This window comes from Lelliottia sp. RWM.1 (assembly GCF_016859735.1).
GTDB lineage: Bacteria > Pseudomonadota > Gammaproteobacteria > Enterobacterales > Enterobacteriaceae > Enterobacter.
The window spans coordinates 1-57671 of sequence record NZ_WLVC01000033.1; the positions used below are offsets into that span (position 1 = coordinate 1).

The 57671-nt window shown below is 51.1% G+C and carries 56 protein-coding genes and 1 pseudogene (1 of these 57 running past the window's edge); 21 read left to right on the forward strand and 36 right to left on the reverse strand.

The features are described 5' to 3' along the window. Positions 1–287 precede the first annotated feature (287 nt). The gene (locus tag GF617_RS19325; protein WP_203452289.1) at positions 288–902 is read left to right on the forward strand and encodes a LexA family transcriptional regulator; all 615 of its coding nucleotides are present in this window, start codon (positions 288–290) and stop codon (positions 900–902) included. Between the two features lie 582 nt (positions 903–1484). On the opposite strand, the gene GF617_RS19330 is transcribed toward GF617_RS19325, so the two are convergent. Both GF617_RS19330 and GF617_RS19335 read right to left on the reverse strand, forming a co-directional pair. After that, positions 1485–1952: a hypothetical protein gene (locus tag GF617_RS19330; protein WP_203452290.1), complete on the reverse strand. Its 468-nt coding sequence runs from the start codon at positions 1950–1952 to the stop codon at positions 1485–1487. 410 nt (positions 1953–2362) lie between these two features. Further along, on the reverse strand, positions 2363–3562 hold the full coding sequence (locus GF617_RS19335; RefSeq protein WP_203452291.1) for a phage integrase SAM-like domain-containing protein: 1200 nt from the start codon (positions 3560–3562) through the stop codon (positions 2363–2365). A gap of 219 nt (positions 3563–3781) precedes the next feature. Between GF617_RS19335 and GF617_RS19340 the strand changes: the two genes are divergently transcribed. Continuing rightward, positions 3782–5119 (forward strand): hemolysin family protein, encoded by a 1338-nt coding sequence (locus tag GF617_RS19340; RefSeq protein WP_181621998.1) that lies wholly within the window; start codon positions 3782–3784, stop codon positions 5117–5119. Positions 5120–5193: 74 nt separating this feature from the next. Here the strand turns inward: GF617_RS19340 and GF617_RS19345 are convergent, their stop codons facing one another. Beyond that, complete coding sequence (locus GF617_RS19345; protein WP_004857160.1) at positions 5194–5400, reverse strand: DUF1107 domain-containing protein; 207 nt, start codon at positions 5398–5400, stop codon at positions 5194–5196. A gap of 324 nt (positions 5401–5724) precedes the next feature. On the opposite strand from GF617_RS19345, the gene GF617_RS19350 reads away from it, so the two are divergent. Then, positions 5725–6282, forward strand: a complete 558-nt coding sequence (locus GF617_RS19350; RefSeq protein ID WP_203452292.1) for a YtfJ family protein — start codon at positions 5725–5727, stop codon at positions 6280–6282. Here the strand turns inward: GF617_RS19350 and cysQ are convergent. Then, the gene (gene cysQ, locus GF617_RS19355) at positions 6276–7016 is read right to left on the reverse strand and encodes a 3'(2'),5'-bisphosphate nucleotidase CysQ (RefSeq protein ID WP_181621996.1); all 741 of its coding nucleotides are present in this window, start codon (positions 7014–7016) and stop codon (positions 6276–6278) included. The two genes, GF617_RS19350 and cysQ, sit on opposite strands and share 7 nt — an antisense overlap. 179 nt (positions 7017–7195) lie before the next feature. Here cysQ and GF617_RS19360 point away from each other — a divergent pair, with 179 nt between their 5' ends. Further along, positions 7196–9139, forward strand: coding sequence for a bifunctional 2',3'-cyclic-nucleotide 2'-phosphodiesterase/3'-nucleotidase (locus tag GF617_RS19360; protein WP_203452293.1), 1944 nt, complete (start codon positions 7196–7198; stop codon positions 9137–9139). Positions 9140–9179: 40 nt separating this feature from the next. On the opposite strand, the gene GF617_RS19365 is transcribed toward GF617_RS19360, so the two are convergent. Further along, positions 9180–9566, reverse strand: a complete 387-nt coding sequence (locus GF617_RS19365) for a helix-turn-helix domain-containing protein (RefSeq protein ID WP_181621994.1) — start codon at positions 9564–9566, stop codon at positions 9180–9182. Between the two features lie 84 nt (positions 9567–9650). Here GF617_RS19365 and GF617_RS19370 point away from each other — a divergent pair, with 84 nt between their 5' ends. The 3 genes from GF617_RS19370 to GF617_RS19380 all read left to right on the forward strand — a co-directional run bounded on the left by GF617_RS19370 (position 9651) and on the right by GF617_RS19380 (position 12446). Further along, entirely contained in the window at positions 9651–10499 is an 849-nt protein-coding gene (locus tag GF617_RS19370; RefSeq protein WP_181621993.1) for an SDR family oxidoreductase, read from the forward strand. An 81-nt stretch (positions 10500–10580) separates the two neighbouring features. After that, positions 10581–11405, forward strand: coding sequence for an AraC family transcriptional regulator (locus GF617_RS19375; protein WP_181621992.1), 825 nt, complete (start codon positions 10581–10583; stop codon positions 11403–11405). 75 nt (positions 11406–11480) lie between these two features. After that, positions 11481–12446 (forward strand): DMT family transporter, encoded by a 966-nt coding sequence (locus GF617_RS19380; protein WP_181621991.1) that lies wholly within the window; start codon positions 11481–11483, stop codon positions 12444–12446. Between the two features lie 90 nt (positions 12447–12536). On the opposite strand, the gene GF617_RS19385 is transcribed toward GF617_RS19380, so the two are convergent. Then, entirely contained in the window at positions 12537–14186 is a 1650-nt protein-coding gene (locus GF617_RS19385; protein ID WP_203452294.1) for a methyl-accepting chemotaxis protein, read from the reverse strand. A 248-nt stretch (positions 14187–14434) separates the two neighbouring features. Between GF617_RS19385 and ytfE the strand changes: the two genes are divergently transcribed. Next, positions 14435–15097, forward strand: coding sequence for an iron-sulfur cluster repair protein YtfE (gene ytfE / locus GF617_RS19390; RefSeq protein WP_203452295.1), 663 nt, complete (start codon positions 14435–14437; stop codon positions 15095–15097). Positions 15098–15162: 65 nt separating this feature from the next. On the opposite strand, the gene cycA is transcribed toward ytfE, so the two are convergent. Next, a complete protein-coding gene (gene cycA / locus GF617_RS19395) occupies positions 15163–16572 on the reverse strand; it encodes a D-serine/D-alanine/glycine transporter (RefSeq protein ID WP_203452296.1) in 1410 nt (469 codons plus the stop codon). A 313-nt stretch (positions 16573–16885) separates the two neighbouring features. Continuing rightward, on the reverse strand, positions 16886–17506 hold the full coding sequence (gene fklB / locus GF617_RS19400) for an FKBP-type peptidyl-prolyl cis-trans isomerase (protein ID WP_181621987.1): 621 nt from the start codon (positions 17504–17506) through the stop codon (positions 16886–16888). 233 nt (positions 17507–17739) lie between these two features. Here fklB and GF617_RS19405 point away from each other — a divergent pair, with 233 nt between their 5' ends. Next, positions 17740–18378: a LysM-like peptidoglycan-binding domain-containing protein gene (locus tag GF617_RS19405; RefSeq protein WP_181621986.1), complete on the forward strand. Its 639-nt coding sequence runs from the start codon at positions 17740–17742 to the stop codon at positions 18376–18378. Positions 18379–18389: 11 nt separating this feature from the next. Here GF617_RS19405 and GF617_RS19410 read toward each other — a convergent pair whose 3' ends face one another. After that, entirely contained in the window at positions 18390–19019 is a 630-nt protein-coding gene (locus GF617_RS19410) for a TetR/AcrR family transcriptional regulator (protein WP_203452297.1), read from the reverse strand. A 204-nt stretch (positions 19020–19223) separates the two neighbouring features. Between GF617_RS19410 and GF617_RS19415 the strand changes: the two genes are divergently transcribed. The 6 genes and pseudogenes from GF617_RS19415 (at position 19224) to GF617_RS19440 (ending at position 26681) form a co-directional block, all read left to right on the forward strand. Beyond that, complete coding sequence (locus GF617_RS19415; RefSeq protein ID WP_181621984.1) at positions 19224–20009, forward strand: 3-ketoacyl-ACP reductase; 786 nt, start codon at positions 19224–19226, stop codon at positions 20007–20009. A gap of 9 nt (positions 20010–20018) precedes the next feature. After that, positions 20019–20861 carry a sugar phosphate isomerase/epimerase gene (locus tag GF617_RS19420; RefSeq protein WP_181623670.1) on the forward strand — a complete coding sequence of 281 codons (843 nt, stop codon included), beginning with the start codon at positions 20019–20021 and terminating at the stop codon, positions 20859–20861. A gap of 9 nt (positions 20862–20870) precedes the next feature. Further along, a complete protein-coding gene (locus tag GF617_RS19425; protein ID WP_181621983.1) occupies positions 20871–21647 on the forward strand; it encodes an enoyl-CoA hydratase/isomerase family protein in 777 nt (258 codons plus the stop codon). Positions 21648–21659: 12 nt separating this feature from the next. Continuing rightward, positions 21660–23204, forward strand: coding sequence for an acyl CoA:acetate/3-ketoacid CoA transferase (locus GF617_RS19430; RefSeq protein ID WP_181621982.1), 1545 nt, complete (start codon positions 21660–21662; stop codon positions 23202–23204). Continuing rightward, positions 23201–24671: pseudogene (locus GF617_RS19435) on the forward strand (FAD-binding protein); the annotation flags it as partial. The gene GF617_RS19430 and the pseudogene GF617_RS19435, both read left to right, overlap by 4 nt. A 732-nt stretch (positions 24672–25403) precedes the next feature. After that, on the forward strand, positions 25404–26681 hold the full coding sequence (locus tag GF617_RS19440; protein WP_181621980.1) for an MFS transporter: 1278 nt from the start codon (positions 25404–25406) through the stop codon (positions 26679–26681). Between the two features lie 42 nt (positions 26682–26723). Here GF617_RS19440 and GF617_RS19445 read toward each other — a convergent pair whose 3' ends face one another. The 5 genes from GF617_RS19445 to rpsF form a co-directional block, all read right to left on the reverse strand. Beyond that, on the reverse strand, positions 26724–27662 hold the full coding sequence (locus tag GF617_RS19445; RefSeq protein ID WP_203452298.1) for a DMT family transporter: 939 nt from the start codon (positions 27660–27662) through the stop codon (positions 26724–26726). Between the two features lie 151 nt (positions 27663–27813). Continuing rightward, positions 27814–28263 carry a 50S ribosomal protein L9 gene (rplI, locus tag GF617_RS19450; RefSeq protein WP_181621978.1) on the reverse strand — a complete coding sequence of 150 codons (450 nt, stop codon included), beginning with the start codon at positions 28261–28263 and terminating at the stop codon, positions 27814–27816. A 39-nt stretch (positions 28264–28302) separates the two neighbouring features. After that, positions 28303–28530, reverse strand: coding sequence for a 30S ribosomal protein S18 (rpsR, locus tag GF617_RS19455; RefSeq protein ID WP_002210155.1), 228 nt, complete (start codon positions 28528–28530; stop codon positions 28303–28305). A 4-nt stretch (positions 28531–28534) separates the two neighbouring features. After that, entirely contained in the window at positions 28535–28849 is a 315-nt protein-coding gene (gene priB / locus GF617_RS19460; protein WP_181621977.1) for a primosomal replication protein N, read from the reverse strand. 6 nt (positions 28850–28855) lie between these two features. Then, positions 28856–29251: a 30S ribosomal protein S6 gene (gene rpsF / locus GF617_RS19465; RefSeq protein WP_119935816.1), complete on the reverse strand. Its 396-nt coding sequence runs from the start codon at positions 29249–29251 to the stop codon at positions 28856–28858. Between the two features lie 343 nt (positions 29252–29594). Here rpsF and yjfY point away from each other — a divergent pair, with 343 nt between their 5' ends. Then, the gene (gene yjfY, locus GF617_RS19470; RefSeq protein ID WP_203452299.1) at positions 29595–29870 is read left to right on the forward strand and encodes a DUF1471 family protein YjfY; all 276 of its coding nucleotides are present in this window, start codon (positions 29595–29597) and stop codon (positions 29868–29870) included. A 140-nt stretch (positions 29871–30010) separates the two neighbouring features. On the opposite strand, the gene GF617_RS19475 is transcribed toward yjfY, so the two are convergent. From GF617_RS19475 to ulaA, 6 genes are read right to left on the reverse strand one after another with little or no spacing between them, the layout of a single operon-like run. Continuing rightward, positions 30011–30727 carry an L-ribulose-5-phosphate 4-epimerase gene (locus tag GF617_RS19475; RefSeq protein WP_203452300.1) on the reverse strand — a complete coding sequence of 239 codons (717 nt, stop codon included), beginning with the start codon at positions 30725–30727 and terminating at the stop codon, positions 30011–30013. Continuing rightward, positions 30720–31580, reverse strand: a complete 861-nt coding sequence (locus GF617_RS19480; protein WP_181621974.1) for an L-ribulose-5-phosphate 3-epimerase — start codon at positions 31578–31580, stop codon at positions 30720–30722. The genes GF617_RS19475 and GF617_RS19480 overlap by 8 nt, the downstream gene beginning before the upstream one ends. A 9-nt stretch (positions 31581–31589) precedes the next feature. Next, entirely contained in the window at positions 31590–32240 is a 651-nt protein-coding gene (gene ulaD, locus GF617_RS19485) for a 3-keto-L-gulonate-6-phosphate decarboxylase UlaD (RefSeq protein WP_181621973.1), read from the reverse strand. 13 nt (positions 32241–32253) lie between these two features. Further along, a complete protein-coding gene (gene ulaC / locus GF617_RS19490; RefSeq protein ID WP_181621972.1) occupies positions 32254–32721 on the reverse strand; it encodes a PTS ascorbate transporter subunit IIA in 468 nt (155 codons plus the stop codon). A 9-nt stretch (positions 32722–32730) separates the two neighbouring features. Then, a complete protein-coding gene (gene ulaB / locus GF617_RS19495; protein ID WP_045439008.1) occupies positions 32731–33036 on the reverse strand; it encodes a PTS ascorbate transporter subunit IIB in 306 nt (101 codons plus the stop codon). A 12-nt stretch (positions 33037–33048) separates the two neighbouring features. Continuing rightward, a complete protein-coding gene (ulaA, locus tag GF617_RS19500) occupies positions 33049–34449 on the reverse strand; it encodes a PTS ascorbate transporter subunit IIC (protein WP_203452301.1) in 1401 nt (466 codons plus the stop codon). A gap of 359 nt (positions 34450–34808) precedes the next feature. On the opposite strand from ulaA, the gene ulaG reads away from it, so the two are divergent. Next, positions 34809–35873, forward strand: a complete 1065-nt coding sequence (gene ulaG, locus GF617_RS19505) for an L-ascorbate 6-phosphate lactonase (protein ID WP_181621970.1) — start codon at positions 34809–34811, stop codon at positions 35871–35873. Positions 35874–35984: 111 nt separating this feature from the next. Next, on the forward strand, positions 35985–36740 hold the full coding sequence (gene ulaR / locus GF617_RS19510; RefSeq protein WP_181621969.1) for an HTH-type transcriptional regulator UlaR: 756 nt from the start codon (positions 35985–35987) through the stop codon (positions 36738–36740). On the opposite strand, the gene yjfP is transcribed toward ulaR, so the two are convergent. Continuing rightward, complete coding sequence (gene yjfP / locus GF617_RS19515) at positions 36737–37456, reverse strand: esterase (RefSeq protein ID WP_203452302.1); 720 nt, start codon at positions 37454–37456, stop codon at positions 36737–36739. The two genes, ulaR and yjfP, sit on opposite strands and share 4 nt — an antisense overlap. 139 nt (positions 37457–37595) lie before the next feature. Between yjfP and bsmA the strand changes: the two genes are divergently transcribed. The 3 genes from bsmA (at position 37596) to GF617_RS19530 (ending at position 40451) form a co-directional block, all read left to right on the forward strand. Then, positions 37596–37925: a biofilm peroxide resistance protein BsmA gene (gene bsmA, locus GF617_RS19520; RefSeq protein ID WP_181621967.1), complete on the forward strand. Its 330-nt coding sequence runs from the start codon at positions 37596–37598 to the stop codon at positions 37923–37925. Positions 37926–38073: 148 nt separating this feature from the next. Then, the gene (gene yjfN / locus GF617_RS19525) at positions 38074–38349 is read left to right on the forward strand and encodes a DUF1471 family protease activator YjfN (protein ID WP_181621966.1); all 276 of its coding nucleotides are present in this window, start codon (positions 38074–38076) and stop codon (positions 38347–38349) included. Positions 38350–38519: 170 nt separating this feature from the next. Then, positions 38520–40451, forward strand: a complete 1932-nt coding sequence (locus tag GF617_RS19530; protein ID WP_181621965.1) for a methyl-accepting chemotaxis protein — start codon at positions 38520–38522, stop codon at positions 40449–40451. Here the strand turns inward: GF617_RS19530 and GF617_RS19535 are convergent, their stop codons facing one another. The 15 genes from GF617_RS19535 to nnr all read right to left on the reverse strand — a co-directional run. After that, on the reverse strand, positions 40452–42074 hold the full coding sequence (locus tag GF617_RS19535; protein WP_203452303.1) for an isovaleryl-CoA dehydrogenase: 1623 nt from the start codon (positions 42072–42074) through the stop codon (positions 40452–40454). A gap of 130 nt (positions 42075–42204) precedes the next feature. Next, complete coding sequence (gene rlmB / locus GF617_RS19540; protein ID WP_181621963.1) at positions 42205–42936, reverse strand: 23S rRNA (guanosine(2251)-2'-O)-methyltransferase RlmB; 732 nt, start codon at positions 42934–42936, stop codon at positions 42205–42207. A 67-nt stretch (positions 42937–43003) separates the two neighbouring features. Then, complete coding sequence (rnr, locus tag GF617_RS19545) at positions 43004–45445, reverse strand: ribonuclease R (RefSeq protein ID WP_203452304.1); 2442 nt, start codon at positions 45443–45445, stop codon at positions 43004–43006. Between the two features lie 38 nt (positions 45446–45483). Further along, positions 45484–45909, reverse strand: coding sequence for a nitric oxide-sensing transcriptional repressor NsrR (gene nsrR, locus GF617_RS19550; RefSeq protein WP_181621961.1), 426 nt, complete (start codon positions 45907–45909; stop codon positions 45484–45486). Positions 45910–46100: 191 nt separating this feature from the next. Then, positions 46101–47399 carry an adenylosuccinate synthase gene (locus GF617_RS19555; protein WP_181621960.1) on the reverse strand — a complete coding sequence of 433 codons (1299 nt, stop codon included), beginning with the start codon at positions 47397–47399 and terminating at the stop codon, positions 46101–46103. A gap of 103 nt (positions 47400–47502) precedes the next feature. After that, positions 47503–47700, reverse strand: coding sequence for a DUF2065 domain-containing protein (locus GF617_RS19560; RefSeq protein WP_181621959.1), 198 nt, complete (start codon positions 47698–47700; stop codon positions 47503–47505). 71 nt (positions 47701–47771) lie between these two features. Then, a complete protein-coding gene (gene hflC / locus GF617_RS19565; RefSeq protein WP_203452305.1) occupies positions 47772–48776 on the reverse strand; it encodes a protease modulator HflC in 1005 nt (334 codons plus the stop codon). Positions 48777–48778: 2 nt separating this feature from the next. Next, entirely contained in the window at positions 48779–50044 is a 1266-nt protein-coding gene (gene hflK / locus GF617_RS19570; protein ID WP_203452306.1) for an FtsH protease activity modulator HflK, read from the reverse strand. A 57-nt stretch (positions 50045–50101) separates the two neighbouring features. Continuing rightward, entirely contained in the window at positions 50102–51382 is a 1281-nt protein-coding gene (gene hflX / locus GF617_RS19575; RefSeq protein WP_181621956.1) for a ribosome rescue GTPase HflX, read from the reverse strand. 74 nt (positions 51383–51456) lie between these two features. Next, on the reverse strand, positions 51457–51768 hold the full coding sequence (gene hfq, locus GF617_RS19580) for an RNA chaperone Hfq (RefSeq protein WP_181621955.1): 312 nt from the start codon (positions 51766–51768) through the stop codon (positions 51457–51459). Between the two features lie 85 nt (positions 51769–51853). After that, positions 51854–52804, reverse strand: a complete 951-nt coding sequence (gene miaA, locus GF617_RS19585; RefSeq protein WP_181621954.1) for a tRNA (adenosine(37)-N6)-dimethylallyltransferase MiaA — start codon at positions 52802–52804, stop codon at positions 51854–51856. Next, complete coding sequence (gene mutL, locus GF617_RS19590; protein ID WP_203452307.1) at positions 52797–54641, reverse strand: DNA mismatch repair endonuclease MutL; 1845 nt, start codon at positions 54639–54641, stop codon at positions 52797–52799. The genes miaA and mutL overlap by 8 nt, the downstream gene beginning before the upstream one ends. Before the next feature lie 9 nt (positions 54642–54650). Continuing rightward, positions 54651–55976 (reverse strand): N-acetylmuramoyl-L-alanine amidase AmiB, encoded by a 1326-nt coding sequence (gene amiB, locus GF617_RS19595; protein ID WP_203452308.1) that lies wholly within the window; start codon positions 55974–55976, stop codon positions 54651–54653. Between the two features lie 16 nt (positions 55977–55992). Continuing rightward, positions 55993–56454, reverse strand: a complete 462-nt coding sequence (tsaE, locus tag GF617_RS19600) for a tRNA (adenosine(37)-N6)-threonylcarbamoyltransferase complex ATPase subunit type 1 TsaE (protein WP_181621951.1) — start codon at positions 56452–56454, stop codon at positions 55993–55995. Next, positions 56447–57671, reverse strand: partial view of a bifunctional ADP-dependent NAD(P)H-hydrate dehydratase/NAD(P)H-hydrate epimerase gene (gene nnr / locus GF617_RS19605; protein WP_203452309.1) — the 3' portion only. Its footprint extends 302 nt past the window's final position; only the last 1225 of its 1527 coding nucleotides appear in the window; its start codon lies beyond the right edge, outside the window; the stop codon is at positions 56447–56449. The genes tsaE and nnr overlap by 8 nt, the downstream gene beginning before the upstream one ends.

Here is a 57671-nt window from a genome sequence, read left to right on the forward strand (position 1 = left end):
CTCATGATGTCCCTCTGGGATGCGCTCCGGATGAATATGATGATCTCATATCAGGAACTTGTTCGCACCTTCCCTAGTGTTCCTCCTTTTTTCTTGATAGCAGCCAGTATGTCCGCTCTATGCCAGTTCTCAGCACTGGCATTTTGCTCCTTTATCTGCGATCCTAATTGCTTATGAATACTCATAATGACCACTCATTACTAACATTAAGAATATGATTGATCATTAAAAGGAACTCGTCAATTAAAAATAAGGAACTAAATTCCTTTTTATGTGATAGGTCGCATATGACAGGCAAGAAAGAGAATCTCGTACAGTTCAGCGAAAGATTGAAATCACTAGTCCCTACAGGCAGCGGACGTGATTTCGCCAAAAAAGCTGGAATTGGGTACAGTACTGTACATAACTATCTTCAGGCAGTTTCAAGCCCTACACTGGAAAATCTCGTTCTACTGGCGAAGGCTGCTAATGTATCTGTCGAATGGCTGGCTACTGGCAAGGGGTTTGCTGAGCTGGTGAATGTAGCCCCGAACAATAGAGTACTGGAAGTACCTTTTATAAATAACGAGAATTGCCTTTTACTGGATTTGAGTATCTTTATCGATTTTCAAACAAAAGCGAAAGAGCTTGCAGCCCTTCGCGTTGATACTGACGTAATGCACCCAACGTTTTCACCAGGTAGTGTATTGCTCATAGACCAGAGCCAAAAGCAACTAAGAGAAGGGAAAGTGGTGGTACTGCACAAGGAAGGGAATTACTTGTACAAACGAATTCAGGTAGTTTCTGAAGGGTACTGTTTGGGCAGTGATAACAGCAAATACACTGCAATGTTCGTAAATGAGGAATCACTATCTTCTTTCGAAGTGCTTGGGGAAGTATTGGCAGTACTGAGCCATTTATAGTATCGAACTAATAGCCCATTTAAACGTCCTCAACACGTTTCTAAGGCGTTTTATACCTTTTGACGGAATGGTGATGGATTTAAGTCAAATGGCGTTCAGGGGCTTCCTGTGCGGGTTGGATTCAGTGGCGGGGCTGCGTGGCAACTCAGAAGACTTTGATTAATTACTTTGGTAGTACATGCAACACTGTTAGTTGTCTGAGCGATAGCGAGTAAAAGGCCTTGCGTTGTTTCGAGTAGTAGCGAGAAAAACGCAAAGTTACGATCTAATATTTGGTTTTTATAGAGACTAACGAGCAAAGCGAAGTTAGGCTCTCTAGAGACTGAATATCAGTAAGACACTTATACTTCAAAGTTATGGGTATGGGTTTATATTATATTAAGTTACGGTTATTCAGAAATAACCTCATATAGTGCATAAGTGGTTGACTTTACTACTATATATTGTACACACACTCACCACCACCCCATAGTAACCGTATTTTGACCATTTTCAATACGGTTATAGATATGGTTATTAATGAATTATAAATCAACCAGTTAAGGTCGATTGTTGTATTAGCGTGACTATAAAATACGGTTATCATCTCATTGTCACTATGAGATCTATAGCAGCCTGAGCATCTATCCCCGTATCAAGTAGGTCTTTAATTTCCTGTACTTGTTCGACTGTTAGTGGTTTCTTCTTCACATACTTTTTAAGACCATTCATAGTTGAACCATCACTCAATAACTTTTCAAAAGCTTGTGATACTAACATACAGATACGTTTATACTTCTCAATCGCAGATTCACTTGAAGGATAGGCTTGTCCTTTGTTCTGACGATATGCTTTCAAATGCTCGGCCACCATATACTTGCCAATTTCTGGAGCATTCTTAACGATATGGTATACATCTTCTTCTGGCACTCTGTTTTTACCAAGAAATTTACTTTCCTGTATTAACTTTCGCATCGCTTCTTTTGCTTCTTTGGAAAGTTTATATAGTGTGACGTTTTTCAATGCTGCCTGTACTTTTTTGTTGTTATGAATAGTTTCTTTTTTTGCCATGGTAAATACTCCTTTATCATGTACTAACAAGCCGTGTTAGTACTTCTTATAGTACTTTCCTAAAGTGAAAATACCAAACCCTACAATTTAGTTTAGAATTATATATTGATTGATACGATAGGTAAGTACTCAACTTTGCGTTATTGCCTTGCAAGTTTCTACAATTTTCACAGTACTACCAATTGCTTCTTTGAGTGTCTTACGTTTGTTTTTGTTTATTCATTACTTTATCCTTTGCTATACATTTCATTATTCTTAAATCACATGGTGGGGCTAGTTGGAGATAAGGGTTATACTCTTATTATATCCCACGATTGAGTTCCATCCCATTTCCTTTTAAAAAATTAGATGTCGCGGATAAAAGAGTAAGTAAGGAAAGAAAACCTTGCTTACTCTTGAAGTAATCAAATTTAAATACAATCGATCGCTTGTTTCATTTGCATTAATGGCTGTTTACTTCTGTATATCCTATCCGTCATTGTTTTATGAGCATGTCCCAGTATTGAGAACCTTACATGGTCTGGTACTTCATGAAGGTCTCGCAATCGATCAGACAAGCCATATCTATAGTCATGTGCTGTGTGCTTCATACCTGATTTTTTGAAAGCCGTACTAATAGCATTGCTGGCAGATGAATTATTAACCCAATGATATGTAGGTTTCTCTTCCCATATCCCTATCTTCAGAAGATTATCACTTAAAGGGATATCACGAATTGATTCGCTGTTCTTAACGGTTTTAGTACCAACATCATTAACACTAATGCATTTTATTATCTTTCCTTGATCTTCTTTCTCAATATAATCGTTTGAAGTGATCTGGATCGCCTCACCTATACGAACTCCTGTGTAATAAAGCAGATTTAGCAACCACCATAAGGTTCTAGAATCGGCAACATGCTGAGAAGCAATAATTTTTTGATGTTCCATTAATGAAACACCCGTTTTGATACTCACATTTTCAACATTCTTATAGTTCATCCCCAAAAAAGGATTCTTCTCAATGTAATCACGTTGCTTCATAGCGAAATTGAACATTGCAGAAACCTTAATGATGGCATCTTGTTTGGATCGAGGCGACTTACCCGAATCATCAAGAAACTTTTTATAAGTGCTCACAGTTTTCTTCGTAACTGAACCGACTGGTATATCTCCACACCATTCCAGAAAACTATTTACCGTTCTCTCATTGAGTACTTTGGTACTCTTCGCCCAATCAGCACCCATCTCTTCAAGCCACTCATTAATTACTGAAGATAGTAGCGGTGCTAAGTTAGTTTCTTGAGTTACTGGATACGTCAAGCCCTGACAAGCAGTAACAGCGGATAAAAATTCATCCTCTATTTGCTTATCTCTGGCCTTTAGAAGCGTTTCACGAATCAATAGTGGATTTGTATTCCCCATTAGCTGAGAGAGCCTTATAAAGGCTTCAGTGAGCTTTAAGGCACGATACTGAGCCACATTTCTGTCCTGGGTGCGTAGGCTAACCCGAAGAAGTTTCCCAGCTAATCGACGCTGCCACATGAAAGAGCGTTCAGAGGAAGCTGTCCTGTCTAAAAAACGCACATTTTGCTGTATAAAGATTGGATAAAGATCTGGTAAAGATTGCATGAAAACCCTCTTCAAATGAGAATGGTTCCCATCAATTCCCAAACACAACACTTATCGGTACTTAAGCGTCAAAATGTGACCTCTGGCAGATTTACATACTCTTACGCTATACTACCCGCTGAAATAATCAGCTCAACGCTACGAGCTGACGTTCTATGTGTTTTCACACAAATGTAATTAACTTCCCTTCCGAGGATCTGGCGTTAGGCCGGATAAACTATGTTAAACAGTATTTTAGTAATACTTTGCCTCATTGCCGTCAGTGCATTTTTCTCGATATCTGAGATCTCACTGGCCGCGTCCCGTAAAATTAAACTGAAGCTGCTTGCCGATGAAGGCAACATCAATGCATCCCGCATTCTGAAAATGCAGGAAAACCCAGGTATGTTCTTTACCGTGGTGCAAATTGGCCTGAACGCGGTCGCTATTTTGGGCGGTATCGTGGGTGATGCAGCATTTTCCCCGGCGTTTCATAGCCTCTTTATTCAATACATGTCCGCAGAACTGGCCGAGCAGTTGAGCTTTATTCTCTCCTTCTCACTGGTCACTGGCCTGTTTATTTTGTTCGCCGACCTGACCCCGAAACGCATCGGTATGATTGCGCCAGAAGCTGTTGCTTTGCGTATCATCAACCCGATGCGCTTCTGCCTGTTTGTGTTCCGCCCGCTGGTATGGTTCTTCAACGGACTGGCTAACGTGATATTCCGCATCTTTAAACTGCCGATGGTACGTAAAGATGACATCACCTCTGATGATATCTATGCCGTGGTGGAAGCTGGCGCACTGGCTGGCGTATTGCGTAAGCAAGAACATGAACTGATTGAGAACGTGTTTGAACTGGAATCCCGCACTGTGCCGTCATCCATGACCGGTCGCGAAAATATCATCTGGTTCGATCTGCACGAAGACGAACAGAGCCTGAAGAGCAAAGTGGCGGAACATCCGCACTCCAAGTTCCTGGTCTGCAATGAAGATATTGACCACATCATTGGCTACGTTGACTCTAAAGACCTGCTGAACCGCGTTCTGGCAAACCAAAGTCTGGCGCTGAACAGCGGAGTACAGATCCGCAATACACTGATTGTGCCGGACACTCTGACGCTCTCTGAAGCGCTGGAAAGTTTCAAAACCGCCGGTGAAGACTTTGCGGTTATCATGAACGAATACGCACTTGTTGTGGGTATTATTACCCTGAACGACGTGATGACCACGCTAATGGGTGACCTGGTAGGCCAGGGCCTGGAAGAACAAATTGTGCAGCGTGATGAGAACTCATGGCTTATCGATGGCGGGACACCGATTGAAGACGTGATGCGTGTGCTGGATATCGATGAATTCCCGCAGTCGGGTAACTACGAGACCATTGGCGGCTTTATGATGTTTATGCTGCGGAAAATCCCGAAACGTACCGACTCAGTGAAGTTCTCCGGCTACAAGTTTGAGGTGGTAGATATTGATAACTACCGTATAGATCAGCTGCTGGTGACGCGAATCGATAATAAACCGACGGTGCTGGTTCCGAAACTGCCAGATGCGGAAGAAAACGCGGCGGCGTAAGCCCTTATAAACATCAACGGCTCCCAATGGGAGCCGTTTTTTTATACTGCTTTAATTACTGCATAGCACGTTGGTTAAGCCATCTCAGTTTGCAGACGCAGAACCTGACGGTTGACTTCGGACATCACAGACAAATGCTGTTTGTCCTTCACTTTCGGGATAAGAATCTTACCTTTATCAAATTCGAAAGCGCCAACATCCTTGATATACAACCGTCCACGGAACAGGATCTTCACGTACTTCGCCACCTGAAGCGGGTTGTAGCGTTGGAAAATTTTCATTCTTGTATCTCCTGCGAATCATACGCTCTTGCGGTGCCACAATCGGCCCGACTGTCCTGAGCGCAAATTTTAGTGCTCAATGACTATAGACCAGAAAACCATTGATACCCAGTATGCATAAGTTTATTTACCTTTTGATTACAGTTATTCAGAATTTTCTTTGCACACCATTACTGAAGGCAGTATAAGCCGTCGTTTTTTCGTGGTTATGTGCGTTCACCCGCAAACTGGCATCGGGATTGCGGGAAAAGCCCATAGATCGCACTTATGCTTAAAGCCGTAAGACCAAGTGGTCTGATCACCTGCTAAAAATAAGGAAACACCATGACCCTACGTAACATCCTGGCCGCATCTTGCCTGCTGCTGCCCCTGATGGCTTGTGCACACAACTTTGAAAAAGGACAACGCGTGCCACCAGTCGGTATTGCTGACCGGGGAGAATTGATTCTCGACAATGATAAGTTTAGCTATAAACCCTGGAATAGCGCGCAGCTCACGGGCAAAGTGAGAGTTGTACAACATATTGCAGGGCGTACATCTGCAAAAGAGAAAAACGCCACCCTGGTTGAGGCGATCAAAGCAGCGCAGTTCCCTCACGATCGCTACCAGACCACCACCATTGTTAATACCGACGATGCAATCCCAGGCTCAGGCATGTTTGTTCGCAGCAGTCTTGAGAGTAATAAAAAGCTCTATCCGTGGTCGCAATTCATCGTCGACAGCGATGGTATCGCCCGCAAGACCTGGCAACTGGATGAAGAGAGTTCTGCAATCATCGTGCTGGATAAAGATGGCCGCGTGCAGTGGGCCAAAGATGGGGCATTAACTCAGGAAGAGGTACAGCAGGTTGTTGCCCTGCTGCACACGTTGCTGGCTCAGTAGATCGATACCCGGAAGCCGGGGTTTAAGAATGACTCGCGCGGGGTATAGTCCAGCGGCTTGCCCTGCCAGTCATGAACGTGCGCCCCGGCAGCGGCTGCGACCGCATGGCCTGCCGCCGTATCCCAGACGTTGGTAGGCCCAAAGCGTGGATAGAGCTGTGCGTGGCCTTCCGCGACCAGACAAAACTTAAGCGATGAGCCAATCGACGTGGTCTGGTGCTCACCCAGTTGTTGCAGGTATTCCTGCAATTCATTATCGCTGTGCGAACGACTGATCACCACCAGCGGCGGACGCGCATCACGTACCTGAATCTGCTTACGCACACCACACTCTTCTTTCCAGGCTTTACCTTCGGCTGCACTGTACATCACGTTCATCACCGGCGCGTATACCACGCCCAGCACCGCTTTTCCCTTCTCAATCAGCGCGATATTCACCGTGAACTCGCCGTTACGCTTGATGAACTCTTTGGTCCCATCCAGCGGGTCCACCAGCCAGTAACGCTGCCAGTGCTGGCGCTCTTCCCAGCCCTGAGGGGCTTCTTCCGACAGAACCGGAATATCGGGCGTCAGGGCCTGTAACCCCTTGAGAATAACCGCATGTGCCGCGATATCCGCCGCCGTAACAGGAGAGTTATCAGACTTGCTGACAACCTCCATCGGTTTCGATCCATCATACACTTGCATGATGGCCTCACCCGCATCCCGTGCGAGCTGACAAATCTTATCTAACATTTTCCACCTCTTCGTTAACGCAGTGGCTGTAACTATTTGTTTTATTTATATCGTAATCACTATCTGTGAGGCAATTCTGGTTTCATGGCGATTTTTTCTGGCAGCATTCACATTTCTGTAAGCAACAAAATATACATACATATTCTTTTGTGGCTTGGATCGAAAAAAGGACTCCTCTGATGATTAAGTTTAGCGCAACGCTCCTGGCGACGCTGGTTGCTGCAAGTGTACAAGCGGCGACAGTGGATCTTCGCATTCTGGAAACCACTGACCTGCATAGCAACATGATGGACTTCGATTACTACAAAGATAACCCAACAGAGAAATTCGGGCTGGTACGCACGGCAAGTTTGATTAACGCTGCTCGGGGTGAAGTGAAGAACAGCGTACTGGTGGATAACGGCGATTTAATTCAGGGTAGCCCGCTCGGTGACTACATGGCCGCGAAAGGGTTGCAAAAAGGTGAAATTCACCCGGTTTACAAGGCGATGAACACCCTGGATTATACCGTCGGCAACCTGGGAAACCACGAGTTTAACTACGGTCTGAACTATCTTCATAAGGCCCTGGCCGGGGCGAAATTTCCCTACGTTAACGCCAATATCATCGATGTTAAGACCCAAAAACCGCTCTTTACCCCATATTTAATTAAAGAGACTGACGTTCTCGATCAGGATGGTAAAAAACAGACGCTGAAAATCGGTTATATCGGTTTTGTGCCACCGCAGATCATGACGTGGGATAAAGCAAATCTCACCGGAAAAGTCACTGTTAACGACATCACCGAAACCGCACGCAAATATGTGCCAGAGATGCGCGAAAAAGGGGCGGACCTGGTCGTCGTCGTGGCGCACTCAGGTCTTTCAGCCGACCCATATCAAGCGATGGCAGAAAACTCCGTTTACTATCTGAGTGAAGTCCCCGGCGTTGATGCCATCCTGTTTGGCCACGCCCACGCGGTATTTCCGGGAAAAGACTTTGCCAGCATCAAAGGCGCGGATATCGACAAGGGGACGCTGAATGGCGTGCCATCAGTGATGCCGGGCATGTGGGGCGATCATCTTGGCGTGGTCGATCTGGTGCTCAATAACGATAGCGGTCAATGGCAGGTCACCCAGTCCAAAGCGGAAGCCCGTCCGATTTACGATGCGGTCGCTAAAAAGCCGCTGGCTGCCGAAGATAAAAAGCTGGTCGATGTGCTGAAGCACGACCATGACGCAACACGCGAGTTCGTCAGTAAACCTATCGGCAAATCCTCCGACAATATGTACAGCTTCCTGGCGCTGGTTCAGGACGATCCAACGGTTCAGGTTGTCAACCTGGCGCAAAAAGCCTACGCCGAACACTTTATCCAGGGCGATCCTGACCTGGCGAAACTGCCTGTGTTATCTGCTGCCGCACCGTTTAAGGTTGGCGGGCGCAAGAATGATCCATCCAGCTATACCGAGGTCGAAAAGGGCCAACTTACGTTCCGCAACGCTGCCGATCTCTATCTGTACCCGAACACCCTGGTGGTCGTAAAAGCAACGGGTAAAGAGGTCAAGGAGTGGCTGGAGTGTTCTGCCGGGCAGTTTAATCAGATCGATCCGAACAGCAGTAAACCGCAATCGCTGATCAACTGGGAGGGATTCCGTACCTATAATTTCGACGTCATCGACGGCGTGGATTATCAAATTGATGTTACCCAGCCTGCCAAATACGACGGCGAATGCCAGGCCATCAATCCGCAAGCTGAGCGTATCAAAGGCCTGAGCTTCAACGGAAAACCGGTTGATCCAGATGCAACGTTCCTGGTCGTCACCAATAACTACCGGGCCTACGGCGGCAAGTTTGCCGGAACCGGCGACAGCCATATTGCGTTTGCTTCACCGGATGAAAACCGTGCGGTTCTGGCGGCGTGGATCAGCGCCCGGACGAAAAAGGACGGAGAAATTCATCCTGCCGTGGATAAGAACTGGCGTCTGGCGCCGATCCAGAGTGAGACGACGCTGGATATCCGTTTCGAAACGTCACCGTCCGATAAGGCAGCAGCCTTTATCAAAGACAAGGCGCAGTACCCGATGCACAAAGTCGGTACAGATGATATTGGCTTTGCGATCTATCAGCTCGATCTGAGCAAGTAGCACACGGTGTGCCGGGGAGTCTTGGCGCTCACCCGGCACGTTACGCCGCACGATCGTCCCGATTAACCAACACCTTCGGCGTATTCACCTCAATCCAGTCCGCCAGGGCAGCAACTTTCTCACTCACCTCATCCCCCAGCGGCGTCAGGCTATACTCCACATGCGGGGGAACAACCGGATAAGAGACGCGGTCGATAAACCCGTCCTGCTCCAGCGCCTGTAACGATTGAGCCAGCATCTTCTCGCTGACCCCGCCCATTTTACGGCGCAGATCGCTGAAACGGTGTGTTCCCTGGCGCAACGCGACCAGGATCAATACCCCCCAGCGGCTGGTGACGTGTTTAAGCACTTCGCGAGAGGGACACTGCTCCGCAAACAGATTCCCGTCCCGCATTTGCTCGCTGAGTGTCGGAATAGACGTTTTCATACTTACCTTTTTGTACGTACTTACTAAAAGTTAGTTATGGTGATAGTGTGCCACAACACAAGACAAACACGAAGGAGATTCCTCATGATCGCAATCACCGGCGCTACTGGCCAGCTTGGCCATCTCGTTATTGAAAACCTGCGGAAAACCGTTCCGGCAAACCAGATTGTGGCCATTGTGCGTAACCCGGCAAAAGCCGACGCACTGAGCCAGCAAGGCATTGTCGTTCGCCAGGCCGATTACACCGACGAGGCTGCCTTCACTCAGGCGCTGAAAGGTGTGGATAAACTGCTGCTGATCTCGTCCAGCGAAGTCGGCCAACGCGCGGTACAGCATCAAAATGTCATTAATGCGGCCAAAGCGGCAGGCGTGAAATTCATCGCGTATACCAGCCTGCTTCATGCAGACCAATCACCGCTCGGCCTGCACGTTGAACACGTTGCCACCGAGAAAGCACTGGCCGGATCTGGCGTACCTTATGCCCTGCTGCGTAATGGCTGGTATACCGAAAACTATCTGGCAAGCGCACCGCCAGCCCTGGAACACGGCGTGTTTATCGGCGCTGCTGGGGAAGGCAAAATTGCATCAGCCCCCCGTGCCGACTATGCCGCAGCGGCAGCCAAAGTTGTTTCTGAAGAGGGACATGCAGGAAAGGTATATGAGCTGGCCGGTGATGCGGCATGGACATTAAGCCAACTGGCTGCGGAGCTGAGCAAACAGAGTGGTAAAAACGTGGTGTATCAGAACCTGAGTGAAGCCGATTTTGCCGCGGCACTGAAGGGGGTTGGCCTGCCTGCGGGTCTGGCTGATATGCTGGCAGACTCTGATACTGGCGCGTCTAAAGGAGGGTTGTTCGACGATAGCCATACGCTGAGCAAACTGATTGGTCGCCCAACGACGCCGCTCGCTGAGAGCGTCAAAGGTATCCTGTAGTTGTTACAAACTGGTTATTTTTTGTGGCATCCCCACGGGTCATCTCTGATAATGAAGAGATGACCCAAAAGGAGGCTCAACGTGCAAGGCGTACCTGAACAGTTCATTGATGAAAGAGACAGCGCCCGCTTTCGCCATCTGGCGCAGGTTCCGGGTGTTGAACTGTATCATGCACACATCTCACGTTACGCCTTTGAGCCTCACACTCATGAAGCCTTCGGCATCGGCGCGATTGAAGCCGGAGCCGAGCGTTTTCGCTACCGCGGCACGCAATACGTCGCCCCGGTGAATTCGGTTGTCACCATGAACCCGGACGAGCTTCACACCGGCGAAGCTGAAACCGCCGACGGCTGGCGCTACCGGATGGTGTATCTCGATCCTGATTTACTGGAAGAGGTCACTGGCCTTCGTCACTGGTGGTTTAGTGATGTCACGCGCCATGACCCACTGCGCTCGCAGCAGATCTGTCAGCTTATTTATGGCCTGTGGCATACGGATGATCCGCTGGCGCAAAAAGGGTTGCTGCTGGACTTAATCGAGACATTCCAACCGCTGGCGCACCATGCGCCCATGATTCGGGAAGGGGCACACCGTTTTGAACGAGCGAGGGAGTATCTGCACGACAACTATATGCACGCGCTCACACTGGATGAACTGGCAAACGTCGTGTCGTTGAGTCCATACCATTTCCAGCGCCAGTTCAAAGCGCATTTCCATGTCACGCCTCATCAAATGCTGATGGCAATCCGCCTCTGGCGTGCAAAGGCCTTCCTCACTCATGGTATGCCTGCGGCAGAAGTGGCCGCAGCAACCGGGCTAACCGATCAGTCGCATTTGACCCGGGCTTTCACCCGCCGCTACGGCATCACGCCCGTTCGCTACCAGAAACAGGTCGCCAGGCGCTAATGCGCAATCTCATACAATACGCGCACATTGCCTCTTCCTACACTGGCGGTATCTGAATGAGTGTGGACAGAAAAAATGATTAGCGGCGTGTTGTATGCCCTGCTTGCAGGTTTGATGTGGGGATTAATTTTTGTGGGTCCATTGATTGTGCCAGAGTACCCGGCCGTACTGCAGTCAATGGGCCGCTATCTGGCGCTGGGGCTGATCGCCCTTCCTCTTGCCTGGCTGGGTCGCAGACGTTTGCAACAGCTTAGCCGCCAGGACTGGATAACCGCTTTGGCATTAACCATGATGGGCAATCTCATCTATTACGTCTGCCTGGCAAGCGCCATTCAGCGTACAGGCGCTCCGGTTTCGACCATGATTATCGGCACATTGCCCGTCGTGATCCCGGTCTTTGCAAACCTGCTTTACAGCCACCGCGACGGCAAACTGGCATGGTCAAAAATGGCTCCGGCTCTGGTTTGTATTGCGGTGGGGCTGATTTGTGTCAATGTCGCGGAGCTCCGGAATGGGCAGGAAAACGTCAACTGGTGGCGCTACGGTTCTGGCATCTTGCTGGCGCTGATTTCAGTGGTGTGCTGGGCGTGGTATGCCCTGCGCAATGCCCGTTGGCTGCGGGAAAACCCGGACAAACACCCGATGATGTGGGCGACGGCACAGGCGCTGGTTACTCTGCCCGTGTCACTGCTTGGCTACGTGGCTGCCTGTGCATGGCTTGGGGCGCAACAGCCGGAATTTGCCTTACCCTTTGGGCCACGACCGTGGGTCTTTGTCGGCTTAATGGTTGCAATCGCGGTGCTCTGTTCCTGGGTTGGCGCGTTGTGCTGGAATATCGCCAGCCAGAAGCTGCCGACGGTGATCTTAGGGCCGCTGATTGTCTTTGAGACTCTGGCAGGTTTGCTCTATACATTCCTGATGCGCCAGAGCGTTCCGCCATTGTTAACGGCCTGCGGGATCGCATTGCTCGTGGTCGGGGTGGTGGTTGCGGTAAGAGCGAAGCCAGAAAAACCGACGGTTGTTCCGGCTTCGGAAGTGTGACTTTTTTGACGGGCGGTGGCTATGCCTTACCTGGCCTGCGTTGTCATGATTTTGCAGACCCGGTAAGCGCCAGCGCCACCGGGCAAGATGTTAAAACGTTTCCCAGTTTGCTTCAGAAGAGGTTGAAACAGGCTGCGTTTTTGGTACATACGCTTTCACTGGAGCCGCTTTGGCCGCCTGGTTACGGGTGATCTTAAACACCGCTACCGCTTCGTTCAGGCGTGCAGCCTGATCTTCCAGAGCCGCCGCCGCCGCCGCAGACTCTTCCACCAGCGAGGCGTTTTGCTGAGTGACGCGATCCATCTCAGCCACTGCCTGCCCAACCTGATCGATACCACGGCTTTGTTCATCAGAGGCTGACGCGATTTCACCCATAATATCGGTGACGCGCGTTACCGCGTTCACGATTTCTGCCATCGTTTCCCCTGCTTCATTCACCAGTTGCGAGCCCGCATTTACGCGATCGCCGGAGTCATCAATCAGCGCTTTAATCTCTTTTGCAGCCTGAGCACTACGCTGGGCCAGGGTACGAACTTCACCCGCGACCACCGCAAACCCACGGCCTTGCTCACCAGCACGCGCGGCTTCAACCGCGGCGTTCAGTGCCAGAATATTGGTCTGGAAAGCAATCCCGTCGATCACATTCGTGATCTGCGCAATTTTGCTGGAGCTGGTGGCGATTTCATCCATGGTACGCACCACGCCTTCCACGACGTTACCGCCTTTCTTCGCGGTGGATGACGCATCCAGTGCCAGACGCGAAGCCTGACGCGCGTTGTCGGCGTTTTGCTTCACGGTTGCTGTCAGTTGCTCCATGCTGGCTGCCGTCTCTTCCAGGGATGCCGCCTGCTGCTCGGTACGGGATGAGAGATCGTTGCTACCCGCGGAAATTTCGCCTGCGCCGGTGTAGATCGTATCCGCGCCTTCACGCACCACGCCGACGGTATTCGCCAGTGCGGTTTGCATCTCCTGAACGTTATGCGCCAGCAGAGCCATTTCATTTTTACCACTGGCCTCAATAGGCTGCGTCAAATCACCCGCCGCTATCGCGCGAATATGCCCAATAACATCATGCAGTGGCAGCAGAAGGACACGACGCATCGCAACCCAACTGGAAATAATGATCGCCATGACCGCCAGCATCACGGCGGAGAGGATCCACAGAATGCGTTTGTAATCGCTCTCGTTATCCTTAATACCTTTATCGGTCAGCATTGTCTGCGCGTGACGCCATTCACGATAGACTTTCTGCATCGCCGTTTGTTTTTGCTCAGCATTTTGCTTGAACATATCTTCCAGGTTGCCCTGTGACAGCAGAACATTCATTTGAGTCAGCGTCGCGGAGTAGATGCGATATTGCTCTTCAAGTTGTTTGCTAAGGTCGTCATCCAGACCGGGAGTATTGGGCAGCGCGTAGTATTTGTCGTAATGGTCTTGCGCCTCTGCCAGCAGGTTTTTCGCTGTCGCAACCAGCTCAGTCAGTTGTCCACCGTTGATCTGTGTTGCGACGCTGCTTTGCAGACGAAGCATGCCGCGGTTCAGGGTGACACGCGCCTGATTCAGGCTGATCCATGCATCAGTAAACTCCGCTACGTTCTTGCTGGACACCTGAGACACGGTGAAGTTGTCTTTGTCGTTATTGAGGGCATTGATAAAAATAGCCGCAGAGAGCAGTTGCATGATGCCGAGCACAAGCAGCACCGAGACCAGGAGGGTAATCACTTTTATACGTTTAAACATTCGTCGCCTTTTTTATATGCAGGATATTGTCTGACGTGTATCTATCGGCAGGCGCAGCGGGTTGTTTAACGTCCCCCCACCTTTCAAAACTTTCGAAAGGGGATTTTCTAAAGCCATTCAGCGAGTTAAACCTTAAGATTTTTTTGTGATCTAGCTCCCATTTTCTTGTTTGCCCCTAAAGGGTTATAGTATCGCTTTAAAGATGCATTTAAAATGCATTTTATATTATTAATGACGAGGTAACTGCTATGGCCTTTCGCGACCAACCTTTAGGTGAGCTGGCGCTCTCTATCCCGCGCGCTTCCGCACTGTTTCGTAAATACGATATGGATTACTGCTGCGGCGGTAAGCAAACTCTGGCGCGTGCAGCCTCACGCAAAGAGCTGGATGTTGATGCCATAGAAGCTGAGCTGGCAACATTAGCAGAGCAGCCTGTCGAGAAAGACTGGCGCGCCGTTGCGCTGGCTGAAATCATCGATCACATCATTGTGCGTTACCACGATCGCCACCGCGAACAACTACCGGAACTGATCCTGCAAGCAACCAAAGTTGAACGTGTTCACGCCGACAAAGCCTCCGTTCCGCGCGGTCTGGCGAAATACCTGACCATGCTGCACGAAGAGCTGTCCAGCCACATGATGAAAGAGGAACAGATCCTGTTCTCGATGATTAAACAAGGCATGGGCAGCCAGGCAATGGGTCCGATCAGTGTGATGGAAAGTGAACACGACGATGCGGGTGAACTGCTGGAAGTGATCAAACACACCACGAACAACGTTACACCGCCACCTGAAGCATGCACCACCTGGAAAGCGATGTATAACGGCATCAATGAACTGATCGACGACCTGATGGAACACATCAGTCTTGAGAACAATGTTCTGTTCCCGCGTGCCCTCGCTGGTGAATAAAAAAAGACGCCCAAGAGCGTCTTCATAAAGTTCGAATTCGGCCACAGCATACGTGGCCTTTTTTGTTAGCGCATTCCCGCCATACGTTTCTTACCGATAAACAACCAGCCCAGACCCAGTGCGATGAACCACAGTGGCGTCACGATCAGTGCCTGACGGGTGTCATCTTCCAGCGTCAGCAGTACCAGTACGAAGACAAAGAATGCCATGCACACCCAGCACATCAGTTTGCCGAGCGGCATCTTGTAGATGGATTTTTCATGCAGGTGCGGACGCTGTTTGCGGTACACCAGGTACGAGCACAGGATGATGGTCCAGACGAACATGAACAGGATTGCAGAAACCGTTGTAATCATGGTGAACGCACCAATCACACTTGGGTTAACGTAGAGCATCACCACACCACCCAGCAGGCAGATACAGGAGAATGTCAGCCCTTTCGCAGGTACAGCACGCTTAGAAAGCTTCGCAAACGCACTCAGCGCAACACCTTCCTGCGCCAGACCGAACAGCATACGGCTCGTCGAGAACACGCCACTGTTCGCGGAAGAGGCCGCCGAGGTCAGTACCACAAAGTTAATCAGGCTCGCCGCAGCAGGCAGCCCCACCAGCACAAACAGCTCAACAAACGGGCTCTTGGTAGGAACAACCGAGCTCCACGGTGTGACCGACATTATGATGATCAGCGCAAACACGTAGAACATGATGATACGAATCGGAATCGAGTTGATGGCACGTGGCAGGGACTTCTCCGGATCTTTGGTTTCCGCTGCTGTCGTCCCGACCAGTTCAATACCCACGAAGGCAAATACCGCAATCTGGAAGCCTGCGAAGAAACCACTCAGCCCTTTCGGGAACCAACCGCCCTCATTCCAGAGGTGCGTGAAGGATGCTTCAACCCCATTTGGTGACTGGAAATGGGTGAGAACCATCACCAGACCTACAACGATGAGTCCAACGATGGCCACAATTTTAATCATCGCAAACCAGAATTCCATCTCACCAAACATTTTTACGGTGGCGAGGTTCAGGCTCAGTAGCAGGATGATCACCGCAAGCGAGGCCACCCAGTCTGACAAACCGGGGAACCAGAACTGTGCATAAGCGGTAATCGCCACGACGTCAGCCATACCGGTAACAACCCAGCAGAACCAGTATGTCCAGCCGGTGAAATAGCCTGCCCAGGGCCCGAGCAAATCAGAGGCGAAATCGCTGAAGGATTTGTATTCGAGATTCGAGAGCAGCAATTCACCCATTGCTCGCATCACGAAAAAGAGCATAAAACCGATGATCATATAAACGAATATGATCGACGGCCCGGCAAGACTGATCGTTTTACCTGACCCCATAAACAGCCCTGTGCCAATAGCACCGCCGATGGCGATAAGCTGAATATGACGGTTTGTAAGATTGCGCCGTAGCGACTGTTCAGACGAAGCCTCTTCAGCGGCAACGACTTTTACCTGATCTACCATGTGATATTTTCCTGTTTGTGCCTGTCTGTGTTGTTAAGGCTCTTCTGGCCTTTAAATACGTCAAAAAGTGACGGTCCCTTATAAAAGGACTCATCGATATTAGGTAAGAATCGGCGGGATGAATACTATGATTTGGATATTATGTTAATAATATGTTTAAAGTGAGTGTCATATCACTCATACAACGCGAAACAGCTCACAAAAATACACGCAACAGTTTCGTTTGCAAGATAAAATGTTGATTCTGTCGTAACTATAGGTTTTATCACTATTTTCCTCTCCCCTAACGGAGAGAGGAAATAAGAAAAGCCGATTACAGGATTTCCAGTAATTCGACTTCAAAGACCAGAGTGCTGAATGGAGGAATGGACGCGCCAGCGCCACGTTCGCCATACGCCAGGTTCTGCGGGATGGTCAGTTCCCATTTAGAGCCAACTGGCATCAGGGTCAATGCTTCGATCCAGCCTGCAATGACGCCGTTAACCGGGAATTCAGCTGGTTCGCCGCGCGCAACAGAACTGTCGAATACAGTACCGTCGATCAGCTTACCGGTGTAGTGAACACGTACGTGGTCGGTACGTGCCGGAATAGCGCCTTCACCCTGGGTGATCACACGGAACTGCAGCCCAGACTCGGTGCTGCTCACGCCTTCACGCTCACGGTTTTCTTCCAGGAATTTCACACCTTCAGCTGCCATTTCTTCGAAACGAGCACGACGAACGGTGTCTGCACGTTCATGGATTTCGCGCAACGCACGGTGAACAACATCAACCGGAACGGCCGGGTGTTTGCCTTCCAGCGCATCAGCGATACCCGCCACCAGAGCTTCAGGTAACAGTCCTTCCAGGCCGGATTCGCTCAGTTGCTGTCCTACCTGCAAGCCGATACCGTAGCTTGCCTGCGCTTCGATAGTGTCAAAAGTCGGGGTGGTCATGGGTTTTCCTTCCATCACATTTAAAGTAGCGGGCAGCATATCAGCCATGCCCTTATGGGTAAAACTTTGTCTTAAGTAAAGGTGACAAACTGCGGCGAAACAGAAACAATAGAGCGGACCAGGATTAATCCCGAACTGATGTCACGGAAGTCGTCTTTGCTACGCCGTTCAGGCAGTTAGCAAACTATACTTCGGAACACAGGATAAAAAAGACGCGGAGCAGGAGGAGAGCCATGCCCGGGCGATTTGAACTGAAACCTACCCTGGCGAAAATCTGGCATGCGCCGGACAATTTTCGCATCATGGACCCTCTGCCGCCCCTGCACCGCAGAGGCATTATTATTGGGGCACTGCTGCTGATTATTGGCTTCCTGCTACCGTCTGGCGACGACGGCGATACCACGCCAGTCACGCGGAATGCACAACTGGACCTCCAGTCGCAAACGCGACCACAGCCTGACGCCCAGCCAATGCAGACTCAACTGGTCACACCGTCTAACGATCCTGGCCAGGTCGCTCCCGTTGAACCAGAACCTGTGCAGGAAGAGCAGCCACAGGAACAGACCACGGTTTCCACACCGCCGCCACAACATCAGACAGGTATTGAGCAGCAGTGGCGCTCATACCGGGTTGAACCAGGAAAAACACTGGCACAGCTGTTCCGTGACCACAGCCTACCACCGACAGATGTCTATGCTATGGCGCAGGTAGAAGGCGCAGGTAAACCGCTCAGCAATTTGCAAAACGGTCAGATGGTGCAAATTCGACAGAATGCCAGTGGCGTCGTCACGGGCCTGACCATTGATACTGGCAATGGGCAGCAGGTACTCTTCACGCGCCAGAATGATGGCAGTTTCATTCGCGTAAGATAACGCGCAGCGGGTTATTGCGCCTCCAGAAGCCAGCTGAGAATGGTATCTTTGATCACCCTTCTTCTGGCTTCCAGTGCTTCTACTGATGTCATACTCATATGGTAGACAAGCCCGAGGGTGTGCTGGTTGATCAGATAATATGCCCCCAGAGCAGCAATACTGATATTCACCTGCAAGGGATCAATATCCCGTTTAAAAAGGTTTTTTTTCTTCCCTTCTTCCAACAGATTTGCCATTAGCTGAAGATGGGCGTGATTGATTTCCGGCAATCGCGCTGACTTTTTGTAATGCTCACCTTTGCTTTGATTTTCGCTATTTACTATTTTCAAAAACCAGGGATTTTCGATGTAGTAATCCCAGGTAAAATCTATCAGCTTTTCTATTGCAGCCACGGGTGACAGCCCCGTCGTGTCCAGTGCCTTTTCCCTTTGCCGAATATCATTCCAGGTAAACTCCAACACTTCGATAAACAAATTCTCTTTGTTACCAAAATGGTGATAAACGGTCTGTTTGCTGCAACCTGCCGCTTTCACAATATTATCGACCCTGGCCCCTTCGTAACCGTATTCAGCAAATTCATTGACCGCACACAGCAGAAGTTTCTCTTTCAGACTTTGCGTGCTGCTGGAATCGAAATACATGTCACCTCCCTCACTCAATTCAATCTCATCATCATAACCCTATTTAAATTCCGCTTCACAGAAAAGAAATATGATTATTAATCAATGCATTAAAAATAATAAGGTGATCATAACCACAAATCAACCAACTAGATGGTTGATCTAATTATGATCTAATAGCATCTTATAATTACACCAGAAACCATTTTCCTAATGAGGTTAATTATGTCTTTCAACAAACCCGTTGCCATCATCACTGGCGCGGCACGCGGCATAGGTAAAAGCTGTGCCATTGAACTGGCACGAGCAGGATTCAATCTGTTGATTAATGACAGGCCTGATGATGTAAGCATCGGGAAACTCAATGAAACACGCGAAGCCTGCCAATGCGAAGGGGCTGAGGTTCTCTGTTTCCCGGCTGATATTGCAGATCTGACACGCCATGAGGAGATGCTGGACGCCGCGCAGCATCGCTGGGGACGCCTGGACTGCCTGCTGAATAACGCAGGGATCTCAGTGAAAAAACGCGGAGACATCCTTGATATGCAGCCCGACAGCTTCGATGAAAATATCAGCGTTAACACGCGCGCACCTTTCTTCCTCAGCCAGTCTTTCAGTAAACGCCTGCTGGCAAAACCGGCTCACGACGCACAGCACAGGTCGATTATTTTTGTCAGCTCTATCAATGCAGTGATGCTGGCGATGAATCGTGGGGAATACACCATGGCAAAAACCGCCGTTTCTGCCGCTGCGCGCCTGTTTGCCGCTCGATTAATTAGCGATCAAATCGGCGTCTATGAAATCCGCCCCGGTCTTATCAAAACCGACATGACTCTCCCGGCAACCGCCTACTACGATGAGCTGATCGCCAACGGGCTTGTGCCGCAAGGACGCTGGGGCTTTCCCGAAGATATCGCCTCCACCGTTCGTGCAATGGCAGAAGGTAAGCTGATTTATACCTGTGGGCAGGCGGTCGCCATTGATGGTGGACTCAGCATGCAACGCTTCTGAGGACAGATGATGAGAGATCTTCAGTACAACCCTGGCCTCTACAGCATCAATACCGCGACACTCGGGTTTAATACCTCACTGCCCACCATTATTGATGCCTGCGCTGCCAGAGGTATTGGTGCAATCGCCCCCTGGCGGCGTGAGATTAAGCCGGGAGAACATCACAACATCGCCCGACAGCTTGCCGCGAATAATATCCACGTTTCCGGCTATTGCCGTAGCACTTATTACACAGCCGCCACCCAGGCTGAGAGAAATAAGGCTGTAGATGACAACCGTCGGGCACTGGATGACGCAGCCATTCTCAACGCTGCCTGCTATATGCAAGTCGTCGGCGGCCTTGCGCAAGGGAGCAAGAATCTTCATGAAGCCAGAGAGCAGGTGAAAGCGGGGATTCGGCAGCTATTACCCCACTCTCGTGAGGTCGGCGTACCGATTGCGCTGGAGCCACTGCATCCCATGACGGCGGCTGATCGCTCATGTCTCTGTTCACTCCGCCAGGCACTCGATTGGTGTGACGAACTGGATCCCGATGGTGAATTCGGGCTGGGTGTCGCTGTAGATGTTTACCATCTCTGGTGGGACCCGGATCTTGCCAGTCAAATTCAGCGCGCCGGACGACGCATTCTCGCCTTTCACGTTTCTGACTGGCTTATCTCCACCACAGATCTGGTCAATGACCGGGGAATGCCGGGCGACGGTGTTATTGAAATCCAGTCGATTCGCCACCTGGTTGAAAACGCAGGTTATCGTGGCGCTGTCGAGCTGGAAATCTTCTCTACTTACTGGTGGCAACAAGACCTGAACCGCACGCTGGATATTAGCGTCGATCGCATCGCTCATTTTTGCTGAGGAATTACCATGAAAAAGCAACCTGTTCTGCTCAGCAGAGCAGCGGCCTCCTGCCGCCTGACGCTGAACCGGGAAGACAAATGCCATGCCATTAACGAGGAGATGATCGAGTGTCTCGACCGCTTGCTAATCGATATCGAACAAGATGAATCATTACGCCTGGTCGAACTGACCGCCACAGGCGATAAATTTTTCTGTGCAGGTGGTGATATCAAATCCTGGTCTGCTTATTCACCGCTGGATATGGGGAGAAAGTGGATTAAACGTGGGAATGAAGTCTTCGACCGGCTACGCAATTTACCTCAGTTAACGCTCGCTAACATTAATGGTCATGCCATTGGCGGTGGCCTCGAACTGGCGCTGTGCTGCGATATTCGAATTGCACGCCCAACGGCCAAGTTTTCCTCACCAGAGGTGATGCTCGGCATGGTTCCCGGCTGGATGGGTATTGAACGTCTGCTTGCACAGGTCGGCCCTGCGCTAAGCCGCGAAATGCTGCTGCTGGGGAAAAGGCTCACAGCAGAACAGGCCTGCACAGCCCAGCTCATCAATGCCGTGGTTGAAAATGACCTTGCTGAGGGCTGGATTACCGAGCAACTCGCCACGCTGGAAAAATGCGGTCCCGTTGCATTGGCCCACATCAAGCAGTTGATCCTCGCATTAGAGAACAAACATGCCGCGTTACAACACCAGCTATTAGCCGGATTGATGTCCGCCACTCAGGATTGCCAGCAGGCAACCCGCGCCTTTGCTGAAAAAGGTGACGTTCACTTCAGTAACCACTAGAGAGAAATGACGATGCAGAAATTAGCAACAGCGCAAGCGCTGGTCGCGACTATCCACGACGGTGCAACCATCGCTATCAGTGGTAACGGCGGCGGGATGGTAGAAGCAGACCATCTGCTGGAAGCACTGGAGGCGCGCTTCCTCGAAACAGGTCATCCTCGCGACCTGACGCTGGTTCACTCACTAGGTATTGGCGATCGAGACAGGAAAGGAAGTAACCGTTTCGCCCATGCCGGCATGCTCCGGCGAGTGATTGCCGGACACTTTACCTGGTCTCCCAAAATGCAGGAACTGGTTCGCAAGGAAGAGATCGAGGCCTACTGTTTTCCTGGAGGCGTCATTCAGGCATTGCTCCGGGAAATTGGCGCGGGCCGCCCAGGGCTTTTCACCCATGTAGGGCTGGACTCCTTTGTCGACCCACGTCATGGCGGTGGAAAATCGAACGCCCGAACAACGGATAATCTGGTCGAGATTATTGAGATTGACGGTGAAAAAAAACTCCGCTATCTCCCCTTCAAGGTCGACTACGCCATCATACGTGGAACCTACGCCGATGCGCGCGGCAATGTCAGCCTGGAAGAAGAAGCCATTGATATGGATAGCTACTCAATGGCACTGGCCGCGCACAACTGCGGTGGAAAAGTGTTCGTACAGGTCCGCGATGTACTCGAAACAGGCGCCATCGAGCCACGGCGAGTAAAACTCCCGGGCATTCTGGTTGACGGTATTGTTGAATATCGCGAACAGTCGCAAACCTACCTCGGCGGCTATGACCTGACCATCAGTGGACAGCATCGCCGTCGCTGCTCAACGGACGCCATCGCTCTTCCTGAACATCCTGTACGACGGTTGATCGCTCGTCGTGCCGCTCGTGAGTTGATTCCTGGGGCATCCACCAACTTTGGTTTTGGTATTCCTGGCGGCATTCCCGGTATAGCCCTACGCGAAGGTGTGCCTTACAACAGCCTGTGGTTAAGCGTCGAACAAGGCGTTCATAACGGCATGATGCTGGATGATGCATTCTTTGGTTGCGCACGCAATGCCGATGCCATTCTCTCTTCGCTGGATCAGTTCGAGTTCTATAGCGGCGGTGGGATTGATGTAACGTTCCTTGGTATGGGGGAAATGGATCAGTACGGCAATGTAAATGTCTCACACCTTAATGGAAGTTTAATTGGCCCAGGCGGTTTCCTGGAGATTGCCCAGAATGCCCGTAAAGTGGTCTTCTGCGGCACATTTGATGCCAAAGGAAGTAAGGTTAATGTCACGCCCGATGGCCTCGCTATCCTCCAGCCTGGTCAGGTCCCCAAACTCGTGACGCAGGTGGAGAAAATCACCTTCAGTGGCCAGTACGCCCGGCAAAAAGGGCAAGAAGTTCTGTATATCACGGAACGTGCCGTTTTCCGTCTGGCCGAACAAGGCGTCGAGTTAATTGAGATTGCCCCAGGAATTGAGATAGAGCGCGATATTTTACCCTTCATGGCGTTCCAGCCGCTCATTAACCAACCCCGGCTCATGGATACCGCACTTTTCACGCCAATGGAGGAGAGCATATGAGCAACACGAATGATGCAATCCTTGATGCGCTGACGCATGTCTCCTTTCCAAAAGGATTTGATCATGCTGAACCTGAGTCAACGCTGACACTTGAAGGGCTCACCTGGCCAGTATGGCATGCTGATGCTCTGGTAGTTGGCAGCGGTGCTGCAGGTTTACGCGCCGCCATTGAGCTAAAACGGCGTAAACAGAAAGTGCTGCTGGCAACAGCAGGTTTGTATATGGGGACATCCGCATGCTCCGGTTCAGATAAACAAACCCTCTTTACCGCGGCAACCGCAGGTAATGGCGATAGCTTTATGAGGCTTGCGGATGCGCTTGCCAGCGGTGGAGCGATGGATCTCGACACAGCGTATGTGGAAGCGGTTGGCTCACTGCACACACTGGGGGGGTTACAATATCTTGGTCTGGAACTTCCGGAAGATCGCTTTGGTGCAATTCTTCGTTATCAGACCGACCACGATGAAGCCGGGCGGGCGACATCCTGTGGGCCACGCACCTCAAGACTGATGGTGAAAGTCCTGCTGGAGGAGGTAAAACGCCTTCATATCCCATTGTTAACCAGCGCTACCGTTATCAAACTGCTCCGCCACAGCGATGACGAGGGAACAGAACGAGTCATCGGCGCAGTTCTGGTGACCAACTCGCGCGCCCATAATGCGTGGGGATTGGCTATCGTCATGACACCTAATGTGGTGCTAGCGACTGGCGGTCCTGGCGAACTCTACCGTGACAGCGTCTATCCGAATAAGTGTTTCGGTTCATTGGGGCTGGCACTGGAAGAGGGGCTGACGCTCGCCAACATTACCGAGAGCCAGTTCGGTATTGGTACTCCGCGCAGTACTTTCCCATGGAATCTTTCCGGCACTTATGTGCAGGTCATCCCTTACATCTACTCCACCGACAATAACGGTTCAGAATACAACTTTCTGGCCGATTACTACCGCACCACTCAGGAGCTGGCATCGAATATCTTCCGTAAAGGGTATCAGTGGCCTTTCCACGCATCACGGATTATGGACTTTGGTTCAAGTTTGCTGGACATGGCCATTGCACACGAGCAGTCGTTAGGCCGAAAAGTGTTTATGGACTTTAACCGTAATCCCGAAGCTGTACCTGGCGATCTCCCTTTTTCACTGGCGCGGGTTGATGAGGACGTTCGAGCCTATCTGGAAAACAATCAGGCATTGAATTCTTTGCCGATTCAGCGGCTTAAACAGATGAATCCGCTTTCCATTTCTCTCTACAAAATGCATGGTCACGATCTGACCAAAAAACCGCTGCAATTTACCATGAACAACCAGCACATGAACGGCGGCATTGAAGTAGATATCTGGGGACAAACTTCCCTGAAAGGCTGCTTTGCCGTGGGTGAAGTTGCAGGTACGCATGGTGTGACACGCCCTGGCGGTGCTGCACTGAATGCCGGACAGGTGTTTGCGGTTCGCCTGGCTCGCTATATTGGCGAAAGCGGCAGCACTCTCATGGGCCAGGTGACAGCAGAGGTAGCGTCGGACTCTCTCCGTGATGTCACAGGGATCATCACTCATGCACTGGCAAATGATACTGGCATGAGTATTCCGATCTTACGCTCACAGCTTCAGGCACGAATGTCCGATCACGCGGGTTTTATCTGTCATCCCGCAAGCACACACCAGGCGGCAGCAAGCGCCAGGATCACCGCAGAGTTTGTCTACCAGAATGGGCTAACCATTAATCATGCCGCCGAAATTGCTGGGTTGTTTATGTGGCGACAAATGGCGCTAGCATCCGCAGCGATATTAACCACACTGGACCACTATCTTGCCGGCGGTGGCGGGAGTCGTGGTGCGCGCATTGTCCTTGATAATCAGGGAACATGTCTGCCTCTAACCCGATTAGGGCCAAAAGCATCGTGGCGTTTTCGCCCGGAGAAGGTCAGCGATAAGCAGCATAAGCTAACGGTGACGTTCCAGGATGCTGAATTCATTGTTCGCAGAAAACCACTGCGTAATTTCCCGGATATACATGGTAATTATTTTGAAAAAAACTGGCCGGACTTTTTATCGGGGGAGATATACCGCATCAAAAATTAAATAACTTACCTCAACAATTAAGTCGGTAACATTCGGTGGCAAGGAGTACCCATTTCCGTTACCGCAATAATATTAAATCACAAGTTTAATAAATTACCACCGTCATAAATTAAAGGGTTTAATTATGAAAAAAATAAAAAACTACCGATGGCATATGATTGCACTCGTATGTTTTATTACTGTTATTAACTATCTGGATAGAACTGCTTTAGGGATTGCTGCACCTACAATTATGGAAACCACCGGCATAACGAAGGAACACTATTCCTGGATTGTCAGTGCGTTCCAGTTCGCTTATACGTTAGGTCAACCCGTGATGGGCTTCTTTATTGATACCGTCGGTTTAAAACTCAGCTTTGCCATTTGTGCCGCAATCTGGGGGCTCGCGACGATGGGGCATGCGCTTACAGGCAGTTGGCAGGGACTGGCATTTATGCGTGCACTCATGGGTTTCAGTGAAGCCTCCGCCATTCCTGCGGGTGTTAAGACGGCATCAATCTGGTTTCCAGCTAAAGAGCGCGGAATTGCCACTGGTGTATTTAATATGGGGACGTCGCTGGGTGCGATGTTAGCACCGCCATTGATTGCCTGGTGTATTATGTTTCATAGCTGGCAATTTGCGTTTCTGGTCTCAGGTAGTCTGGCGCTAATAGCGGCATTGTTATGGTTCTTTTTATATAAAGACCCCAAAGATGCGTCACGATTATCTAAGGAAGAGCGTGAATATATTGAATCGGGGCAGGAGCAATATTTAAAAACGGATAAAAAAGAAAAAACATCTGTCAAAAATATTCTCAAACAACGTAATTTCTGGGGTATTGGTATTGCCCGTTTTCTGGCTGATCCAGCATGGGGGACAATCAACTTCTGGGTTCCTATATTTTTCGTTGAAACACTTCATTTTAGCTTAAAAGAGATTGCCATGTTCGTCTGGCTGCCTTTCTTACTCGGCGATCTTGGCTGTCTTGCCAGCGGCTTTGTTGCGAAGTTTTTCCATGACCGCGGTATAAACCTGATTAACTCCAGACGCATTACCTTCAGCATTGCGGCTGTCATTATGATGACCATCGGTCTGGTCAGTATCGTCGAAAATCCCTATATCGCGGTGTTACTGATCAGCATCGGCGCATTCTCTCATCAGATGCTTTCCACTGTGGCGGCCACACTGGGTGGTGATCTCTTTAAGAAGGATGAAGTGGCTACCGCCGTTGGCATGGCGGGAGCCTGCGCATGGACAGGGCAGCTAATCTTTAACTTATTCATTGGCGCATTTGTCAGCATTATTGGGTTTGCACCGTTCTTCATTGCACTCGCTTTCTTTGACATTCTTGGCGCACTGGCATTATGGATTCTAATCCGGGAAAACGATGTCGCAAGTGAAGGCAAGCTAGCAGCCTGTTAAAGGATCTCCATGCAGACACTGTAATTCAGTTTATAGTGTCTGCTATTGATTATTTTTCACACTCTTGTTCACCCACCAAATCCCCGAGCAGACCAGCACCAGCGCCACGGCATATTTGATATCCAGAATATTCTCGCCAAGGAAAATAGCGGAAAGGACAGTACCCGCAACAGGTACGACAAAGTTAAACGGAGCAATCATACTGACGCGGTTCACTTTCAGTAGCACGCTCCACAAAGCGAAGGCGACAGATGAAAGAAGCGTCAAATAGCCAAGGATTGCCACAGCGTTGTAGCTGTGTACCTCCAGCGTTCCCCCCGTCATATAGCCCCCCGCCACCAGAACAGCACCACCAATGGCCAGTTGCCAGCCAGTCATGACTGTAGGATCGACCGTCTGGGAGATGCGTTTCCCGTAGAGCGTTGCGGCAGAAAGAATAAACGCCGCAAGAACCACAAATCCATCCCCCTTCCAGACAAACCTGAACTCACTCAACCCACTGTGGAAGTTCACCAGCATGACCCCCACAAATCCCAGGATACAACCCAGTGCTTTGTTATAGCTGAGCTTGTCATTGTGGTAGATAAAGTGCGCCAGCAGCACGCTGAAGAATGTTCCTGTGGCATTCATAATCGAGCCATTGACGCCCGTTGTATAAGCCAGCCCGATATAAAAGAAGGTGTACTGGATTGTTGTTTGTGTCACGCCGAGGATCGTGAGTTGACCGAACTGTGAGGCCGTTAGTCTGGCGATGGGTTTGCGCTGTGCGAGTGCAAAGAGCAACAATAATCCCCCCGCGAAAAGAAAGCGGTATCCGGCAAAAACCACTTTTGATGGAATGTCATCCGTCGCGATATGAAAGAGTTCATAACCACTTTTTATCGCCGGGTAAGAGCTTCCCCAAAGCAGACAACAGAGCGTAGCGCAGGCATAAGCCACATTTTTACGGGCAAAGACAGGCGTGGGTAGAGCGGTATCCATGGCAAATCTCAAAGATAAAATTGCGTTTCAATTTATTATCAAAGAATGCGCCAGGAATAGCTACCATACAAGAAGAAAAGAAGGTTTCTGGGAGCGCTGAAAAGCAAAACGCCGGCACAAGGCCGGCGCTTCGACGTGAGCAGAGTGAAAATTACTCAGCTACAACGTTAACAACCAGCTTCGCGAATACTTCGCTGTGAACCTGGAAGTCCACTTCGTGCTCACCAGTGGTACGCAGAACGCCGTTCGGCAGACGAACTTCGCTCTTAGCCACGTTAACGCCAGCTGCAGTTACAGCGTCAGCGATATCGCGAGTACCAATGGAACCGAACAGTTTACCTTCGTCGCCAGATTTAGACGCGATGGTAACAGAGCCCAGTGCACTGATTGCTTCAGCGCGAGCGTTAGCAGCCGCCAGAACGTCAGCCAGTTTGGCTTCCAGTTCAGCACGACGTGCTTCGAAAAACTCTACGTTTTTCTTGGTAGCAGGAACAGCTTTACCCTGTGGTACCAGGAAGTTACGAGCGTAGCCCGCTTTAACGTTTACCTGATCACCCAGGCTACCCAGGTTTGCTACTTTATCAAGCAGAATAACTTGCATTACCTTATCCTCTTAAAGTCGTTAATAGACAGCGGCCGATTACTGATGACGATCGGTATACGGCAGCAGGGACAGGTAGCGAGCGCGCTTGATGCAGCGAGCCAGCTGACGCTGGTATTTTGCACGAGTACCGGTGATACGGCTCGGGACAATTTTACCGCTTTCGGTAATGTAGTTTTTCAACGTTGCGATGTCTTTGTAATCAATCTCAACAACGCCTTCCGCGGTGAAACGGCAGAACTTGCGACGACGGAAATAACGTGCCATATGGCTAGTCTCCAGAATCTATCAAATCAATCTGCTCGGCATGCAGAACCATTTTGCTCAGACCGTTCTTTGCCTTGTGGCAAGAAATGAACCCCTGAACAGTTACTGCGCTACCGACCGTTATACTGTGAGTAATGGCCTGGTTTTCGTGTCCGCTAATAATTACGGGCATTTGACACCACGCCTGCCGGTGAAACCCGGCTTCCTCTTGCACAGAACGATGCTCAAGCACGAACTGGCAATGAGGAATTCCTGATGGGCTGACCTTTCGAACGGGGGTCCTGCACACAGTGCCTGACAACACCAGACGGTTGGTCATCAGAAATTACTCTTCAGAATCCCCAGCATCAGAATCATCTGCGGTTTCGTTTGCGAAATCATCGCGACGCTCACGGCGCTCGTCTTTCGCTTTAACCATCGGAGATGCTTCGGTAACTGCGTGTTTAGTACGCATAACCATGCTGCGGATAACGGCATCGTTGAAGCGGAAGTTAGTTTCCAGCTCATCAATCGCTTCCTGCGGAGCTTCAACGTTCAGCAGAACGTAGTGAGCTTTGTGCAGTTTGTTGATCGGATAAGCCAGCTGACGACGGCCCCAGTCTTCCAGACGGTGGATCGTGCCTTCTGCTGCAGTGATTGCACCAGTGTAGCGCTCGATCATACCCGGAACCTGTTCGCTCTGGTCAGGATGGACCATAAAAACGATTTCGTAATGACGCATCGAATTGCTCCTTACGGATTATTCAGCCTCCTGTCTGGGTCAGCCGAGGCCCGGGGAGGCAAGGAACGTGTTAAAGGTCGGCCGAAAAATTGACGCGTCATTCTAATTGCGCCGCCCCGGAAACTCAAGCTGATTGCACAAATAATTCGCACAAAGCGCAAAACTCAACTAAGTGGATGATTTAAAATTAATCACATCAGTAAGCGTTGTTTTTTTGAACAACAGCATCAGAAATGGTCACCATTGTCCATGAGATAAGCCATTACACTTTAATCAGAGGTCATCCGAAGGCAGAAGGAGAGATATCAACCGTCATACAGCACACAGTCGTGGAGCACATATCATGAAAAAAATCGCAATCGCCATTTTGGCTGTGCTTTTGCTTAGTACAAACGCGATGGCAGCCATTAAGATCGACGGCCGACAGGCCAGAAACATGGATGATGTGCAAAGCTTAGGCGTAATCTACATCAATCACAATTTCGCCACAGAAAGTGAAGCAGATCAGGCAATTAATGAAGAAGCCGATGCCCAGGGCGCAAATTACTATCACGTGATGTTGATGCGTGAGCCTGGTAGCAACGGAAATATGCATGCAAGTGCAGATATTTACAGATAACGCTTTAACGCTAGCACCAGGAAAGCCAACAAATAAAAGATAGCCATAGTTTGACTTGCCCCCTGTCCGGGGGCTTTTTTTTAGTAAATGGCTCTGAAATACCACCGGTTACAACTGTTTCGGTATTCCAGAGCACTTATTTACTTCTGCCCGTAATACGCATCAGGGCCATGCTTACGCTGGAAATGCTTATTCATCAGGTAGTCATCAATCCCCTGAAGATGAGGGTTAATGCTGCGGGCTATCCATGCCATTCTCGCCACTTCTTCCATCACTACCGCATTATGCACAGCGTCATGCGCATCGTTTCCCCAGGTGAAAGGACCATGTTGCCAGACCACTATCCCTGGCATATGCAGCGGCTCACAATCGCCCAGTGTTTCGATAATCACCTTGCCGGTATTGAGCTCGTACCCATCCTGCACCTCTGCCTGAGTTAAGGCTCGCGTGCAAGGGATATCACCGAAAAAGTAATCTGCATGTGTTGTCCCCAATGCTGGGATCGGTAGCCCCGCCTGTGCCCACGCAGTGGCATGTGTTGAGTGCGTATGGACAACGCCACCGAGTGAGGGATAACGGCGATAAAGCGCCAGATGGGTTGCCGTATCCGATGATGGCCGCCATTTTCCGTCGACCACATTTCCGTCGACCACATTTCCGTCGACCACATTTCCGTCGAGATCAACCACCACCATGTCGTCGGCTGTCATCGTGTCATAAACCACACCACTCGGCTTAATCACCACCAGCCCCTGCTCACGGTCAATAGCACTCACGTTGCCCCAGGTGAAGGTCACCAGGCCGTAACGCGGTAGATCCATATTAGCTTCAAAAACCTGCTTCTTAAGCTTAAGCATGTTCGGCCTCCACTAACCCTACCCGCGCCATGCGCTCGCGTACCCAGTCGCGCGCTTGTGCCACTTCTTTAGCCGGATCGTCCGACGTTTCGCTCCACATCTCGATAAGATATGGTCCGCAATAACCCGTCTGTTTGAGTGTCTCAAAACAACGCTCGAAATCAACAACGCCTTCGCCGAACGGTACGTTCTTGAAGACGCCCGGTTTAGTGTCTTTTACATGAACCGCAACGATATGCCCTATTCCCGCCTGCAATTCCATCTGTACGTCATTATCCCACGCTGACAAGTTGCCTATATCCGGGTAGAGCTGGAACCATGGATTATTCAGATAATGGGCATAACCCAGCGCCTTGCTGATGGAGTTCATCAGTGGATAATCCATGATTTCCATCGCCAGCGTTACTTGAGCACGGCTGGCCATTTCGACGCTTTCTTTCAGGCCGTCACGAAAACGACGCCGCGTTTCATCATTGGCTTCCTGATAGTAAACGTCATAACCCGCAAGCTGGATCACGCGAATACCCACATCCTGTGCAAACCGAATGGCTTTACGCATGATCTCCAGCCCCTGCACACGCACGGCGTCATCTTCGCTGCCTAGCGGGAAGCGACGGTGCGCGCTCAGACACATAGAAGGCACACGCACGCCCGTTTCAGCGACCGCGCTCACCAGCGCCAGGCGCTGTTCACGGCTCCAGTCCAGGCGAGAAAGGCGCTCGTCGGTCTCATCCACTGACATTTCGACAAAATCGAATCCCAGTGTTTTTGCCAGTTGCAACCGCTCCAGCCAGCACTCCCCCGCAGGGAGTGCCTTTTCATAAATGCCAAGCGGAACCTGTTTAGACAGCATATCCGCTCCTTATCCCCATAATTGAGCTATGGAGCGTTTGAACTGGCGTGCAGCCTCAACTGGAGACGCGGCATCACGGATGCTACGACCCGCAATAAAGACGTGAATGGGAATGCCCTGGAACAGCGGCAGATCTTCCAGGGCCAGGCCACCGGTCACCGTCACTTTAAAGCCCATATCAGCCAGACGTTTTATGGCACTGATATCCGCCTCCCCCCATGCCACACCCGCAGCCTGAGCATCACGACTGCGGTGATACACCACCTGCTGTATGCCTGCATCGCGCCACTCTTGCGCCTGCTCCCATGTCCAGAAGCCCGTCAGTTCAATCTGTACATCACCGTTAAACTCTCTGGCCACATCCAGCGCACCTTTGGCCGTGTTGATATCTGCACAGCAGATCACCGTGACCCAGTCGGCATTCGCTTCGAAGCACATACGGGAGAGAATTTTACCTGCATCGGCAATCTTGGCATCTGCGAGGACAATTTTATGCGGATAGAGCGCTTTCAGGTCACGCACAGCACGAACCCCCTCCCCCACGCAAAGGATTGTACCCACTTCGATGATATCCACTTCTTCAGCAATCAGACGTGTCGTTTCGTAAGCATGGGACAGGGTTTGATTGTCCAAAGCGACCTGCAACATTGGTAATGACATTTTTGAGTTCCTTTTAAACAGCCGCCGCAGTGGCGTGATCAATTAAATCCAGCACTTCCTGCTCGGTACGGCAGGCGCGTAAACGGTCAAAATTCGCTTCGTCATCAAACAAATTAACGATCTGCATGATGCCCACTTCCTGGTGGGTATTGGCATCAACGGCCGCCATCGTAATCAGAATATCAACCGGGTCATTATCCTCATGGTTGAAGACCAGAGGCGTTTTCAACGTTACCAGCGCAAAACCGGTTTTCTTGACGCCCTCTTCCGGGCGTCCATGTGGCATTGCCAACCCAGGGGCAATCACAAAGTAGGGCCCATGCTGTTCAACACCATCAAGAATGGCCTGGTAGTAGCGCGGCTCAACAACGTCAGCCTTAACTAATAGATCAACACCCAGTTTTACGGCGTCCTGCCAGGTGCTGGCCTCAGCGTGTAAAAGGATGGCGTTATTTTCCACCAGTGAATCACGTAATTTCATATGACTCCCTTACTTCACGTCCTGAGGGAAATGCTCTTTGATCACTTCCAGCAGTTTTGGACCAAAATCAGCCGGAGACAGCATATTGCGTACGCCAACCACATATTTATTTCCCGAGACAGTGATCTCACCAGCGATATGGGTAGACGCAATGATAATGTCCGCTCCGCTCAGCTCGCTCTTGTATTCGCCCACCGCGCAGCTATTCACCGTGTGGTCAATATTTGACTGGGTTAAAAACTGGTCCACTTTCATCTTCATGATCATGGAACTCCCTTGCCCATTGCCACACACTGCCAGGATACGTACGGTCATAATCTAAACTCCTTAGTGAGCAGACATTTCTGCCATTTGTTTTTCTGCATCTTCTTCAGCGCGAAGTGTACGACTCGCGAAGAACATATAAGCCAGGGCGATCAGGATAATGACGGTCATGAAAATCAGCCCAACGGAGGCAAATCCCTGAATCATCGGTGGGGCCAGAATCGACCAGTCTGCCATCCCCATCCAGGCGCTCATGCCCGTCAGTTTCACCGCCCAGACGCAGCCAAAGATCTCAATCATGCCCATCACCAGGCAAATCTTGAGTGCTGCGCGCCAGCCACCAAAATGGTTAGCAAATACGCCGATGGTGGCGTTGGAGAAGAACATCGGGATAAAGCCAGGAATAATCAGAATGGAGGAGCCACAACCAACCAGGATACCTACGGCAATCAGCTGACCGATCGTTCCCCACATGAAGCCCCAGACGACGGCATTAGGTGCAAAGCTATAAATCGCCGCACAGTCAATCGCCAGGACAGCGCCAGGAATCAACCGCTGAGAGATACCGTTGAAGGCTTCGGAAAGCTCTGCAACGAACATGCGCACACCCTGGGTAATGATGAAAATCGCGACGGCAAAGGAGAAACCCGTTTGCAGGATATAAACCGTCCAGTGGGTTTTACCTGCCATAGCCTGGACAACATCAATGCCGAAGGAGAGCAAGATTGCGCCAAAGAAAAGGGTCATCACAATGGCGGTAGAGACAATATTATCGTGGAAGATATTCAGCCAGCCAGGCAGCTTCAGATCCTCAACGCTCTCCTCTTTTTTCCCCAGATATGGCGCAACTTTATAGGCAATCCATGACGCAAACTGCTGTTGGTGACCAATGGAGAAACCGCAGCCGTCAGTCACTTCCTGCGTCGGCTTGTACATCATATTGGAAGTGATGCCCCAGTACAGGGAGACCAGCACTGCTGTGCAGATAATCGTGGTCCACATCGGATAACCGAGGATATAGAGAGAAACCGCAATCAGACCAGCCTGCTGGAACATGATATGGCCTGTGAGCATGATGGTGCGGATACCCGTGATGCGTCGCAGCAGGACGTAACAGATATTCAATGCCAGTGCCAACAAGACGGCATAACCGACCCAACTGTAAGCATCGCCCATGCGTTCAATGGTCGCCATCATTGAGGCGTAAGTGTCAGAAATCGCGCCATTAATGCCATACACTTCGGACATTTTCGCCACTACGGGCTTAAACGTGCCGGTCAAAATACCCGACCCCGCCTGCAGCAACATAAAGCCGATAATGGTTTTAATCGTGCCTTTGATAATGACGCTCACGCTTTTGCGCAACAGGATATAGCCAAGGCACGTCACGATACCCAGTAAGAGCGGAGCATTGGTCATTACCTGGTTAAAAAAGACGGTAAAGACGCTGTAGAGGATTTCCATAGCACTCTCCAGAAAGTGGAAACACGAGGTGAACCCCCCGTGCGGTTTGTGCCATCACTCTAGTAATCACAAATAATCACCACAAGATTGCATTTGATTATTTGTGACGTATCACGCAAATTATTTCCCCCCACTTAATATTGATTATTATTACGCTTTTTAAATACCATTAAAAATAATAAAAATCATATACTTAATAAAAATACACTATTCACTTAACAGCTATATTGCATTAAGAACGGAGCTTCAATCACAACTAAAAACAGAAAATTGCCATTGCATTGCTGATTTAATGGTGACAACATAAATCATAACAAATCACCAAATGACTACATTTGATTTAAACAGGGAGTCGAACGATGAGTAAAGTGAACACAATCACCCGTGAATCCTGGATTCTGAGCACCTTTCCTGAATGGGGCAGCTGGCTAAACGAAGAAATTGAACAGGAGCAGGTCGCACCAGGTACGTTCGCCATGTGGTGGCTCGGCTGTACCGGGATCTGGCTGAAGTCTGAGGGTGGAGCCAATATCTGTGTGGATTTCTGGTGTGGAACTGGCAAGCAAAGTCACGGCAACCCATTGATGAAAAAAGGCCACCAAATGCAGCGCATGGCGGGTGTTGAAAAACTTCAGCCGAACTTACGTACCACTCCATTTGTCCTTGATCCCTTTGCGATTCGCCAGATTGATGCCGTGCTTTCAACTCATGATCACAATGATCATATCGATGTGAACGTTGCGGCGGCAGTCATGCAGAACTGTGCCGACGATATTCCCTTTATTGGGCCGCAAACGTGTGTTGACTTGTGGATCGGTTGGGGCGTGCCGAAAGAACGCTGCATCGTGATGAAACCCGGTGATGTGGTAAGAATTAAGGATACCGAAATTCATGCTCTCGATGCTTTTGACCGTACCGCATTGATTACACTCCCCGCAGATCAAAAAGCGGCAGGTGTGTTACCCGATGGCATGGACGAGCGTGCGGTGAACTACCTGTTCAAAACCCCCGGAGGTTCGCTGTATCACAGCGGCGACTCTCACTACTCCAACTACTATGCTAAACACGGTAATGAGCATCAGATCGACGTTGCTTTGGGCTCTTACGGGGAAAACCCGCGTGGTATTACCGACAAGATGACCAGCGCAGATATGCTGCGCATGGCAGAAGCTCTGAATACAAAAGTCGTGATCCCGTTCCATCATGATATCTGGTCAAACTTCCAGGCCGACCCGCAAGAAATCCGCGTGCTTTGGGAGATGAAAAAAGATCGTCTGAAATATGGCTTCAAACCCTTTATCTGGCAGGTTGGCGGGAAATTTACCTGGCCTCTGGATAAAGATAATTTCGAATACCATTACCCACGTGGTTTCGATGATTGCTTCACAATTGAACCTGACCTGCCGTTCAAATCATTCCTGTAAAAGGGAACCCGGAATCGCCAGACTCAGTGTCTGGCGATCTCATATTTTGCTTAGTAATTTCATGCTATTTCAAATATCATCTTTTGAAATCAATTTTTATCGGAATAGCTCATGACGGAAGCGCAACGGCATCAAATTTTACTGGAACTACTGGCGCAAACAGGGTTTGTCACCGTCGAACAAGTGATCGAACGCTTAGGGATCTCTCCGGCAACAGCGCGTCGTGACATCAATAAACTGGATGAGAGCGGTAAGCTTAAAAAAGTTCGTAACGGCGCAGAAGCCATCAGCCAGCAGCGCCCTCGCTGGACACCAATGAATATCCATCAGGCTCAGAACCATGATGAAAAGGTACGCATCGCCAGAGCAGCCTCGCAACTGGTGAATCCTGGTGAGAGTGTCGTCATTAACTGCGGTTCCACCGCGTTTCTTCTCGGTCGGGAAATGTGCGGGAGGCCAGTGCAAATCATTACCAATTATTTGCCGCTGGCGAACTTCTTGATCGATCAAGAACATGAAAGTGTCGTGATCATGGGCGGTCAGTATAATAAGAGCCAGTCAATTACGTTGAGTCCTCAGGACAGCGAAAACAGCCTTTATGCCGGACACTGGATGTTTACCAGCGGCAAGGGCCTTACCGCTGAAGGGTTGTATAAAACCGATATGCTCACCGCGATGGCTGAACAGAATATGCTCAATGTTGTGGGTAAACTTGTTGTGCTGGTCGACAGCAGCAAAGTCGGCGAACGTGCCGGAATGCTTTTCAGCCGCGCAGAGCAGATCGATATGGTGATCACCGGCAAAAATGCTGACCCCGCGATCCTAAAGAAACTGGAAGATCACGGCGTCACGATCTTACGTGTTTAAAGATGCTGACGGAAAAATGCAATAGTGGCATCCAGTGCAGTTGGCGTAATGCGATGCCTTACACCCGCTTCCCATAGACAGGTTAAATTGTCGTCCAAACCTTCACGTTGCAATGCCTGCTGTAAACGGAAGGTTTCTGCGGCAGGAACGACGTCATCTGCTTCACCATGCCATAAAAAAAGCGGTCGATTGGCGAGAGACGGTAACGCATGTGTAACTTCCCACTCAGCCAGTGAGGTAAGATCGTCCTGCGATTGCGGTGGAAATAGAGTCCGGGAGAGAGAAGTGAAATAACCCGATCCCATCAGGCTTGCCACACATTTCACTTCAGGATGACGCGACATAATACCCAATGCCGTCATTCCGCCCATTGATGCGCCAGCCACAGCCAGGCGATTGTCAGCCACCAGCCCAGCCTGGTACAACGCATCACGCAGTCCGGAGAACTCGATTAAGCTCCCCTGCAAAATTTGCCAGAACCGGTTTAAGCGAGCCTGTTCGTTACCATTAAATCGCCCGCCATGTTCAGGTGCATCCGGCATAACAACCCGAAATCCGGCAAGTGCCAATGCCACCGAAAAATAGCTATAAACCAGTTTTGATGAGGTAAATCCATGATAAAAAACCACAACAGGGAGCGCTTGCTGGCCTTTTCCCGCAGGAAAAGCGTGTAAAATATCATGGTCGCCGAGTCGCTGAGTTTCAAGTTCAATCATGGCCGATCCCCTTTGCTAATGAATGATTCATAATGTTGAGAACTGGATTACGCTTTCGCGATATTTTCATTCGAAATTTACGTCACAGATAACAATTTGGGAACATTCCCCCAAAACTAAATTCGCAGACAACTACACTATGGCTATCAGGAAACGAGATATGGTTATGCGCAGGCTTGTTGCTTTATTGCTGGTGTCACTGCTCAGTGGCTGTAGCGCGTTACAGGGAACTCCACAACCCGCTCCCCCGGCCACAGATCATCCGCAGGAAATTCGTCGTAACCAGACGGAAGGATTACAGCGAATGGGGACTGTCTCCGCGCTTGTTCGCGGTTCTCCGGACGATGCGGAAGAAGCAATCAAAGCACAAGCTGTCGCAGCAAAAGCAGATTATTACGTCATCATCATGATTGATGAAACCATCATTACGGGACAATGGTACTCACAGGCGATTTTGTACCGTAAGTAATGGTGATCATTTGAACGATATTTACACTGCTTTGCGTCCATAGACATTTTCCTGTCCACAATAAACTCCATGCCCGCAACAATGGAAGTGAGTTTATTCGCGAAGGATTGCCCGGCGGATACCGGAGACATGTGAAATGGAGCTGACGATGAAACGAACTCTTACTTTGACCTCACTGTTGCTCTCAGCTGGTCTGGTGAGCACGACTGCGCAGTCAGCTGAATTTGCCAGTGCTGATTGTGTGACTGGCCTGAATGAAATTGGCCAGATCTCCGTGACGAATATTTCGGGGAGCCCGCAAGATGTTGAACGTGTCGTTGCATTAAAAGCCGATGAACAAGGCGCTTCCTGGTATCGCATCATCCAAATGCAGGAAGATAACCATGTTGATCACTGGCGAGTACAGGCCATCCTCTACGCATAATTACTCAGACTAAAAGCCACTTATTTTTAGTGGCTTTTCATTATTGCAAATTTTTTATCTTTTTAATAACCCATAAAAAACAACAAAATAACAATTTGTTACATTAACGGTGTAAATGTTATCCCTACTCTGCCGTTGAAAAGCCATATCTTTTCAACAATGAGCAATTTATGATCAATTTTTTCCGCCGTGCAGGTCTGGGCACTAAGCTATCGCTGCTGACGGGCATGAGTGTCGCGCTGCTGTTCCTTCTGTTCACATTCCTCCTCAGCCATAAAACCAGCCAGCAGCTTGAAGCCCTGGCGGTTGAAGACCTGCATAACCAATCCACCGGCATGGTTGATATGGTTCAGATGTTTAACACCAGCCTGAGCGAAGAAGTCGAAAGTTATACCCGTCTGTTCAGTACATTTTTGCCCCAGCCACTGAATGTCGACACCAGTCAGAAACGCACCATTAACGGATTCGATGTCCCACTTCTTAAAGGGGGGGAGCTTGAGCTGCATGAGAACAACACGCTTTCTGATGACTTCCTGAACCGTACTGGTGCAATCTCTACGCTGTTTGTGCGCAGCGGAAATGATTTCATTCGCGTGGCGACATCGCTGCGTAAAGAGAGTGGCGATCGGGCAATGGGAACCGTACTGGACACCTCCAGCCCGGCTTTCACCGCCGTCAGCAAAGGCGAGGTCTACCGCGGCCTGGCTCTGTTGTTTGGCAAGCGCTATATAACCCAGTATCAACCCGTCAAAGATTCCGGGGGACAGGTTATTGGGATCATTTTTGTCGGGGTAGATATCACCCATTCCTGGAACGTCATGCGCGAGAAAATCCTGAATCGTCGCCTGGGAGAAAGCGGTCATTTCTTCGTATTAGATCGCAGCAACGGAAAAACGCGGGGTCAGTATCTGTTCCACGCCAGTGAAGAAGGCCAGTTGCCTAAGTGGGATGCAAGCCTGCAGCAGCAGTTGCTGAGTGATAAACCCGGCACACTGGAACGTGAAAGTGAGGACGGCCGTACATTGAAAATGGCCTACACACCGCTGCCGGGCTGGAACTGGACCATTGTGGGTGAAGTGGATAAATCGGTGCTGCTCGCCAGCGTGACTCAACTACGCGATCGCTTCCTGCTGGCCGGTTTGGTGTTGTCTGCACTGTTCGCGGGCCTGTTTGTCCTCATTATCCGCCGCATGTTAACGCACCCGCTGCGCAATGTGATCCACCTTGCGCGTCAATATGCGGCTGGCGATCTCCGCGCCAGCCTGCCTGTAACGCGCCATGATGAAGTCGGTCAGCTAATTGTCGCGATAAACGGGATCGGTGGTGGTCTGCAAAAGATTGTTCTGCAGGTTCGTGAGGCGGCTGGCGACATTCATTTGGGGACCAATGCGCTGGCATCGGATAGCGGAGAGATCTCTGAGCAGATCAACAAGCAGGCCAGCAGCGTGGAAGAGACATCTGCCAGCATGGAGCAACTGGCGGCAACTGTGCAGCAAAATGCGGCAAACATGCAGCAAACGCAGCAACTGGTGTCTGAAACTTCGCAAGCAATACATCAGGGTGGCAAGACGGTCAGCAACGCTGTCGCGACTATGGATGACATTCGTGATGCATCAAAACGCATTGAGGACATCACTCGCGTGATTGAGTCTATTGCATTCCAGACCAATATTCTGGCACTCAATGCCGCCGTAGAAGCCGCGCGAGCGGGCGAGCACGGCAAGGGCTTTGCCGTCGTCGCACAAGAAGTTCGTGCGCTGGCAGCACGCAGCGCCAATGCGGTGAAGGAGATAGAACAACTTATCAGTGACACACTGAACAAAGTCAGCGAGGGTCATTCGCTGTCAGAGCAAACACGGCTGGCAATGGATACTATCATCGTCCACATCGATAACATTAACCAGTTGGTCACTGAGATAAACCACGCCTCTCATGAGCAGTCTGCGGGGATCCGTCAGGTCAATCTTGCGATGACACACATTGGTGAAGCCTCACATATCAACGCCGATCGCGTCTCACGCAGTGAGCAAACCGCACAAACGCTGCGCGAGAAGGGCTCTCATCTTACTGAGCTGGTGAGCCTGTTCCGCCTGAAAAGCTAATTATCCCACCCTGCCCGTGGCACGTAACAACACATCATGTTGCAACTGCTCGCTCATCAGGGAGCCGCCACGGGTATCCAGCATCATACGACACCACGCCTGCGCCATAGGTGGTGAGGCATGTCGTAACATCTGCCCTCCCGTACCTAACAGGAAAAGTTGCTGCGTTATTTCCCGACCTTGCACTTCCTGTGGCTTGCGTAATTTTTGCTGCAACTGACGCCAGCTGCGATCAAAATGCCGGTCCTGCCCTTTCACCTGCGCAAAATCGTCGGTGAGGAGATCGAGAATACCCGGTTGTTTCGCCAGTACACGCAGGACATCCAGGCACATAATGTTGCCGGAACCTTCCCAGATACTGTTCACCGGCATCTCGCGATAAAGCCTTGGGAGCTCGCTCTCTTCGCAGTAGCCAATTCCCCCCAACACTTCCATCGCTTCCGCCACAAACGGAATACTGGCTTTGCATACGCTGTATTTCGCTGCTGGAGTAAAAAGCCTGGCCAAGGCGGCCTCTTCCACGTCATCTCGTCGATCCCATGCGCGTGCAAGACGGAATAGCAGTGCAGTCTGTCCTTCCAGCATCAGAGCCATACGGCTCAAGACATCCCGCATTAAAGGTTGGTCGATGAGATTCTTACCAAAGGTCTGCCGCTGATGAGCATGGTACAACGCGACTGATAGCGCCCGACGCATCAGCCCATGACTGCCAAGTGCACAGTCAAACCGCGTTAACCCGCCCATACGAAGAATTTGTCTGACACCTTCACCTTCTTCTCCCAACAGCCAGCCTGACGCATCCAGAAATTCCACTTCACTGCTGGCATTAGATCGATTGCCCAGTTTCTCTTTCAGCCTCTCAAGTCGGACGGCATTGCGTTGCCCATCAGGTAAAAAGCGCGGGACGAAAAAGCAGGACAATCCTCCTTTTGCCTGCGCGAGCACCAGGTGCGCATCACTTTGTGGCACAGAGAAAAACCACTTGTGGCCCACCAAACGATAACTCCCGTCACTGCATTTTTCAGCCCGGGTGGTGTTGCTGAGCACATCCGACCCCCCCTGTTTTTCGGTCATTCCCATGCCAATCAGTATCCCGCGCTTTTGCCCGCCGGGCGCAAAATGGGGATCGTAGCGGTCGCTAAGCAACGGCGATAACCACTCGTGAAATGGCTTAGGTAATGTCTGCTGCAGCAACGGCGTGGCGGCAAAGGTCATCGTCACAGGGCAAAGCGTACCCGCCTCCACCTGAGCATGAAGAATAAAGCGAGCCGCTCTGGCGACAAATGCGCCTTTGCGTGCGTGATCCTCCCACGCCAGATTATGAACCCGGTTGGCACAGAGGCCCTGCATCAGCAGATGCCAGGCGGGGTGAAAACGCACGTCGTCCAGTCGTTCGCCAGTAACGCTATAACGCAAAAGTTCCGGCGGGTTGCCGTTGGCCAGACGACCCAGTTCAAGTGATTCAGCTGTGCCCAGTTGCTGCCCGATACTGGCGAGAAGATCCGTATCCCATTCAGCACCTTCCCGGCCAACGGCGTCACGTAGGGCGCAGTCAGAGAGGAAAAGGTTACTGTTAGAGAGTGGAGTCGGCTGATTGAAAACGGTATGCGTGTGCCAGTGCATGTGGTGTCCCTCCTTCAATGGCAATGAAGGTAAGTATGGACAGTCAGCGCGGACGTTGCATGAGGGGGAGGTCACAAGGTGAGGTAAATTATGCCCGGTAGCTCACCTGAACCTGACCGGGCACATAAGGTTATCCGCGCTGGCGCACCGCTTCAAAAAGGCAAATGCCTGTTGCAACAGAGACGTTCAGTGATGAGACACTGCCCGCCATCGGAATGCTGATCAACTCATCACAGTGTTCACGGGTCAGGCGGCGCATGCCTTCACCCTCTGCCCCCATGACCAACGCCAGACGGCCAGTCATTTTGCTCTGGTACAAAGTGTGATCAGCTTCACCCGCCGTCCCCACGATCCAGATGTTCTCTTCCTGCAACTGTCGCATAGTACGCGCGAGGTTGGTCACGCGGATCAGCGGAACGTTTTCTGCTGCGCCGCACGCCACTTTTTTCGCCGTTGCATTCAGTTGTGCAGAACGATCTTTAGGGACGATAACAGCGTGAACACCGGCAGCGTCCGCGCTACGCAAGCATGCACCGAGGTTGTGTGGATCGGTAACCCCATCCAGGATCAGGAAGAAGGGATTATCCAGTGCAGCGATCAAATCGGGGAGATCATTTTCCTGATACTGACGACCCGGCTTCACGCGCGCAATGATGCCCTGGTGAACCGCACCTTCACTTTTCTCATCCAGGAACTGGCGATTAGCCAGTTGGATCACGACGCCCTGAGCTTCCAGTGCGTGGATCAGCGGCAACAGACGTTTATCTTCACGCCCTTTCAGAATAAACACTTCCTGAAAACGCTCCGGTGCGCGCTCCAGCAGGGCTTGCACCGCATGGATGCCGTAAATCATTTCACTCATTGATGGTTCTCATAATGTACATGTTCCCTCTCCCACGGTGGGGAGAGGGTCAGGGTGAGGGGGAATGTTACTCCGCCTGATTTTTCTTCGCTGCGCGCTTCGCTTTCGTTGCGGCAGCAATTTTCTGCGTTTTAGCTGAAGGCTTTTTCGCTTTTCGGGCCTCTTTCTTCGCGGCCTTAGGCTTTTGTTTCTTCTCGCCACGGAAAGCACTGTCAGGCTCGAAATTCACTTTTTTACCCGTCTGACGACGTTTCCCGCTCGCGTTCCCGTTACCGCCTTTTTTCGCTTTCTCACGCGCGGTTTTACCGACGTTACGCGGCGCTCGTTCGCTGGAAATCAGGCTAAAATCGATTTTACGCTCGTCCATATTGACGGCTTCAACCTTCACTTCCACACGATCGCCCAAACGATATGTTTGGCCACCAGATTCGCCAATCAGTCGCTGACCAACCTGATCAAAACGGTAGTAGTCGTTATCCAGGCTGGAGACATGCACCAGGCCATCAATAAACAGCTCATCCAGACGAACAAAGAAACCAAAACCGGTCACGCTGGCAATCACGCCTTTAAAGACGTTACCCACCTGATCCAGCATAAAGTCGCATTTCAGCCAACCCGATACCTCACGCGTTGCTTCATCGGCACGGCGTTCGGTCATGGAACAGTGCTGTCCAAGCTGCAACATCTCTTCCATCGAATAGTGGTAACCGCCAGTTTCGGTGCTGTTCCCTTTGTGTCCTTGCTCCTGCGCCAACAGATATTTTATCGCACGGTGCAGAGAAAGATCCGGGTAACGACGGATCGGCGAAGTAAAGTGGGCATAAGACTGTAGCGCCAGACCAAAGTGACCCCGATTTTCTGGGTCATAAATCGCCTGTTTCATGGAGCGGAGCAACATGGTCTGCAACATTTCGGCATCAGGACGATCGCCAATGGACTCCAGCAACTCAGCGTAATCACGCGGCTCCGGCTTGTTGCCACCAGGCAATTCCAGCCCCAATTCCGCCAGTACAGAACGGAAGGCGGTGATTGCCTCTGTCGAGGGTTTATCGTGAATACGGAACAGTGCAGGCTCTTTGGCTCTCTCGACGAAACGTGCCGCTGAGATGTTGGCCAGAATCATGCACTCTTCAATCAGCTTATGCGCGTCGTTACGTTGCGTCTGCTCAATACGCTCAATACGGCGCTCTGCGTTGAAGATGAATTTCGCCTCTTCACTCTCAAACGAGATCCCACCGCGCTCTTCGCGCGCCTGATCCAGCGTTTTATAGAGGTTATGCAGCTCTTCGATGTGTTTGACCAACGGCGCATACTGTTCGCGCAGTTCCTGATCGCCCTGCAACATATGCCAGACTTTGGTATAGGTCAGACGCGCATGGGAGCTCATCACCGCTTCATAGAACTTGTAACCGGTAAGACGCCCTTTCGTCGAGATAGTCATCTCGCAGACCATACAGAGACGGTCAACTTGCGGGTTCAGAGAACACAGCCCGTTGGAGAGCACCTCTGGCAGCATTGGCACAACCTGAGACGGGAAGTAAACCGACGTGCCGCGGCTGCGGGCCTCATTGTCCAGCGGAGTATGCGTGCGAACGTAATAGCTTACATCGGCAATCGCAACCCACAGACGCCAGCCACCACCGCGTTTCTTCTCGCAATAGACTGCGTCATCAAAGTCACGGGCATCTTCACCATCGATCGTCACCAGCGGCAGGTCTCGCAGATCCACACGCCCCACTTTGGATTCTTCCGGGACAACCTCTTTCAGGCCTTCAATCTGCTCTTCAACCGCTTTTGGCCAGACGTAAGGGATTTCATGAGTACGCAGCGCCATATCAACGGCCATGCCTGTCCCCATGTTATCGCCCAGAACTTCGACGATTTTCCCTACCGCTTTAGTACGGCGCGTTGGACGTTGGGTGAGTTCAACCACCACCACAAACCCCATGCGCGCACCCATTATCTCTTCCGGTGGGATGAGAATGTCGAAGCTCAGACGGCTATCGTCCGGAACAACAAAGCCCACGCCCGCCTCGGTAAAGTAGCGGCCTACAATTTGACTGGTTTTCGGGACCAGGACACGTACAACGCGTGCCTCACGGCGGCCTTTACGATCTGCTCCCAAAGGTTGCGCGAGGATCTGATCGCCATGAATACACATTTTCATTTGTTCAGACGACAGATACAGATCGTCCTTACGACCTTCGACGCGCAAGAATCCATAGCCATCGCGATGGCCAATAACCATACCTTTAAGGAGATCAAGGCGTTCTGGCAATGCATAGCACTGGCGGCGGGTAAAGACCAATTGACCGTCACGCTCCATGGCGCGCAGGCGGCGGCGAAGAGCTTCAATTTGCTCTTCACCTTCAATATGTAATTCAACAGCAAGTTCTTCACGATTAGCAGGCTTTTCGCGTTTTGTTAAATGTTCAATGATGAACTCGCGGCTTGGGATAGGATTCGCGTACTTTTCTGCTTCGCGTTCCTGGAAAGGATCATGTGACATATCGGTTCCTCCGTTGTCAGCTCCGGTGGAAATTTTCTTCATTCCACCAGCAATAATTTATACAGCGGTTGATTCTCTTCAACCAAATCGGCCAGCGTATAGTTATCCAGTTCCTTGAGAAAACTTTGCACAGCCTTAGAAAGCGCCTGTTTCAGGCGACAAGCGGGGGTAATATGGCAGAATTCACTGCTGCAGTTCACCAGAGACAACGGCTCCAGCTCACGCACCACATCCCCAACACGAATACTCTTCGCCGGCTTACCGAGGCGAATCCCTCCATTCTTCCCGCGGACGGCAGCCACGTATCCGGCACGACTAAGTTGATTGATTATTTTGACCATATGATTACGGGACACACCGTAGACCTCTGTCACCTCAGAGATACTGGTCATTTGTCCATCGGGTAACGACGCCATGTAAATCAGCGCTCGTAAGCCGTAATCGGTGAAACTCGTTAACTGCACATCAACCTCAGGAAAAGGGAAAACGCGGCAAAACCGCAGAGATATTCATTAATGATGATAAACCAGCCAGATAGTTAGCGGCTAATTTATTTGACAGACGGGGTCAAAAAGCGGGAATCAGAGGGCGCGGGCCGGATGGCGCCACGCTTATCTGACCTACGGGTTTCCCCGCAGGCCAGCAATCACGAAAATTACGCGTCGAACGGATCGCGCAGAATCATCGTTTCAGTGCGGTCCGGACCGGTAGAAATAATATCAATCGGCACTTCGGTCAGTTCTTCAATACGCTTAATGTAGTCCAGTGCTGCTTTCGGCAGACCGCTACGTTCTTTCACACCAAAGGTGGTTTCGGACCAGCCCGGCATGGTTTCGTAGATCGGCTCAATGCCTTCCCAGTCGTCAGCCGCCAGCGGAGTGGTCGTCACTTCGCGGCCATCTGGCATACGGTAGGCAACACAGATTTTCACTTCTTTCAGGCCGTCCAGGACGTCCAGCTTGGTCAGACAGAAGCCTGACAAGGAGTTGATCTGTACCGCACGACGTACAGCAACCGCATCCAGCCAGCCAGTACGACGACGACGACCAGTCGTTGCGCCAAACTCGTTACCCTGCTTGCACAGGAACTCACCGGTTTCATCAAACAGCTCGGTCGGGAATGGACCAGCACCCACGCGAGTGGAGTAAGCTTTGATGATACCCAGAACGTAATCCACATAACGTGGACCCAGACCAGAACCTGTAGCCACGCCACCTGCGGTGGTGTTTGAGGAGGTTACGTACGGATAAGTACCGTGGTCGATATCCAGCAGCGTACCCTGCGCACCTTCAAACATGACGAAATCGCCACGTTTACGCGCCTGGTCCAGCAGATCGGACACATCAACAACCATCGCGGTCAGGATGTCTGCAATCGCCATGACATCATCCAGCACTTTCTGGTAGTCAACCGCGTCAGCTTTGTAGAAATTCACCAACTGGAAGTTGTGATATTCCATCACTTCTTTCAGTTTGTCAGCGAAGGTGGCTTTGTCGAACAGGTCGCCAACGCGCAGACCGCGACGAGCGACTTTATCTTCGTAAGCCGGGCCGATACCACGACCGGTGGTCCCAATGGCTTTCGCACCACGTGCTTTTTCGCGCGCAACATCCAGCGCAACGTGGTAGTCAAGAATCAGCGGGCAGGCTTCAGAGAGCAGCAGACGCTCACGAACCGGGATACCACGGTCTTCCAGACCTTTCATCTCTTTCATCAGCGCAGCAGGAGACAACACAACGCCGTTACCGATAATGCTGGTGACGTTATCACGAAGAATGCCTGATGGAATAAGATGGAGGACGGTTTTTTCACCGTTGATTACGAGAGTATGGCCTGCGTTGTGACCGCCCTGGTAGCGTACAACATATTTAGCCCGTTCAGTCAGAAGATCAACAATCTTCCCTTTACCTTCGTCACCCCATTGGGTGCCCAGTACGACGACGTTGTTACCCATTTTGTCAAAATCACCGTTTGCTTAAAAATGGATTCTACCATCGCTTTTTCAGATATACAGCACTTTTTGACCGCTAAATGAGGCAAATCAGACCACTTTTTGATCAGCCAATCGTTTTCCTCAACATGTAGTAGATAACAATACCTGCAACCACAAGACCGCCGCCAAAACGACGTAAAATATTATCCGGGAGTTGGCTCATGGTAGCGATCATTCGACGCCAGGCACGCGGATAAAGCATCGGACCGAGTCCTTCGAGCACCAGCACTAACGCAAGCGCCAGGATAATGGTTGAATTCATTTTTATCCCTCATAAAAGAAAACCACCGCGCCGTGAGGAGCGGTGGTTTGAATACTCAAACGAGCCTGAGTTTATCGCGTCGCGTTAGCTGGCGTCTTCATATAACGGAAGAAATCGCTATCCGGGCTGAGCACCATCACATCCTGGTTGCTCTGGAAGCTATTCTCGTAAGCACGCAGGCTACGGATAAAGGCATAGAAGTCTGGATCCTGGCTGAAGGCATCAGCGAACAGTTTCGCCGCTTCGGCATCACCTTCACCGCGCAGGATACGACCCTGACGTTCAGACTCAGCAAGTGTCTTAGTCACTTCGTAGTCCGCGGCAGCGCGCAGCTTCTCAGCCTCTTCCTGACCCTGTGAACGGTGACGACGGGCTACCGCTTCACGCTCAGCGCGCATACGGTTGTAAATCGCCTCAGACACTTCAGCAGGCAGGTTGATTTGCTTGATGCGCACGTCAACCACTTCGATACCCAGTGCAGCCATACTGTTCGGGTTGATCACCGGCACTTTGCCGTTGGTTTCAGCCTGAACACGTTCTGCAGCTTTGGCAATCGCGTCATCCGCGGCCGGGGTAGTGACTTCGTCTTCCGTGCCCGCTGTACCGGAGTTCAGCGCATCACGCACTTCCAGCGTCAGACGACCACGGGAGTCGGTGACGATGTCTTTCACATCCAGGCGACCAATCTCAGAACGCAGACGGTCAGAGAACTTACGTTTCAACAGCACTTCTGCCTGAGAAACATCGCCACCGCCTGTCGCCAGGAAGTAACGGCTGAAATCACTGATGCGCCATTTAATATAGGAGTCAACGATCAGGTCTTTCTTCTCTTTGGTCACGAAACGATCGGCCTGGTTATCCATGGTCTGGATACGCGCATCGAGCGTTTTCACAGATTGAATGAAAGGCACCTTGAAGTGCAGACCCGGCTCATAAATCACCGGACGCTTGTCGCCATCACGGACGACGCTGCTGAACTGGAACTTAATCCCACGTTCACCCTCTTTCACAACGAAAATAGAGGTATAAAGCACGACCAGTACGATGATGATGATCGCAATAACTGACTTACGCATCCTTATTCCCCCTGACGCTGGTAGTCGTTACGCTGCGCGTTAGCACGGCGTTGGTCCATGATGTCACCATCGTTCGAAGAAGGCGTTGTGGCCGCACTGGAGCTGCCTGATGAGGCTGGCGGCAGACGCAGCAGGTTATTAGCACCGCTGGTGTCTGACGACTTCGCCGCAGGCGCAGAACCGCCTTTCAGCATCTGATCCAACGGCAACACCATCAGGTTTCCACCTTTGCTGTCGTTAACCAGTACTTTACGCGTATGGCTCAGCACTTTTTCCATGGTCTCGATATACAGACGTTCACGGGTAATTTCCGGAGCCGCTTTATATTCAGGCAGGATCTTCGCGAAACGAGCCACTTCACCCTGAGCTTCCAGGATGGTCTGAGTCTTGTATGCACGCGCCTCTTCAAGAATACGCTGCGCCTGACCGTTAGCACGCGGCTGCACTTCGTTGGTGTAGGCCTCCGCTTCACGGATGTACTGCTGTTCGTTTTCACGTGCAGCAATCGCATCATCAAACGCCGCTTTCACCTCTTCCGGCGGACGAGCAGCCTGGAAGTTAACGTCCAGCAGGGTGATACCCATGTTGTACGGGCGAATGGTCTCTTCCAGCTCACGCTGGGTATCGCTACGAATAACGGTACGACCTTCCGTCAGGATACGGTCCATGGTGTATTTACCGATAACACCACGCAGGGCGCTATCAGTTGCCTGACGTAGGCTGTCATCCGCACTGGTCACGCTAAACAGATAACGTTCAGGATCGGTCACGCGGTACTGTACGTTCATCTCAACGCGCACGACGTTTTCGTCGGACGTCAACATCACGCCAGACGCGGCCAGTTCACGCACGGACTCCACGTTAACCGCGGTCACGTCGTCAATGAACGTTGGCTTCCAGTTCAGGCCCGGTTCAACCAGATGGCTGAACTTGCCGAAACGGGTGACTACGCCGCGCTCTGCTTCTTTAATGGTGTAGAATCCGCTGGCAGCCCAGATGATCACCACAGCAGCAGCAACAATGCCTACTACGCGGCCACCCATGTGTGGGCGAGGTCCCTGAGTGGTGTTGCCACCCGAGCCAGAACCTTTCCCCCCGCCAAGACCACCCAGCTTTTTGCTGAGTTTGCGGAAGATATCATCCAGATCCGGCGGCCCCTGCTCGCGACCACCTTTGTTGCCATTTCCCCCAGAGTTGCCGCCTTGATTATTGCTGCTTCCCCACGGGTCGCGGTCTTGTCCGTTATTACCGGGCTGATTCCACGCCATGTATATGCTCCATATTTGTTATGCAAGGGCGAATTATTTCAGGCATCCCCTTTCTGATCAGACGATATAGTCGACCAGCGCAGGTTCTTGTTTACAGAGGCGACGCCAGTCAACGATCGGCATACGCACCTGCATCCCCACGCTGCCGTCATCCTCCATCCACTCTTTTTCTATCGCCTGAAGCTGATAAAACCGGCTGCGCAGCCTACCTTCCTGTGGCGGCAATCGCAGCGTGTGCTGGGCTACCTCACCGGAAAGACGTTCTGTCAAAGCCTGGAAAAGCAGTGGCACGCCAACTCCGGTCTGAGCTGAAAGCCAGACCCGAATTGGTTTGTTCTCTTCATCTCGATCGATACGCGGCTCAAAATCATCCAGCATATCGATCTTATTCATCACCAACAGCGTTGGGATCTCATCCGCGTCGATCTCTTCGAGCACGACATTCACCGCATCGATATTTTCCTGCACCCGCACGTCTGCAGCATCAATCACATGCAGCAACAGCGTTGCCTGTCGCGTCTCTTGCAATGTCGCTTTAAACGCTGCGACCAAATCGTGCGGGAGATGACGGATAAACCCTACGGTATCTGCTAGCACAGTTTCACCGACATCCGCGACATCGATGCGGCGCAATGTTGGATCCAGAGTCGCAAACAACTGGTCTGCGGCATAAACCTGGGCCTCGGTAATCTGGTTAAACAGGGTGGATTTACCGGCGTTGGTATAGCCCACCAGCGACACCGTTGGGATGTCGGCTTTCGTTCGCGAACGACGTCCCTGCTCACGCTGTTTCTCAACTCTTTCCAGACGTGACAGGATCTGGGTAATACGACCACGCAGTAATCGACGGTCGGTTTCGAGCTGGGTTTCACCCGGGCCACGCAAACCAATCCCGCCTTTTTGTCTTTCAAGGTGGGTCCAGCCACGCACAAGTCGCGTTGCCAGATGGCGCAACTGCGCCAGCTCAACTTGCAACTTCCCTTCGTGGGTACGCGCACGTTGAGCAAAAATATCTAAAATCAGTCCCGTGCGATCGATAACACGGCATTCGCAAAGGGCTTCCAGGTTGCGCTCCTGGGCTGGAGACAGCGCATGATCAAACAACACGACTGACGCGCCAGTTGCTTTTACGGCATCCGCAATTTCTACTGCTTTACCTTCACCAACAAAATACTTTGGGTGCGGCGCTTTACGGCTACCGGTAATCACCTGCATTGCTTCGACGCCGGCGGAAGAGACCAGAGCTTCAAACTCCTGGAGGTCTTCCATATCTTTGTCTTGCGAAAAATAGATGTGTACCAGCACCGCCTGCTCACCGGCATCATAACGGTCAAACAAGCGTAAAACCCTCAAGATAGATTAGCGGGGAACGCAGGATCCCTGGCTCCCCGTGTGGAAAACAGCCAATAACCTTATTCGGTATCTTCGCTGTCCTGCTGCGGCGCAGAAGAACCCTGCGCGTTGCTGCCATGATGGTAGTTACTACCTGTGCCGCCGCCAGCGTTGTTGCTGTGATGAGATACTGGGCGAGACGGAACAACAGTAGAAATCGCGTGCTTATAGACCATCTGGCTGACCGTGTTTTTCAACAGGATCACGAACTGATCGAAAGACTCAATCTGACCTTGCAGCTTAATACCATTCACCAAATAAATAGAAACTGGAACACGTTCCCGACGCAATGCGTTCAGGAACGGATCTTGTAAAGATTGCCCCTTAGCCATTCTATCTTTTCCTTATATGCTTGTTTTGTACTTAGAACCTTGCGATTCTGAAAAATTGCGCACGATACGGCTTAATTGTACACATTCAGTGAACGATATCACCAATAACCTGAATGACTTCGTTTAGCGCTTGTTGTGGTTTTTCGCTGTCTAACCAGTGAACTCCCTCCCAACCGCGTAACCAGGTTATCTGGCGCTTCGCTAACTGTCTCGTGGCGCAAACACCTCGATAAACCATTTCATCGTATGAAATCTCACCTTCAAGATACGACCACATCTGGCGGTATCCCACACAACGAATGGAAGGCATATCCGTATGCAAATCTCCACGGGCAAAAAGCGCCCGCACTTCTGCTTCAAAATCTGAAGCTAACATCTGATGAAAACGCTGCTCAATTCGCTGATGGAGCAGTTCACGGCTCGCCGGGGCGATGGCGAACTGATGCACCTGATACGGCAGAGCGTCTCCTGACGTTTGCGTCAGTTCCGTTAAAGTTTTACCCGAAATGAAAAAAACTTCCAGTGCCCGGGAAAGCCTTTGCGGATCATTTGGATGAATCCGGGCTGCCGCAACCGGATCAATCTCTTCCAGTTGCTTATGCAAAGCACTCCACCCCTGCTCTGCCGCCTGCTGTTCAATCTTCGCTCTAACGTCAGGATCTGCTGATGGCAGAGGCGATAATCCCTCCAACAGCGCCTTAAAATAAAGCATGGTTCCGCCAACTAACAACGGGATACGGCCTGCCGCAGTGATTTCAGCCATCTGCGTAAGCGCATCGCGACGAAAATCAGCAGCCGAATACGCCTGTGCGGGATCGAGAATATCCAGCAAACGATGCGGCGCAGCACGCAGTTCTTCTGCGTCAGGCTTTGCCGTACCAATGTCCATCCCTCGATAGATGAGGGCGGAATCAACGCTAATCAACTCTACAGGCAAAACTTTACGTAACTCAATGGCTAATGCCGTTTTGCCGGAGGCCGTAGGCCCCATTAAAAAAATTGCCTTAGGCAGGCTCGCCTTGCTTGCATCAGTCATGTTTCAGGGCGGTCATAGCCGTTTTTAAATCAACAAGTTGCAATAAACCACCCGGCGGCATTTTGACCAGATGCGGACAAAGGCGTTCAACCTCTGCCAGCACAGTAATCGCCTGCGCCATGTTCCACACGGTGTGTTCACTCGCCAGATGACGAGCAAGCCACTGAGCAGTATTCGCGGCATCAAACGTTGTTTGCTGCGCCAGGTAGCCTATCAGTTCAGGAATCAAGTTTTGTAAATTTTGTTGGCGTAAGGGTAAAGGCACTGCACGAATTGTCACATGTTGTGCTTCCAGTACGCATTCGATACCCATTTGAGTAAGCGATGCCATCGCACGCTGTAAAACTGCTGTTTCTTGTGGGGATATTTTCAAGCGAACCGGGATCAACAGTGGCTGAGCACAGGCCGCATTAACCCCGGGCGTCAACTGCGCTTGTTTGAGCCAGCGTTCAGCCACCGGTAAGGATAACAATGCCAGTTTGTTATCTCGCTCGAGCAGCGCTATATCCGGTGCAACAATCGTTAATACCCGACCAAAGCTCTGACTATGTCCTTCCAGTGAAGACATTGGTGTCTCTGCGTGTGCTTTACGCTCCACGGCTGGGGTATCCAGCAATTTCCGGTAAAGCGCACCCTGCTGTTTTTCATAACCAGGCTGAGCATGAGGGTAGCTGGCTCCTGTTGGGCGCGGCGTGCTTCCCGTCGCTGCAAAGCGCGGTGCGGCAGGCTCGCGCGCAGCAGCAGGTTCTGCAAAATGATTCCGCCCTGCCGCCACTCGATTTTCCGGGATGCTACGAGGTATTAATGCCTCGTTTTCCATTGGAAGCTGAGGCTCCACCTGCTGTTGCAGTACACTCAGCACCCCCTGATAGATAAAATCGTGCACCAGACGAGACTGATGGAAGCGAACTTCATGCTTGGCAGGATGCACATTCACATCGACCTGATGCGGATCGATTTCCAGGTACAGGACAAAGGCGGGTTGCTGATCGGCCCCCAGCTTATCTTCGCAGGCCTGACGAATAGCGTGATTAATCAGCCGGTCGCGCATCATGCGGCCATTTACATAGCAATACTGGATCTCAGCGAAAGCAGAACTGCTCACATTCGGATCGGCCACCCATCCACGCATCGCAAGATCGCCATGCTGCCACTCAATCGCCAGCGCCTGCTCAAGAAACGCGGTTCCGCAGATAGCCCCTAACCGACGCTCTTTCTGTCCACCTTCGGCCACTGCGCGGTACTGGCGTATTATCTTACCGTTATGACTCAGATTGATGGCCACATCGAAACGCGCCAGCGCGATACGTCGAATAATTTCGTCGATATGCCCAAACTCGGTCTTTTCGGTACGCATAAACTTGCGTCGGGCTGGCGTGTTGTAAAACAGATCTAATACTTCCAGCGTGGTCCCCACAGGATGAGCGGCGGGTTTCACCGTCACGTCCATATCACGCCCTTCGGCGTAGGCTTGCCATGCTTCTTGTTGCTCAGCGGTACGGGAAGTGAGGGTCAAGCGTGAAACTGAACTGATACTGGCCAGCGCTTCGCCGCGAAAACCAAGGCTAATAATCGCTTCCAGATCGTCCAGGGAGGCAATTTTACTGGTGGCATGACGTGCAAGCGCCAGCGCCAGCTCGTCTTTTTTGATGCCACAACCGTTATCCCGAATGCGAATCAGCTTTGCGCCACCACGTTCGATATCAATATCGATGCGAGTTGCCCCCGCATCGAGGCTGTTCTCTACCAGCTCCTTCACCACCGATGCAGGGCGTTCCACCACCTCACCGGCGGCGATTTGGTTCGCGAGCTGCGGCGGCAGAACCTGAATCGGCATGAATTCCCCTTAGTTTGTCGCAGTCATCTCGCCAGGCAGAGCCGCGCTGGCCGTCTGACTTGCACTACCTTGCGGTGCGGACTGCAGCGGATGCGCCTCAAAATAGTGACGAAGACCGTTATAAATCGCGTTGGCAATTTGCTGTTGATAGCTATCGCTCGACAGCAAACGCTCTTCACCGTTATTGCTGATAAAGCCTGTTTCTACCAGGATTGACGGAATATCCGGCGAGCGCAAAACGCCCAGGCTTGCATGTTCAGGACGACGCTTATGCAGCGCACCCACACTTTGCAGTTGGTTCAAGACGTTAGTGGCGACATCATACCCGACACGCTGGGAATGACCGAATTGTAAATCCAGTACCGCCTGGCTGAGGTAAGGGTCAGACTGGCTGTTTGCCAGTACATCGCCTGCACCACCTAACAGTTCTGACTGCTTCTCGTGTTGTTCAAGCCAGCCAGCCATTTCACTGTTGGCGCGACGGTTAGAAAGCACCCAGACAGACGCCCCTGTCGCATCACGGTTCGGCGCGGCATCAGCATGAATTGACACCAGGAAGTTGGCATTTTGCTTACGCGCGACATCCGAACGCCCCATCACCGAAATAAAGTAATCACCGTCACGGGTCATTACACCTTTAAACATCGGGTCGTCATTCAATAATGCGCGCAGCTTACGGGCGATCGAAATAGTGACATTTTTCTCGCGAGTCCCTCCCGGTCCAATTGCACCCGGGTCTTGCCCGCCGTGTCCGGCATCAATCGCAATAATGACTTTATCGCCACTGGCTATGCGCGCACTGGCGGCAGGACGTGTCGCCGTATTACTACTGGTTACGCTGGTGATACGGTCATTGCTTGATTTAAACGGGTTGCGTGCAGGCTCAGACGGACGCGGTGTATATACCGGTGTTTCTACGCGCTTAGCCACTACGGGCGGAGGCGGCGGGACATCCGCATTAATCGTAAAGACAACGGTATAATTTGCGCCGTTTTGCTGCTTCATCGCCTGAGTTTTGCCCTTCTGGGTTAAATCGACCACCAGTCGTAACGACTGGCTGTCTTTAGGCGTACCGGAGCGGATACTCTTCACCAGGTTATTGCCGCTAAATTGCAGCGGAAGCCCCTGAATGACACCCGTCTGTTTTATGTCCAGAGCGACACTGCGATTATCAAGCGGTGAGAAAGTATATTCAGGGTCGCCCATAAAACTGAACGTAATACGGGCCTGGTTATCCCCGTTCGACACCTGAATATCCGACAGATTTGCCGCTCCGGCCTGCGCGCACAGCAGTGTCGTTGCAGCCAACAACCAACCTTTAACGCGATTAATCATCCCGTCATCCCTTAGCTTAACCGGCCAAACGGGCCAGTAAGGCATTACCTGATGAGGAAACAGCACTGATGTGTGCCTCACGCCCTTGCGCCTGGTAATCTAAGTGAATTTCGACATCCGGGTCAGGTAAGACACCCGCACCTTGTTGCGGCCACTCCACCAGGCAAATGGCATCGTTGGCAAAATAATCACGGATCCCCATAAATTCCAGCTCCTCGGGGTCCGCAAGACGGTAAAGATCGAAGTGGTAGACCATGACATTTTCAAGCGTATACGGCTCTACCAGCGTATAGGTCGGGCTTTTCACGTTCCCGTCATGGCCTAATGCTTGCAAAAAACCACGGCTGAAGGTCGTTTTACCTGCGCCTAAATCACCGTACAGATAAATGACGGTTGCGCCCTGGCAGGCCAACGCCACACGCTTGCCAAGATCTAAAGTCGCTTGTTCGTCAGGTAAAGGAATCGCTCGATTAGTCATTTTCTACGTCAATCACATCCGGGTTAACAACACGCCTTAGCGTGCAAAAAAGATCGGTGGCCAGCATGCCGCGTGTTCCATACTGTGCGGCAAGCATGTCCGCTGCCGCGCCGTGGGCCACGCAGCCCGCACAGGCTGCATCATAAAGGGTAAATTTCTGCCCAGGCAACGCACCAATAATACCGGAGAGCACATCGCCCATTCCGCCACTGGCCATTCCCGCATTACCGGCATCAATAATCCCCATCGCGCCCGATTCACAGGCGACGACTGTACCTGCCCCTTTCAGAACAGCAACACCTCCGTAACGTTTTACCAGACGTTGTGCGGAAAGTAAGCGATCGCTCTCAATTTCTGCAACGCTACAATTGAGCAAACGCGCGGCCTCGCCGGGGTGAGGTGTCAGGATGCGATTGTGACGCTTATCAGGATTGATTGCCAGAAGGTTCAGCGCATCGGCATCCCACAGCATCGGTTTACGACTATTCTCGACTTTGCGAAGCGCATTTTTGCCCCATGCTGCTTGCCCAAGACCAGGGCCTATCACTACCATATCCGCCCATTCGAGGCTGTCATCAAGGGATTGCGGCGTCAGCTCATGCACCATTAATTCCGGCCTGGCGGTAACAATTGGACCGATATTTTCAAGGCGAGTGAGCACTCGTACTAATCCAGCCCCGCAGCGCACTGCCGCTTCGCCCGCCATGCGAATCGCCCCAGCCGTTCCATGATCGCCACCGATAATCACCAGCTTTCCGTGCTCGCCTTTGTGCGATGTCGGGCGGCGTGGCGTAAGCCACTGTGCAAGCTGCGAAGCATCAAAACGAGAAAGGTTTGTTTCCTGTCCGGCGAGCCAGCTTTCCAGCCCGAGGGCGTTGTGATGCAATACCCCGATGACATCCCGCGCTTTACCCGTTAGTAGACCTGGTTTAAGTGCAATAAAGGTAATGGTAAGCGTCGCATGGATCACCGCCCCCGGTGTTGCGCCGGTTTGCGCGATTAACCCGGAAGGGATATCCAGAGCAACAACAGGCGCGGCATGTGTATTAGCACGCTCAATCAGCGCGGCAATGTTGTCCTGTGGAGCACTACGTAGCCCAGTTCCCAGCAGGCCATCGACAATCACATCAATATCATCGGGCCATAGGCAATCTGACGCATGAATCACCCCACCCGCATTGAGCCAGGCTTTGCGTGCCGTACTGGCCTCTTCTGGC

Coding starts and splice junctions, on each gene's coding strand:
- GF617_RS19325 (WP_203452289.1), top strand. CDS start 288: ATGACAGGCAAGAAAGAGAATCTCGTACAGTTCAGCGAAAGATTGAAA.
- GF617_RS19330 (WP_203452290.1), bottom strand. CDS start 1,952: ATGGCAAAAAAAGAAACTATTCATAACAACAAAAAAGTACAGGCAGCA.
- GF617_RS19335 (WP_203452291.1), bottom strand. CDS start 3,562: ATGCAATCTTTACCAGATCTTTATCCAATCTTTATACAGCAAAATGTG.
- GF617_RS19340 (WP_181621998.1), top strand. CDS start 3,782: ATGTTAAACAGTATTTTAGTAATACTTTGCCTCATTGCCGTCAGTGCA.
- GF617_RS19345 (WP_004857160.1), bottom strand. CDS start 5,400: ATGAAAATTTTCCAACGCTACAACCCGCTTCAGGTGGCGAAGTACGTG.
- GF617_RS19350 (WP_203452292.1), top strand. CDS start 5,725: ATGACCCTACGTAACATCCTGGCCGCATCTTGCCTGCTGCTGCCCCTG.
- cysQ (WP_181621996.1), bottom strand. CDS start 7,016: ATGTTAGATAAGATTTGTCAGCTCGCACGGGATGCGGGTGAGGCCATC.
- GF617_RS19360 (WP_203452293.1), top strand. CDS start 7,196: ATGATTAAGTTTAGCGCAACGCTCCTGGCGACGCTGGTTGCTGCAAGT.
- GF617_RS19365 (WP_181621994.1), bottom strand. CDS start 9,566: ATGAAAACGTCTATTCCGACACTCAGCGAGCAAATGCGGGACGGGAAT.
- GF617_RS19370 (WP_181621993.1), top strand. CDS start 9,651: ATGATCGCAATCACCGGCGCTACTGGCCAGCTTGGCCATCTCGTTATT.
- GF617_RS19380 (WP_181621991.1), top strand. CDS start 11,481: ATGATTAGCGGCGTGTTGTATGCCCTGCTTGCAGGTTTGATGTGGGGA.
- GF617_RS19385 (WP_203452294.1), bottom strand. CDS start 14,186: ATGTTTAAACGTATAAAAGTGATTACCCTCCTGGTCTCGGTGCTGCTT.
- ytfE (WP_203452295.1), top strand. CDS start 14,435: ATGGCCTTTCGCGACCAACCTTTAGGTGAGCTGGCGCTCTCTATCCCG.
- cycA (WP_203452296.1), bottom strand. CDS start 16,572: ATGGTAGATCAGGTAAAAGTCGTTGCCGCTGAAGAGGCTTCGTCTGAA.
- fklB (WP_181621987.1), bottom strand. CDS start 17,506: ATGACCACCCCGACTTTTGACACTATCGAAGCGCAGGCAAGCTACGGT.
- GF617_RS19405 (WP_181621986.1), top strand. CDS start 17,740: ATGCCCGGGCGATTTGAACTGAAACCTACCCTGGCGAAAATCTGGCAT.
- GF617_RS19410 (WP_203452297.1), bottom strand. CDS start 19,019: ATGTATTTCGATTCCAGCAGCACGCAAAGTCTGAAAGAGAAACTTCTG.
- GF617_RS19415 (WP_181621984.1), top strand. CDS start 19,224: ATGTCTTTCAACAAACCCGTTGCCATCATCACTGGCGCGGCACGCGGC.
- GF617_RS19420 (WP_181623670.1), top strand. CDS start 20,019: ATGAGAGATCTTCAGTACAACCCTGGCCTCTACAGCATCAATACCGCG.
- GF617_RS19425 (WP_181621983.1), top strand. CDS start 20,871: ATGAAAAAGCAACCTGTTCTGCTCAGCAGAGCAGCGGCCTCCTGCCGC.
- GF617_RS19430 (WP_181621982.1), top strand. CDS start 21,660: ATGCAGAAATTAGCAACAGCGCAAGCGCTGGTCGCGACTATCCACGAC.
- GF617_RS19440 (WP_181621980.1), top strand. CDS start 25,404: ATGAAAAAAATAAAAAACTACCGATGGCATATGATTGCACTCGTATGT.
- GF617_RS19445 (WP_203452298.1), bottom strand. CDS start 27,662: ATGGATACCGCTCTACCCACGCCTGTCTTTGCCCGTAAAAATGTGGCT.
- rplI (WP_181621978.1), bottom strand. CDS start 28,263: ATGCAAGTTATTCTGCTTGATAAAGTAGCAAACCTGGGTAGCCTGGGT.
- rpsR (WP_002210155.1), bottom strand. CDS start 28,530: ATGGCACGTTATTTCCGTCGTCGCAAGTTCTGCCGTTTCACCGCGGAA.
- priB (WP_181621977.1), bottom strand. CDS start 28,849: ATGACCAACCGTCTGGTGTTGTCAGGCACTGTGTGCAGGACCCCCGTT.
- rpsF (WP_119935816.1), bottom strand. CDS start 29,251: ATGCGTCATTACGAAATCGTTTTTATGGTCCATCCTGACCAGAGCGAA.
- yjfY (WP_203452299.1), top strand. CDS start 29,595: ATGAAAAAAATCGCAATCGCCATTTTGGCTGTGCTTTTGCTTAGTACA.
- GF617_RS19475 (WP_203452300.1), bottom strand. CDS start 30,727: ATGCTTAAGCTTAAGAAGCAGGTTTTTGAAGCTAATATGGATCTACCG.
- GF617_RS19480 (WP_181621974.1), bottom strand. CDS start 31,580: ATGCTGTCTAAACAGGTTCCGCTTGGCATTTATGAAAAGGCACTCCCT.
- ulaD (WP_181621973.1), bottom strand. CDS start 32,240: ATGTCATTACCAATGTTGCAGGTCGCTTTGGACAATCAAACCCTGTCC.
- ulaC (WP_181621972.1), bottom strand. CDS start 32,721: ATGAAATTACGTGATTCACTGGTGGAAAATAACGCCATCCTTTTACAC.
- ulaB (WP_045439008.1), bottom strand. CDS start 33,036: ATGACCGTACGTATCCTGGCAGTGTGTGGCAATGGGCAAGGGAGTTCC.
- ulaA (WP_203452301.1), bottom strand. CDS start 34,449: ATGGAAATCCTCTACAGCGTCTTTACCGTCTTTTTTAACCAGGTAATG.
- ulaG (WP_181621970.1), top strand. CDS start 34,809: ATGAGTAAAGTGAACACAATCACCCGTGAATCCTGGATTCTGAGCACC.
- ulaR (WP_181621969.1), top strand. CDS start 35,985: ATGACGGAAGCGCAACGGCATCAAATTTTACTGGAACTACTGGCGCAA.
- yjfP (WP_203452302.1), bottom strand. CDS start 37,456: ATGATTGAACTTGAAACTCAGCGACTCGGCGACCATGATATTTTACAC.
- bsmA (WP_181621967.1), top strand. CDS start 37,596: ATGGCTATCAGGAAACGAGATATGGTTATGCGCAGGCTTGTTGCTTTA.
- yjfN (WP_181621966.1), top strand. CDS start 38,074: ATGAAACGAACTCTTACTTTGACCTCACTGTTGCTCTCAGCTGGTCTG.
- GF617_RS19530 (WP_181621965.1), top strand. CDS start 38,520: ATGATCAATTTTTTCCGCCGTGCAGGTCTGGGCACTAAGCTATCGCTG.
- GF617_RS19535 (WP_203452303.1), bottom strand. CDS start 42,074: ATGCACTGGCACACGCATACCGTTTTCAATCAGCCGACTCCACTCTCT.
- rlmB (WP_181621963.1), bottom strand. CDS start 42,936: ATGAGTGAAATGATTTACGGCATCCATGCGGTGCAAGCCCTGCTGGAG.
- rnr (WP_203452304.1), bottom strand. CDS start 45,445: ATGTCACATGATCCTTTCCAGGAACGCGAAGCAGAAAAGTACGCGAAT.
- GF617_RS19555 (WP_181621960.1), bottom strand. CDS start 47,399: ATGGGTAACAACGTCGTCGTACTGGGCACCCAATGGGGTGACGAAGGT.
- GF617_RS19560 (WP_181621959.1), bottom strand. CDS start 47,700: ATGAATTCAACCATTATCCTGGCGCTTGCGTTAGTGCTGGTGCTCGAA.
- hflC (WP_203452305.1), bottom strand. CDS start 48,776: ATGCGTAAGTCAGTTATTGCGATCATCATCATCGTACTGGTCGTGCTT.
- hflK (WP_203452306.1), bottom strand. CDS start 50,044: ATGGCGTGGAATCAGCCCGGTAATAACGGACAAGACCGCGACCCGTGG.
- hfq (WP_181621955.1), bottom strand. CDS start 51,768: ATGGCTAAGGGGCAATCTTTACAAGATCCGTTCCTGAACGCATTGCGT.
- miaA (WP_181621954.1), bottom strand. CDS start 52,804: ATGACTGATGCAAGCAAGGCGAGCCTGCCTAAGGCAATTTTTTTAATG.
- mutL (WP_203452307.1), bottom strand. CDS start 54,641: ATGCCGATTCAGGTTCTGCCGCCGCAGCTCGCGAACCAAATCGCCGCC.
- amiB (WP_203452308.1), bottom strand. CDS start 55,976: ATGATTAATCGCGTTAAAGGTTGGTTGTTGGCTGCAACGACACTGCTG.
- tsaE (WP_181621951.1), bottom strand. CDS start 56,454: ATGACTAATCGAGCGATTCCTTTACCTGACGAACAAGCGACTTTAGAT.